This window comes from Peribacillus simplex, from assembly GCF_900156045.1.
Classification (GTDB): domain Bacteria; phylum Bacillota; class Bacilli; order Bacillales; family DSM-1321; genus Peribacillus; species Peribacillus simplex_D.
Genome location: NZ_FTMX01000009.1, coordinates 1 through 57671, shown reverse-complemented (window position 1 = coordinate 57671; position 57671 = coordinate 1). Strand labels below are relative to the sequence as shown.

Below are 57671 nucleotides of genomic sequence, written 5' to 3'. Positions count from 1 at the left end.
TTTATTTTTATATATAGATAATGTACTGATTAATGGTAGAATACCAGGGATCGTAGATATTTTTAAATCTCCTGTAAGTGTAGATGTATGAGATTGAGCCTCTTCTTTAAATTCTTGTAATTTGATTAATACTTCATAAGCTTTTCCAATAATTCTTTTTCCTTCATCCGTCACTTCAGCACCATTACGTGAGCGCTTAAATATTTGGACTCCTAATTCCTTTTCAAGTTTGGAGATAGACTGACTGATACCGGATGGACTTACATGCAGATTCTTGGAAGCAATTGAAATAGATCCTGTTTTTGCAAGTTCTACTAGATATTCTAATTTTTCTATATGCATTTTTACACCTTCTTTATTATTTGAATTTTATGAATATATTTTAATTCACGAAAACTAAATTATAGATCAGAAAAACTAAATTTACTTCACTTTAGATTAATTGTACAATTAAAACAATATTAATACATTAGCTTTTCATTAAATTAATTCTTCATGTCAATGTATACTTTTTAAAAAAAGTAACTGAAACTCCATTGTTTTTATGGGAAATAAAGGTGTTTTTTTGGTGTGGAAACCCCTTGTAATTATGTTTGATTATCTTGTCAAAATCTCTAATTACAAGTAAAAATCCCATGGATTTGGACAACAAAAAACCATAATGAATGAACTACTAAAAGTATTAGATGAAAAAACTTTTTCAAAATTAGGCAATATTGTAGAAATTTACAGGAATATTAATTCTTAGGGTAAAAATTATCGGAATATTCTGTCTTAACATTCCCTATAAAAACCAAGTTGGACAAGAATTAAAAATGCTTATGCAATGCTAATGATATTAATATAAAAGGATTGAATTGCTATTTTGAAAAATAAAGGGGGACTTATCAGGTGCTCAACAAAAAATTGCTGATCGTTGGCATCATGCTGATGGCAGTTATTGATGAGAAGTGTTTCGCTTTTGTGACACGTTAATATTATTTTTGAGGATAATACCTAATCCGGGATTGGGATCACGATTTAAAGATAATAACAACATTTTCCCTTTAATAAATAACTATCTGGAGGTTAATTAAATGTTCAGTTCTAATTTAACTCAATCGTTGCCCGCTACCTTTTTTACAAAAAAGGAAAATGAAGACGTTTACAAAACTCTTGATTTTGAAGATTCGCAAGATTTTGAAGATGCAAAAAGAGGTCTTATTGCACCATTAGATTTTAAAATTCTTAAAAATGAAAGTGGGAAAGTTGTCTGGGATACAGAGAAAATAGAATTCCTTAACGATAATGCACCTGAAACGGTCAATCCGAGTTTGTGGAGGAATTCACAATTACAAGCTATCTCTGGTTTATTTAAAGTAGTAGATGGAGTATATCAAGTTCGCGGACTATCATTATCTACCACTGTGTTTATAGAAGGTAAGGACGGACTTATCGTTTGTGATACATTAAAAAGTATAGAGTCGGCTAAAGCGGCTTTGGAATTATATTATAAGCATCGACCTAAAAAACCAGTGACAGCAATCATTATCAGTCAAAGTCATGTTGATCATTTTGGTGGTATTCCAGCAGTCCTACAATATGCGGAAAATCCGAATATCCCAATTATTGTTCCTCAACATTTTACCAAAGAAGCAATCAGTGAAAATGTGCTTTTAGGTTCAATCATGAAACGCCGTGCACAGTATCAATTTGGTCCTGATCTACCTGCTGGTCCTACGGGAGTTGTATGTGCAGGTATAGGACCTATTGTAACTAATGGTACAACTGGTTTTGAGGTACCTAATGTTGAAATAGAAAACGAAATCCAATCGATGGACATAGATGGTTTACAGTTTCAATTCTTATTAACCCCAGATACAGAAGCACCAGCTGAGATGCATTTCTATATTGAGGATTATAAAATAGTATTCGCCTCAGAAAATGTAAATAAAACGATGCATCAAATTTACACCGTAAGAGGGGCGAAAACTCGAGACACTTTACAGTGGGTCAGTGCAATTGATAAAACGATCGATTTATTCGGAAATAAACCGATTGATGCTTTGTTAATGGCACATGCCTGGCCTGTATGGGGAAAAGAAAACGCTATCGCTCATCTGAAATTACAACGTGATTTATACAAATATATGCACGATCAAACAGTTCGCCTAGCCAATCATGGATATACAATGGATGAAATAGCTGAAATGATCGAACTGCCAGATACATTGAATCAATATTGGGGGAATCGGGGGTACTATGGTACGTTAAAGCATAATGTTAAGGGGATTTACAATTTTTATTTAGGCTATTACAGCGGTCATCCATCTGATTTAGATCCACTGCCACAAGTGGAAGCTGGAAGAAAATATGTCCAATACATGGGTGGAGTAGCTAATGTGATTCAACAGGCTAAAGTTGATTATGAACATGGTGAGTATCGTTGGGTGGCTCAAGTCTTAAAAAATGTAGTAATGGTTGATCCTGAGAATATTGAAGTTAAAAATTTATTAGCAGACGCTTTTGAACAATTAGGATACCAAGCTGAATCAGCAAATTGGCGTAATATATATCTTGTTGGAGCAATGGAACTTAGAAATGGTGTTAATAAAGAGAATCCTCCTTATGATAGTTCTATGGTTTTTAATAAAATTCCAGTTGATGATTTCTTAAAGTTGTTAGCTGTTAAACTAAATGGTCCAAAAGCAGATGGTAAAAAAATAACGATTAATGTAACAGTAACGGATACAAATGAAGAATTCGCTTTATATCTTGAAAATTCAGTATTGACTTATAAGGCGGATAAATTAAGTGCAAACCCAGATGTTTCCGTAACTGTTGATAAATTAACATTTTATGGAATTGGGAATGGTGCTATTACACCAGAACAAGCAGTGGCAGCAGAAAAACTAGTAATAACGGGTGACCCCAATAAATTTAATGAATTTTTGTCCCTACTTGATCAATTTAATCCTTTAGTCAATATCGTTACTCCTTAATTGGCAGAGGATTCGATTACGGTTGTAGACGATTGACTTCATAATAAACCATACGGGGTATAGGTTTAATAGTAACAAAGAGCTAATATTAGAAAAAATGTGGAGATGGACAAGAGCGAACCGTGCAGTTTTGTGTTTGTTTCAAAATTAATCAAATTGTTATTGGTGTACCCAACCCCTTTCTGGTTTGTTTGCTGAAATGGGACAAGCCAGTCAAAAGGGCAAAAGCTTGCAATTAATATGAAAAAAGCAATTAGTATGAATAATTTATATGGAGTGTGATGGTAATGTTGCAGAATCAGAACTTTAGTTCTTGCCTACCAACAAATGTACAGTTCGGTCTTGATATTGTTAAAAACGAACTTCCTCGTGAAATCCGACTTGCAAACAAAAGTAGAGTGTTTATTGCAACCGATGCTGGTCTAGTAAAAGCTGGATTAATAGAATCGATTACTACTAATTTGACTAAAAATGAAATCGAAAGTGTTGTCTTTTCAGAAGTAGAACCAAATCCACAAGCTGAAACCGTTATGCGAGGAGCTACTCTTTATAATCAGGAATCTTGCGACATGATCATAGCGATCGGTGGTGGAAGTTCGATGGACTTAGCAAAAGCGGTCGGAGTGGTGGTTTCCCATTCTGGCCACATTCTTGATTACCGTCGAGGAGAAAAGGCCGTTACAAATCCCATTCCCTTACTGTTTGCTATCCCAACAACCGTGGGGACAGGATCGGAGGTAACAGCGGTTGCGGTTGTTACAGATCCTACTGTTGGCCGGAAGTATGTTGTTGCAGCTCCCTACCTTATTCCTGAAACCGCATTCATCGATCCTTTGATGACAGCTACATTACCAAAGCATCATGTCTCTGCAACAGCAATTGATGCATTAGTGCATGCTATAGAATCCTATACATCTGTTCGAGCCACACCGATAACGGATGGGCTTGCGTTGCAGGCGATCAGAATGATTAAAGAAAATCTTCCGGCAAGTTATGCAAACCCAAACAACCTGGAAGCTCGAGCACAGATTCATTTGGCAAGCACGATTGCAGGGATGTCATTTGGTCTGGCTGGTTTGGGCCTTGTACACTCTTGTTCTCATCCAATGTCTGCGGTCTATAATGTTGCACATGGAGTTGCTAATGCTATTCTTTTACCTCATGTAGTCGAGTATAATCTGATTTCCAACATTAAAAAATATGCAGACATCGCTAGAATTTTCCAACCCGAGTTAGTATTAAAGGATGACCAAACGACTGCAAATGAACTTTTCGGCTTATTAACATCCTTTACAGCGTCTGTAGATATTCCTAAGGATTTTAGCTATTTAGGAATTGAAGTTACAGATGATGTGATCGATCGTTTGGCCAATGATGCTATGGATGACAAAGGAACGATTCCGACAAATCCCCGCAAGGTCTATAAAGAGGATGTTGTAAAAATCTACAGCAAGGTACTACCAAGATAAAGGGAGGATACTTTTAACATGTATATTAATGGAGAATGGTTAAAAACGAACAAAAAACTTGATATTAAAAATCCAGCAACAGGAGATGTAGTTGATCATGTGTTCCTTGTAGGAAAGGCAGAAACAGAGTATGCGATCCAAGCAGCAGAAGCTGCCTTTCCGTTATGGTCGGGTTTAACTGCTGAACAGCGTTCAGGTTACCTTCAGAAAGTTGTAAACAAGCTTGAAGAAAAGAAAGAATATCTTGCTCAGGTAATCACAAAAGAAATGGGAAAATCTATTCATAATGCTCGTTATGAAGTAGACAATACGGTTTCCTTCTTCAAGTGGTATGCTGAGGAGGCCAGAAGGGTTTATGGAGATACCATTCCAGCTTCTTCACCCAATAGGCGCATTTCTGCAATTCGTCAACCAGTTGGGGTTGTTGGAGCTATTACACCTTGGAATTTCCCATTATCGATGGGGGCACGCAAACTTGGGCCCGCATTAGCTGTGGGCTGCACTATAATCTTTAAACCATCATCCGAAGCACCATTATCGTCCGTGGAATTATTTAAAATTTTTGATGAAGCCGGATTGCCAAAAGGTGTAGTTAATTTAGTGATCGGAAGTTCTGGAGAAATTGCTGGCCCACTCATGGAAAGCAAAGTTGTCCGAAAAATTTCTTTTACAGGGTCTACTGAAGTTGGAAAAATTTTAATTCGTCAATCTGCAGATACTGTAAAAAAGGTTTCTATGGAACTTGGCGGTCATGCTCCATTTATTGTATTTGAGGATGCTGACATTGATTTGGCTGTGGAAGGGACGATTATAAGCAAATTTTCATCAACTGGTCAACAGTGTGTCTGCGCAAATCGAATTTATGTTCACGACACCATCTATGATGAATTTGCAAAACGATTGCATGAAAAAGTTGCTGCTCTGAAAGTTGGAAATGGACTTGACGAATCCAATGAAATCGGTGCGATGGCAAACGAAAATGGGATTGAGAAGGTACATGATCAAGTCATAGATGCTGTAAACAAGGGGGCACGAATCCTGTATGGTGGAAGCAGATTGTCAGATGGCAATTTAGGAAAGGGATACTTTTACTCCCCTACTCTACTAGTGGATGTAAAGGAAAATATGAAAATATGTTTTGAAGAAACGTTTGGTCCAATTGCACCCTTGATTCGTTTTAATTCAGAAGAAGAAGTCCTTAAGATGGCAAACAATATTGAGTATGGTCTTGCCTCTTACTTTTATACAAACGATCTATCCCGGATGTATCGGTTATCTGAAAAATTAGAGTATGGAATGGTAGGGGTGAATGATCCCGCTCCTTTTGCCGTACAGGGACCATTCGGAGGTGTAAAAGAAAGTGGCTTGGGCCGCGAAGGTGGACGTTATGGACTAGATGACTATCTGGAAACGAAATTAATTTCTGTTGCTATTCGTCTTTAATCTGTCAACGATAAAACAATGTTGTTTAAATTCCGGACTAAAGTATGAGTATAGTAGATATTTTGCAAGGTTCACCTCGTGAATGCGTTGTATTGAAAAATGTTTAAGTCGATTATCCTACCACGTCTATCTGAAACGGTTAGCGTAGGTTATATGTGAAGGGGCAAGTTAAAATAAGCATAAATGGCCAAGAAAAAACCGCAGAAAAATGGAAGTAAATAATCTCACTCTCCGTTACACGATGTATCTTGGTAATTGACCAAACAAATCATCATACATGTAACGGGAGTGGGAAAGTTGAAAACTGTAGGGGTAATTTCATTGGTAGAACATTTAAATAGAAAGGTCTTAACATGAGTCAGATTGCTATGCAAGTGAAGTGTGACAGTCATATAAGCGATACAACATATCTGTTTGAAATAGTAATAGTTTCTGAGTAATTACACCCAATTTAAATATTCGAAGACTGGGAGCTTGTAATTCATTAGATTAAGCCAAAAAAAGGAGTGAACTTAAATGCGTTGGGGTATACTTGGTTTCTTATTTATTGCGATGATAATAAATTTTGCAGATAAATCAGTCGTAGGATTTGCTTCTGTTCCAATCATGAAGGAGTTTAATCTTTCATATACACAATGGGGGTTAGTAGGCAGCAGCTTTTTCTGGCTATTTTCTATTGCAGGTGTGTTAGGTGCAGCATGGTCCGATAAAATCGGAACGAAAAAAATGCTGTCTATTTTAGTAATAGCATGGACTTTTTTACAATTTGGTGCATTGGCAGTGTATAGTTTGCCACTATTCATATTAACCCGAGTGTTGTTGGGGGCTTTTGAAGGTCCTTTTTATGCAACCGCTATCAGCCAACTAAGTAAATGGTTTCCGCCGCAATCCCGTAGTTTGCCCATTTCTATTATGAATTTCGGTGGTTCCATCGGAGCCTTAGTATCAGCACCAATTCTGGTTTTCCTCATTCAGAGATACGACTGGCGAACAGCTTTTAGTGTATTAGGGGTAATAGGATTAGTTTGGGTCCTTTTATGGCTATGGCTGGCAAAGGAAAGTCCTTTAGAACAACCTATTGAAGCTGTCACTAAGTCCCGTACACCCAAACCTACCACTCAAAAAATTAAATGGTCTGAGCTTTTTCCAGTATTACTATCCCCTACTTTTATTGTTGCGACTATAGCAGCATTCTCTGGTTACTGGATATTATCGTGGATCACTATTTGGATGCCCATCTACATGGTTAAAGTGGTACACCTCACGCCAATACAGATGGGGCTGGTCGCATCCATGGTCGGGATAATTGGCGGGGTTCTTCAAATTTTAATTTGTTGGTTTTCCGACCGTTTGTTTAAGAAATATAAAATTTATCGAAAGTCCCATGTTATTGTTGGCGCCTCTTGCTTTGTTTTATCAGCCTTGTTTTTGTATTCTTTGACATTTATTCATTCTCCCGCTTGGGCAATAATTGCTCTTTGTTTGTTAAAAGCATTACCTTATACCATGAATGTTTTTGCACCGCAAATTGCAATTAGTTTAATGCCGGAACGGGGAGGATTAATGTCAGGGCTCCTATGGGGAATAGCAACCGTAGCAGGTATTATTGGGCCAATCGTTACCGGCTATCTTGTAGAATTGGCAGGTGAAAATGAAGCACTTGGATTTAATTACGGAGTGCAATTCGGAGCAACTCTATTGTTGGTTTCTGGCATTTTATTCTTTATTTTTGTAAAACGGGATGAGCGAATAAGAATTCCAACAAATGCTACAAATCAAGAACAAATGGGGTAAAGAAAAAAGGATTGAACGAATTAATTGATGATTGACTTTGGGGACAAGGCTATTGAGGGCCTGGTTGCCGGTCCTTTGATGAAAAAAACTTGTTTTGATATATTCCCAATGGGAAATCTTCGGAAGCAGTTTTTACTGGGTCTTCCTCATCTCCACAATTTTAACTGGAGCGCTTACAGATATAAAAGTAAAAGGACAATAGATGTATTTTTATCGTGCAGTCGATTAGGGAGGAAATACGATTGACTTTTTTTAAGTAAATCCAGAGATATTAAAGCAGCTAAGCGCCTTTTTTAGGAGGCCTAGGCTGCTTTTCTTGTTTCGAAGCTTCGAGTGATAACAGTCGATAAAAATCCGGCATATCCAGTAGCTATTTAACTCTAAAGGACGAGCAAAAGATGTCTGAAAGATTCAAATAAGACAAGTGAAATATCTCAATAATTTCGTAGAATAAGATCAACCTTTCATTAAGAAAAGAGTATGCTCCATTTTGGGATTCCAAACGTATGAAACTGTTACTTCAATAGAACGTGGCATTGAGGCCATGCATATGATGAAAAAGGGCAGATTCACCAATAACAGGGTAAGACTGCCCAAAATCGAAAAGAATGCATTGATAAACTGTTTGGCATCACATCATAATCCGTAGGTTAGCAGTAAATTCTTTGTTGAAATCATCTTTGCACTAGAACCACTTCTTCCCTTCAAGAGACACTTCCTTAAAACATTTGGACCTTGAAGAAGTCCCGCTTGATTTATTGAATAATTTCAAACTCAATGTTGTTGCTAATCTGTTCAGCCGTTTCTAAGACGATGGGAAGGTATTCATTGATTACTTTATTAATATCTACTCTACCGGAATGTGTTGGGCAATTCACCGCACCAACAATTTCTCCTCGTATATCTCTTACTGGAGCTGCAACAGAGATTAGTCCAAGTTCTAATTGGTCATGGCTCAACGCCCACCCGTTTTCACGGATCACCTTTAGCTCCTCCCGAATTTTTGCTTCATTTGTGTTTGTTTTTTCTGTAAAAGCCTGGAGTTCTGCTTGTTTAAAATAATGGTCTAACCTGTTTTCAGGAAGATAAGCGAGAAGTAATTTTCCCGGTGAAGTAGCGTGTGCCGGCAGACGGGTTCCTACCTCTAAAGAATATTTCATAATTTTATTCACAGAAACGCGAGCGACATATACCACATGTGTATTATCCAATATGGAGAGAGAGCTGGATTCGTCAACTTTTTTAGATAACTGTTCAAGGTATGGTTGTGCAATTTCCCAGATATTGTGAGAAGAAAGATAGGAATATCCTAGAGAGAGTATCTTCGTTGTAAGAGAAAATCTACCATCTTTTAAAGTTGCATAACCTAGATTTTCTAATGTTAGAAGCACTCTTCTGGTTACGGGCCGAGGTAATCCGCTACGTACAGCTGCTTCACTAATCGTTAAACTGGGGCTATCCTGAAAAGATTTAATAACCATTAATCCGCGCTCAAGTGTCTTAAGAAATTCACCAGATGTTTTGAAATCATCTTCATGCTCATTTGAATTTTCTGAATTTTCGTTTGACAAACTAAAAGACCTCCCGATATAATGAATTGGAATTGTACGAATAATAAAATCTTGTACGATTATCGTACAATTTATTTTTGTTTTTGTCAACTGAAGACTTTTGTTTTTTAGTACGAATTAGATTGGGAACAGGAAGACGAATTTAAAGAGGTGATATGTCTAGATAAAAGGATTAAAAAGCGGATACGTTAGCTCACTTGAAAAGTAAAAGAGGAAATATTTTTATAATTAATGTCGGTAGTAATCATACGAACCTCATTTTTTACTGATGAAAATAAAAAAATCCTCAGGGAAAACTCGAAAGAAAAGGTGATGAAAAATGAAAAACATCAGTGTAATTGGTGCAGGTACAATGGGTAGAGGAATAGCCTATGTATCAGCACTAGGTGGTTTTAACGTTGTTCTTAATGATGTTAGTGAAGAAAATTTACATAAGGCTCAGCAATATATCGAAAAAACAATGAGAAATAGCGCCAAAAAAAGGTTCCTGCAAACAGAAGAAGTAGAACGGGCGCTAACTCAAATTTCATATTCAGCTGACTTCAATAAATCCGTGAAAGAAGCTGATTTAGTTATCGAAGCAGTGTTCGAGTTAATGAGCATAAAAATCGACATGTTTAAAAAATTGGACGAGGCTTGCCCTCCACATACCATTTTGGCGACAAATACATCAACCATGAGTCCTACTGAAATTGCAGCTCAAACGAAACGGTCGGATCAATGCATCGCGATGCATTTTTTTAATCCGGTACATAAGATGAAGCTCATTGAAGTTGTTAGAGGTCTTGACACTTCCGATGAAACCGTTGCCAAAGTGATGAATGTCGGTGAGAGAATTGGAAAAGAGTGTGTTGAGGTAAATGAATTTCCGGGATTTGTAACAAGTAGAATGAATTGTTTAATCGGAAATGAAGCGATGAATATGTTGATGGAAGGTGTTGCTTCACCACAAGACATTGATAAAGCAATGAAGCTTGGTTTAAACCATCCCATGGGTCCGCTTGAACTGGCAGATCTAGTAGGTTTGGATTCTCGGCTAAGGAATATGGAATATCTCTATCAAACTCTAGGGGAAAAATATAGACCATCACCTATTCTAGTTAAGTATGTAAAAGCAGGAAGGCATGGCAAGAAATCAGGCAAAGGGTTTTATGATTATACAAATTAGGGGGAGAGGTCATGTGCTATCAGTATATCCTCACAAATAAAGAGGCTAATATTGGGATTCTAACCATCAATCAGCCGGAGAAAAGAAATATGCTGCATCTTGCTGCTCTTAAAGAAATTGAAAGTGCTCTAGATGAATGGAAAGATGATCTTGACGTAAACGTGGTGATTGTTACAGGTGCTGGAGATCAATCATTTGTTTCCGGTGCTGATATAAATGAATTAAATAAACGGACAATGATAGAAGCACTGCAGCCCAATATGACGGCAACTTATCAAAAGATTGAAAATTACGAGAAGCCAATCATTGCAGCTATTAACGGTGCGGCTGTTGGGGGAGGCCTAGAACTGGCACTGGCGTGTGATGTAAGAATTGCTGTAAAGGAAGCCAAACTGGGGCTGCCAGAGTTGAATCTTGGAATTATACCTGGAGCAGGCGGGACACAGCGGTTGACAAGAATTCTTGGTAAGGGAAAGGCAATGGAGCTAATCTTGACCGGGGATATCATAACAGGTGAGGATGCAGAACGCTTTGGAATCGTTGCTAAAGCTGTGGAAAGGGCAGAGTTGATGGAAACAGCCATGTCATATGCAGCAAGAATCGCTACAAAAAGTCCTTTAGCCTTAAAAATTGCCAAAATGGTTGTAAATAAGGGTGCTGATATCGGAATGGATACGGCTCTTATGTTTGAGAAGTTGGGTCAAGCTTTATTAATGGGGTCAGAAGATAAAAATGAAGGAACACGTGCATTTCTTGAGAAACGGGCAGCAAATTTCCAAGGAAGATAAAAAAAAGAGAGGGGAAAGATCATGGATTTTAAATTACCAGAAGATATTGAGCAGTTAAAGAAATTGGTTCGCAAATTTATTCAGGAAGAAGTAGAACCTGTAGCGATGGAAATTGAAGAGAAAAATGAAATTCCTGGATACATTATGGAGATGACAAAAGAAATAGGCTTGTTTGGTCTTAGTATTCCTGAGGAGTACGGCGGATTAGGACTGGATATGGTTGGGAAATGTGCGATTTTTGAAGAAATTGGAAAAACGCATAATGGCTACACAACACTTGTGGGTGCGCACAATGGTATCGGTTCAGTAGGTATTGTTGAGTTAGGAAACGAGGAGCAGAAGAAAAAATACTTACCGAAAATGGCATCAGGCGAATGGATAGGTGCTTTTGCATTAACTGAACCAAGCGCGGGATCCAATGCGGCAAATCTAAAAACAACAGCCATAAAAAAAGGAGACAAATATATTATTAATGGTTCTAAGCATTATATTACAAATGCGGTGGATGCCCATGTCTTTACTGTTATGGCTATTACTGACCCTGAAAAAGGTGCAAAAGGAATCACATCCTTTATTATTGAAAAGGATTTCCCTGGATTCAAATTAGGAAAAGTGGAAGACAAAATGGGGCTGAGGGGCTCACATTCAGCGGAGCTATTCTTTGAAGATATGGAGGTTCCAGCAGAAAATGTCCTTGGTGAAGAAGGTTTAGGATATGTCAATGCGTTAAAAATTCTCGCGAATGGTCGTACAGGGCTGGCAGCAAGGAATCTAGGATCATGTGAAAAGCTGCTTGATTATTCCGTCAAGTATGCACTTGAAAGGGAACAATTTGGCAAACCAATTTTTGAGCAGCAAGCTGTTCAGCACATGCTTGCTGATATGGTGACTGAAATTGAAGCACTTCGTTCGATCACTTATCGAGTGGCATGGATGACCGATCAGAATCAACGTGTAGTTAAGGATGCATCTATTGCCAAGTTGTTCGGATCTGAAGTTTACAATCGTGTGGCTGATTTGGCTATCCAGGTCCATGGCGGCATCGGATATATTAAAGAATACCCAATTGAAAGGTATTATCGAGATGCAAGAATTACGACAATCTATGAAGGTACTAGCCAGATTCAGAAGAATATTATCGCTGCCGAATTAAAGCGTCAGTACTCCTGATGATATAAGGTTCATAAAGATTTGTCTAAAAATTCATTATTTTCAAAAACGGGAGTTGGATGAGATGCGAGATGTAGTTATTGTTGATGGTGTTCGTACGGCTATCGGAGGAATGGGTGGTTCTTTAAAAGATGTTGAGGTAGAGTATCTATCTGAAAAAGTGATGAGAGAAGTGATTTATCGGGCAGGAATTGATAGCGCGGATATTGATGAAGTAATCTGGGGGAATGCAAAACAAAGCTCAGATACGCCCAACCTTGCTCGTCTGGCTGCTCTTCGGGCTAAGATTCCAAATGAAGTCCCAGGCTATACTGTTCACCGCCAATGTGGTTCAGGCTTGCAGTCCATTCATAATGCTGCACAACAAATTATGAGTGGGCTGTCAGACATTGTTCTTGCTGGTGGAGGGGAAAGCATGAGTACCGCTCCCTATTATTTACGAAATGCTAGATACGGTTACAGAGCAGGGAACAGCGAGTTAGTTGATCCCAACACTGAAAGTCAACCAAGGGCACAGCCTATCGAGGTTTATGGACGGCTAACAATGGGACTTACGGCAGAAAATTTAGCAGAAAAATATAACATTAGTCGCAAGACGCAGGATGAATTCGCTTTGAATAGTCAAGAAAAAGCAGCAAATGCGATCAAAAGCGGTTTATTTAACGATGAAATTATTCCATATGAAATTAAAACGAGAAAAGGAATAACAGTCTTCGCAACAGATGAGCATCCACGTGAAACCTCAATGGAAAAATTGGCTAAGTTGCCAGCGGTATTCAAGGAGGGGGGAACTGTCACTCCAGGAAATTCAAGTGGACGGAATGATGGCGCCGCGGCTCTCCTATTAATGGCGGATGAGGAAGCGAGTAAACGAGGCTTATCACCGAGAGCAAGAATTGTTTCTCAGGCTGTTGCAGGAGTTTCACCTGAGATTATGGGGATTGGTCCAGTTCCCGCAACAAAAAAGGCTTTAAAATTAGCAGGGCTCACAATGGAGGATATAGATCTAATCGAGCTTAATGAAGCATTTGCCGCACAAAGTTTAGCAGTTATTGAAGAGTTACAAATCGATCAAAGCAAAGTAAACGTGAATGGCGGTGCGATTGCGCTTGGTCATCCGATTGGGGCAACAGGTTCCATTTTAATGACAAAGCTAATGTATGAAATGGAACGGAGAAAGGCTCGCTATGGATTAGTAACTTTATGTATTGCAGGTGGAATAGGAATATCAACAATTATTGAAAATTTAAGAAGATAATAAACATTTCGTGCGATTTTACTAATGCGTATGAAAGACTTTAAGAAAGGGGTTGTAATTATGCGGGCATTGGATGGCATCAAGGTACTTGATTTATCTAGAACTCTAGCAGGTCCTTATAGTAGTATGTTGCTCGGGGACATGGGTGCAGATATCATCAAGGTTGAGCAACCTGGAACAGGGGATGAGTCAAGGCGCTTTACTCCACCTTCATGGAATGGAGAAAGTTGTTATTACCTTTCTTCAAATCGAAACAAGCGTAGTATCACAATCGATCTAAAAACAGATGAGGGAAGAGAGATTATTTATAAGCTGGCAAAGGAATCGGATGTTCTCATTGAGAATTTCCGAACTGGTGCACTGGATAAGCTCGGCCTTGGTTATGAACAGATAAAGGAAATTAATCCGCGCCTCATTTATTGTTCAATCTCAGGCTTTGGGCGTACCGGGCCGGAGAAAAATCGAGCCGGCTATGATCTGCTTTTACAGGGGTATGGAGGTTTGATGAGCATTACGGGAGAACAGGGGCGGACACCTGTCAAAGCTGGAATGTCGATTGTCGACTTAACGACAGGGATGTTTGCTGCTTACGGCATTCTAACAGCTCTCATAGCAAGGGATAAGACAGAGAGGGGGCAATTTATTGATGTTAGCTTATTGGATGGTCAGATTTCCTTGTTAAACCATATGGCAACGGGATATTTTGCCACGGATAACCCTGCAGGACGCATGGGATCGGCTCATCCTACACTCGTCCCGTATCAGGCGTTCTCTTCTAAGGATAAGGATGTTATTCTAGCTGTTGCCAATAACGGTCTATGGGAGAAATGCTGCCATGCCATGGGGTGGGGGGATCTTTTAGAGGATTCGAGATTTTTAACAAATGAAGACCGGGTTAGCAATCGCTCTATACTGGTTCCTATGATTAGTGAACGACTTTCTATGTTGGAGAGCAAAGAAATATTTGAACGTCTGGATGATGTTGGAGTACCATGTGGCCCGATCCATACCATTGATCAGGTAGTCAACCATCCACATGTGAAGGCCAGGGAGATGATTCTCGAGGTCGAGCATCCAATAGTCAACAATTTAAAGATGCCTGGATTCCCTGTAAAACTATCAGAAACACCGGCAAGTCTGAAAAAATATCCTCCTTTGCTTGGGGAACATACGGATGAGATTTTGGTTGAGCTGGAGTTCTCTGCTGAACAGATTGAAGAATTAAAAAGTAAGCGCGTAATCGGTGAGTTCGAGGGAAACACTCAGTGTTTATCCTAAAATTCTTGTTCACATTATTAATGGTTTTCATAGTCTAGATGTTTCCTATTCAAAATTTTAGATAGCTATGTGGTTTCTTAATTACTGCAGGTGAATCTCTTTAGCTATTTTTAAGTGAAGTTAAAAATAACAAGTTCAAAGCATGAGCTGGTCATACAGTTCTATGAAAACAAACCTTTAAATTCTCATAAAAACAAGGAGAGTTACTAATGAATATTTTTGTTCTATTAAAAAGAACGTTTGATACAGAGGAAAAAATAAGTATAAATAATGGAGCTATTGATGAGCAGGGTGCTGAATTCATCATAAACCCATACGATGAATATGCCATCGAAGAGGCGATTCTATTAAAGGGTAAACATGGAGGAAATGTTACAGTTGTCACGATTGGCAATGAAGAGGCCGAGAAAGTACTGCGGACGGCTCTTGCTATGGGGTGTGATCAAGCGGTCTTGATCAATACGGAAGACGATCTTGAAGAAAGTGATCCATTTACAACGTCTAAAATTCTAGCACAATATTTCCAAGAAAATGAGTTCGACTTAATATTAGGGGGGAATGTTTCGGTCGATAAAAGCTCCGGTCAAATCGGTCCCCGTCTGGCTGAACTATTGGAAATTCCTTATATCACAACTATTACGAAAATTGATGTTGATGGCAAAACGGCCGTAATCGAGCGTGATGTGGAAGGGGATAGTGAAATTATTGAATCTTCGCTTCCATTGCTTGTGACTGCACAGCAGGGATTAAATGAACCGCGTTATCCATCATTACCTGGCATTATGAAGGCAAAGAAAAAACCGCTTGAAGAATTGGAACTAGATGATCTTAATCTTAATGAAGATGATGTAGCGCCTAAATCTAAGACAATTGAAGTTTATCTTCCGCCTAAAAAGGAAGCAGGTAAAATCCTTGAAGGTGGGCTTGAGAGCCAAGTAAAAGAACTATTAAAACTACTTCATACGGAAGCTAAAGTAATATAGGGGGAGGAATTATAATGGCTAGAAAAGTGATAGTCTTAGGAGAAATTCGTGAAGGTGCGCTTCGCAATGTTTCATTCGAAGCGATTGCAGCAGCAAAAACTGTTTCTGAAGGTGGTGAAGTGGTCGGTGTACTCTTAAATGACAGTGCCTCTGACCTTGTACAGGAGATGATCGCATACGGTGCAGACCGTGTAGTTTTAGTTGAAAACGACAAATTGAAATCGTATACATCTGATGGTTTTGGACAAGCATTTCTTCAAGTGATAAATGATGAAAAACCTGAAGGAATTTTGATAGGACATACGGCCCTTGGAAAAGATCTATCACCCAAAATTGCTGCGAAAATAGAATCGGGATTAATTTCCGATGCAATAGCTGTTGAAATTACAGGTGATCAAGTTGTATTTACTCGTCCAATTTACTCAGGTAAAGCATTTGAGAAGAAAATCATTACGGACGGAATTATTTTTGCAACCATTCGTCCAAACAATATTGCTGCACTTGAAAAGAACGAGACACGCTCTGGTGAAGTAAGCTCATTTGAGGCTGAAATCAAAGACCTTCGTACTGTCATTAAAGAGATCGTACGAAAAACGACAGAAGGTGGAGATTTATCTGAAGCAAAAGTGATTGTTTCTGGTGGTCGAGGTGTTAAGAGTGAAGATGGATTCAGCCCTTTACAGGAACTTGCAAACGTATTAGGTGGTGCCGTAGGAGCATCACGTGGTGCTTGTGATGCTGATTATTGTGATTATTCACTGCAAATCGGTCAAACTGGAAAGGTTGTGACACCTGATTTATACATTGCTTGCGGAATTTCTGGAGCCATTCAACACTTGGCAGGAATGTCAAACTCAAAAGTCATTGTTGCCATTAACAAAGATCCAGAGGCTAACATTTTCCAAGTGGCAGACTATGGCATTGTAGGAGATTTATTTGAAGTAGTTCCTCTTTTTACAGAAGAATTTAAAAAAGTTCTGGTTTCTGTTTAATATAGAATACTGAATTATTCACTTTGGAGGAGGAACAAGATGCTATCACTGCTAAATTTACTAGCTTTCTTAGCACTGTCAGGATATGCAGTTTACTTGTTTGTCCAGCTTGTATACACTCGCTATTTGTTTGTGAAACTGGGCAAAAAAGCTGAATTTGAACCACGCTTTAAAGAGCGCATCAATGCTGTGCTAGTGAATGGATTCGGACAGCGAAAGTTGTTTAAAGACAAGAAAAGCGGGCTGATGCACTTAGTATTATTTTACACCTTCTTTATCATTCAAGTAGGACTTATTGAACTCATCATAAAAGGGTTTATTAAAGGGTATGAATTTCCTTTTGGTGATGGGCATAAATATTTTAGTTTTCTGCAGGAGTGGGCGACATTCCTTATGCTGTTGGCGGTCGTATATGGATTCTTCCGTCGCTATGGGGAAAAGTTAAATCGATTACAATGGAAGCGTGATGGCAAAGCTGCTTTTGTCTATATCGCTTTATGTACTCTGACCTTATCAATCTTGCTTACATTAGGATTCGAAGCGATTATGTTAGATCATGAACCGTATATGGCTTACGCCCCGTTTTCTGGTGCTATTGCGTTAGTGTTTTCCGGCGTTGGACCAACGATAGGGACTGTACTATTCTATATATTTTGGTGGCTGCATATGATAACCGTCTTTTCTTTCATGGTATTTGTGCCACAGTCTAAACAAGCACACGAGCTATTTGCTATGTTCAATATCTTTTTCAAGAAAGTTGGTCCTGTAGGGAAATTAAGGAAGATTGATTTCGGGGAAGAAGAAGTAGAGGAATACGGCGTCGGGAAAATACAAAATTTTACCCAGCAGCAGCTGATCGATCTATATGCATGTGCAGAATGTGGACGATGTACAAATATGTGTCCGGCAACAGGTACCGGTAAAATGCTTTCTCCAATGGATTTGATTGTTAAGATGAGAGACCATTTGACTAATACAGGGGCTACGGTTACGTCCAAATCGCCATGGGTGCCAGGATTTGCGTTTACTGGCACACAAGGGAATCAACTTGCAATGATGTCGAGATCTAGTGGTTATGAAGAAGCTGCGGCTACTCTTGATTATTCTCCAAGTCTTATTGGCGATGTGATCACAGAAGAGGAAATTTGGGCATGTACAACTTGCCGTAATTGTGAAGATCAGTGTCCAGTTATGAACGAACATGTGGACAAAATCATTGATCTTCGTCGTTACCTCGTATTAACAGAAGGCAAGATGGATGCAGATGCACAGCGTGCGATGCAAAATATTGAACGCCAAGGAAATCCATGGGGACTAAACCGTAAAGAGAGAGAAAATTGGCGTGAGATACGGGAAGATGTCTATATTCCTACTGTAAAGGAAATAAAAAAGCAAGGAGAGGAATTTGACTATTTATTCTGGGTGGGCTCTATGGGTTCCTATGATAATCGAAGTCAAAAAATTGCCTTATCCTTTGCAAAACTTTTAAATGAAGCATGTGTAAAGTTTGCCATTTTAGGAAGCAAAGAAAAGAACTCAGGGGATACGGCCAGGCGTCTAGGAAATGAATTTCTATTCCAAGAACTTGCAACGAAGAACATGGAAGAATTTGAAAAAAATGATGTGAAGAAAATTGTAACGATTGATCCTCATGCTTATAATACGTTCAAAAATGAGTATCCAGACTTTGGCTTGGAAGCGGAAGTGTACCATCATACAGAACTTCTTGCAGAACTGGTTAAAGAAGGTAGACTAGTGCCGAAAAACGATGTGAATGAGACCATTACTTTCCATGATTCATGCTATTTAGGAAGATACAACGAGGTATATGATCCACCGAGGGAAATATTAAAATCGATTCCAGGTGTGAAGCTTATTGAAATGGAACGCAGTCGTGACACGGCGATGTGCTGTGGTGCCGGTGGTGGACGTATGTGGATGGAAGAAGATACGGGAAGCCGTATCAACGTTACAAGGACCGAGCAGGCGATTGCAACCAAATGCTCTACAATTTCCAGTGGATGTCCTTATTGTTTAACCATGCTTAGTGACGGAACGAAAGCGAAGGAAGTTGAGGATGACGTGAAGACCATGGATATTGCAGAAATTTTAGAATTAGCGATCTGATGATTTGATCTTAGGACTGTCTTAGAGAATAGAGTTGTTTCTAGAAAAAGGGTAAAATTCTGATCTTAATTTACACTTTATTAACTGCTTTAAAACAAGCTATAGAAGGGGAAAAGATGATGAATTTGAAAGATTTACGAGTCCTAAGAGGAAGTATAAATGAAGATCGGCATAGTATGTACAAATTAGCAGAGAAAAGGGGCATTTCTGATTCTCAGGTAATAAAAGTCAGTCAAAAATTAGATAGGAAAATAATCTTGCTACAAAAAGTTATATATGATAATCAATTTTTATAAAGAGTAAAAAAAAGCTTAAAATCATTACTCTTTATAGTTTAATTCAAATTATTTACATCGAACTTTAACGAAGCCAATTTATAAAATAAGGATCTCTGTTGATCTCTATGTCAATCGTTATTTCGACCAAAAGCGAATAAGGGGTAATAACTAGGCCCCTTTTAGCTTTTATACAGCGAAAAAAAACGAACTACCTATCATAATGTTAACATGGGAAAATAAGATATTTTAACAAATATCTACTTTCATAAGTATCATCAATACAGTAATAGAAGGTTTGGGGATACGTATGGATAGTTTAGCAGTCGATTTGATGCCGGAAATTAGTAAATTGGATTAACCCTCATACTAGTAAAAAGTAGATTGCATAGCAGTTAAAGAGTTTCTGATTCAATGAGGATAGAAAGAAGCTGTTTAGAAAATAAGATTATTAGTCAATAAGAATGAAAGCGGAATCATTTTCATTAAACATCTATTTTTAATTAAAGAGAGAGTGGTGTAAGGACATGTCTAATTCTTCGAGACCGCGTTTATGGATTATTGTGTTTATCTCTTCGTTTCTGGGCCTCATGGTAGATGCTATGGATATACAAATGCTCGCTTTGAGTCTTCCTAAATTAAAGGAAGAGTTTAACATGAACAACGTTCAGGCTGGTGCTCTGGGAACATGGACACTAGTAGGAATGGCTGTTGGAGGTCTAATAGGAGGATGGTTGTCTGATCGATTTGGTAGGGTTAGAACGATTTTTTGGTCAATAATTATCTTCTCTATTGGTACCACTCTTTTGGTGTTTGCCCAGAGCTATGAACAGTTCCTCGCTATTCGTTTCATATCTTCATTTGGCTTGGGAGCAGAATATGCTGTTGTTAATATGCTTATGGCAGAATATGTACCGACAAAACGCCGAACTACGATATTAGGTACATTGCAAGCAGGGTGGTCGGTTGGATACTTAGTGGCAACGTTATTAGCCGGAGCAATATTACCACAGTATGGTTGGCGTCCATTATTTCTAATCGCTTTGGTTCCTGTTTTACTCGCTGTATATATGAGATTTAACATTCCAGAGCCGGAAGGTTGGAAGCAAAGTGCTAAAAAGAAAGCTAATTTGAAACAGAATGAATGGACAAGCATATTTCAGGAGCCGAAAGCGAGAAGAATGTTTATTTTATGGTCATTAACATCAGTCCTTCTTCAGTTTGGTTACTATGGAGTTAACAATTGGCTTCCAAGCTATATTGTCAGTGATTTAGGCTATGACTTTAAGAAAATGACAAGTTATCTTGTCGGAACCTATACTGCCATGATTGTAGGTAAAATCATAGCTGGTTGGCTTGCGGATAAATTTGGACGTAAGGTTATATTCGTCGTTGGTACAATTGGTACAGCCGTGGCACTTCCTCTTATTGTAAATTACCAAAATCCAGCTAATATTGTTATCTTATTTACGCTATTTGGATTTCTTATCGGTATACCCTATGCTGTGAATGCAACATACATGAGTGAAAGCTTTTCGACGCAAATCCGGGGTACTGCGGTAGGGGGATCGTATAACATTGGTAGATCAGGGGCTGCTCTGGCACCGGTAATGATCGGTATGATCGCTACAAATTATTCTATTGGAGTTGGTTTGTCTCTTATGGGGGTTGCTTATGTGTTATGTGGAATTATCCCTGCGTTGTTTATTCGTGAAAAAATATATGAACCGTATATGGACCAATCTTCAAATAATAAATCCGATTCTGTGAATAATAGTGTAAATTATTAGATTAATTATTGTTCTAGCAAATATATTTAGTAACGTTTGTGAATTTAAGGTAAAGTTCGATCATTTTATCGATTATTCCAGGAGCTGGAGGCACACAGCGCTTAGCTAGAATCGTTAGCAAAGGAAAAGCGCTGGAAATGATTATAATTGGAAAAATCATGGATGCAAATGAGGCATTTCGCTATAATTTTATGTTTTATTTTCCCAGAAACACTTTAATGAATACTCCATATACCATATATAGAATTTTTATTTTCTCACGTAATATAACAACGTTTCATATTATTATTGGGGGGGGCTGTTTCTGAATGTAATGTGTTGCTAGTCATAGGTTTTGATATTGTTAAGAGTTATATACATAGAATGTAAAATAAATTAAGGCAGTGATCAACTGAAATTAAAACTCATCTGTAGCTCTAGAAGGGAAGAGCACAGGAAAACATTGAAGCCACCGGGTCGCAAGGTAAGGGTTTCAGAAGCTCCGAAAAGCAAATAATCTGAGGGGGAGGCTTTCTCCTCCTATTGCACAGTTTGTGTTAACTATACAATAAGGTAGGTCACTGAAAGTTTCTTATGGAACTAAACCAGCTAATATATCAATAAAAACCAAAAATATTTCTTGCTATACTAAAAATATGCATGCCAAATTACCTTCCAATGAACTGCCTTTAGAAAGTTTTGTGATATTTAGTTATACTTTTAAACTAGGCCAGGTCCTGGAAAGTCGAGTTGTTTTGTAATAGTGCATAAATCCATTGGATAAGCTTATTAGCACATGCTATAACAGCTACTTTATAGGGCTATCCTTCTTTCCGTTTCTTATATAGAACTCACGTAATCTCTTGTTACGAATGATAACTAATATAGATTCATATCTCCAGATGTTAAAGTAAGAGATAATAAAGGATATTTGGGTCCTTCCAGACTTTTCTTAGTCTCTTCCCATTTATGGTGAGGAGAAGAGACGAGAATGAAATTCGAACACGTAAAAAAATCACTTTCAGATTTATGTTATTTTAGTAAAGTAGATATTACCCATACTTTTTCTATGAATGGAATTCGCATTTTGCAAGTAAGATGTCTAACTATTAATTCTCAGCATATTTTTGAATTAACTTATCCAGGTAGCGATAAAGTAGATTCTTTTAGTGATTTAGCTAAAGCTGCTAAAGTAATTACAAATACTATTTCTATAGATGCTCCTGTTTAGGAGTGTTTTTTTATTTACTGCATTGCCTTACAGTTTGTGTCAACTCTACAATAAGTCTTAATGAACTCCCTCAGTTAAATAGATAATGCTCACGAATACTCGCTTATTCGCAGGATTTCAAACCACAAGGTAATGCCGTTAAAAATAATATAGTAATTTTATATAAAGCACTTTGGGGTAGTCACTCTCCAGAGTGTTTTTTCTTTGAAAAGGTAGGTTTTTACTTTTGCCTTGGACTACACGAGCGTTAGAGCATTGTGAATCTACTTCGTGCGGCTAGCACTACAGTCTGTACAAAAAGGAGAGAACACCTTTCTGACATTCTGTACGTGTCGCTTCGGCATTAAATGACTCGATAACAACGAACTGTACGGCTCGTGCTTCGCCTACATTCCGTAGGTTCCTGATCCATTTACACGGCTATCGCCGCCATACCGAACGAGCCGAAGGCCGTAAGTTAAGAGATCAAAAGAAATAAAGGTCATAAGGATAGCAGCCGGCCGGCTGCTTTTTTTATTATTTTTTCCCTTTGCCTTCCGAATCGTAAAACAGCGCAGGCCTGCTAACCTCCCGGCCGGCAGGGCACCCGAACCTTTCCGGCAGGAAGCTAAGACGGCCAGTCCATCGATCAAGGGGCAAAAAACTTTTTGATTAGGGGCGCCTATCGCAACATCAAAAAGTTTTTGTGCTTAATCCCTTGACCGATTGCCTATGCGTGTTTTTCGTTCTACATGTCAAAGGGGAAAAATAATCCCCCTTTGGGGAACTAATTCGCTTCGCAAGGCAAATGAAAATAGGGAAAAAAAACCACCAGAGAAAAACCACAAGGCAACAAATAAAAAAAAAAATGAAAAGGAGTTTTGAAAATGGAATTAACCCCAATTTTTGAAGTAGTCAGAATCAAGCAGGAAATCAGGGAAACGGTCGATCCGTTTGCGGCCTTTCAAATACGTAAACCAGAAGATGCCTGGGAATTGGCGGCCGCGCAAATCGCAAACGAGGACAGGGAAGTGTTCCTTGTCATGATGCTCAACACGAAAAATCATGTTGTAGGGCTTCATCGGGCCCATGTGGGAAGCCTGAATGCGAGTGTCGTCCATCCTAGAGATGTGCTGAAATGCGCCATTTTAAATAACGCGGCTTCTCTTATTGTCAGCCATCAGCACCCAACGGGTGACCCAACCCCGAGCATGGAAGACATTGAAGTCACAAAGCGATTGGCGGAAGCAGGGAAAATTATTGGGATTGAAGTTTTAGACCATTTGATTGTTTCCCATACGGGTAAATATGTTAGCTTAAAAGAAAAGGGGTATTTTTGAAAAATAAATGGGACAAGCATAGGGGGCATGTCCCCCCTTTAGTGACTGAGTACCTTGAGAAAAAGCACTGAAGGAAACAACCAATAAAAGGAGGCACACCGGCTGGATCGTTGAGCTGGTGGTTCACGCATGGAGAAAAAACATCCGTTTTTTTCTCGATTAAGAGTAGGCATCGAGCCTGCTTGACGGTCGCTGGTGCAACATCAAACACTTACTGTAGCACCTTCGGGTAGAAGGAACAATTTGCTGAGCAAATATTCTTTCTCATAATAAAAGTCAGATGTTGTTCCTTTGCTTTTTTCTGTAAAATTTTCCTTGGATATACTCATCACACACCTTTTTTTGATGAAGAAGATACTACCGTGGATTGGCTTTCCTAAATCCTTTTGCATCATATTCTGTCGCGATAGAGTTCGATGATGTTTCTCTCTAGCATCGTGAACTCCTCTTTCCAACGCTCTCAATGGAATTCATATTTTCTTATTTGACTAAAAAAACCCCAATTTATAAAATTGCATTTAAGTCTTTTTTACTAATTTCCAGATGTATAATGCTGTCTTTAAGGCAGCTTTTTCTTTATGCAACTAACGGGGAAGGATAGTTGAAGAGTGCTGTTTGATCTTTATTCAACAATTGGGCCAGTTTGTGGAGCAGCCTCTTTTTTGTAACGGTAGTTATTTTATCTTTTCATTCTTACATAGGAAGAGTTCTATTTAAACTAGCGCTGGAGTTAGTACAAATAAAATATGATTTGTTTCATCACTCTTGTTTAAAAATCGATGTTTAATATTGGGTGGAATACGCACTACATCCCCTTCATCTAAAAAATATTCAGTGCCTTCCAATTCAACATACGATTGACCTTTCATGACTACAGCAATTTCTTCTTTGTCGTCGTGTGAATAGTGGCTTTCCGTAGTGATTGCGTGTGCATTTAAATCCATCAATAAGAGTTCGATACGTGCTTTCATGAAATCTGGCGTTAACACATCATAGACAATATGGTCGTTATTTTCACGATACACCTTCTTCCGATCTTTTTTTCTAGAAATGAGTGAATCGGTATCAATATCGTTAATGAAAAGCGTAAACAATGGTACATTTAATGCTTTTGCAATCAATTCTAGTACACTCAGCGAAGGATTTGCTTGTCCTCTTTCAATTTGGCTAATAAGCGAAGTGCTGATTCCTGCATAATCGGCAAATTCACGAATTGTCATATCGTTTTTCTTACGATAACTTAATACTGTTTGACCAAGGCGATAATTAATCATGGTAAAGACTCCTTTCCACAATAATGTATATTTCATTCCTTTTGTGCTGACATACTGAACATAAGTAATTAGTACTTTCTTAAATTACATAAAAATTTTATACTTACTTTTGTACATTATAATATATAAATTTCAATATTATAAACAAAGAATCGGAGGATATAAAATTGCAATCATCAATTATTTCTTATGTAATTTTATTTTTTGGCGTATTTGCATTATCAACTTCAGCAATCTTTGTAAAGTTAGCAGATGCACCTGCGACAATCACGGCGTTCTATCGGCTGTTTTTTGCAACAATAATGCTCTTGCCATTTTTATTAATAAATAAAAGGAATCGACATGAATTATATTCATTGTCAAAAAAACAATGGGGACTCGGACTATTATCAGGCTTATTTTTAGCAGTTCATTATGTATTATGGTTTGAATCATTAAATTACACTTCTGTAGCAAGTTCGACGGTTATCGTTACATTGCAGCCACTTTTTTCGATGGTCGGTGGCTATCTTCTATTTAAAGAGAGATTCAGTAAAGGTGCTGTAATAGGTTGTCTTGTAGCGATTGCCGGAAGTATCGTTATTGGATGGCAAGATTTTCAAATTAGTGGACAAGCTTTATTTGGTGATATACTAGCCTTTATTGCAGCGGGGATTATTACAGCCTATTTCTTTGTAGGCCAGCATGTTCGTAAAAAGCTATCTCTTATTCCATATTCAGTTATCGGTTATGCCAGCAGTGCACTATTTTTGTGTATTTTTTCGTTCAGTCAGCAAACTTCTTTCGTTGATTATTCCACACAAACATGGTTGTCCTTTATTGGATTAGCGTTTATTGCAACGATATTAGGGCAAACGATTTTTAATTGGCTGTTGAAATGGCTAAGTACCTCAGTTATTTCAATGAGCATATTAGGAGAGACGATTGGAACCTGTATACTCGCTTATTTTATTTTGGATGAGGTTATTTCTTTACAACAAGGTATGGGTATCGCACTCATCTTAATCGGTTTAGCATTATTTTTACTACAGCAAAGAAATAACGAATAAATAATAGAGATTAATTGGCGGTACGAGAATAGATTTAATTGAAGAAGTTTCGCTCTTAAAGAACTAACGGGTGCATTAGCGCCATAAAGGCCGCCAAATGGAGGCCTTTTGAATGTTCGATCATTAGTATTATTATACATTCAAATTCAAATAAAAATGATAGTTCCATAAACGTAAGAAATTGTTATAAATGAATGGATTTGATACCTGGAATTTTACCATCATACAAAAAACGCTCTACTTTCCAGCGTTTTTCTCAGAATACATGCTGCTATTCTATTTTCCAAACCAATTGCCCAATTCATTATTTCATTACAGAGCTTCCTAGAAACACTAATTTATTTCAAGCACAAACAGAAAATCATATAATTTTTGAAGAGTTTCTCTATTATTTTAATCAATCGTTTGATTAAAATAATTTACCAGATAACCAGTTCGGCATCTATGAAAAAGCGAATCAAACGAAAAAAAATCGATAAAAGTGATACTGTACTTCTTTGACTGGAAACTTACTAAAGTATTAAGGAATCTAGGATTAAAGGAAGCCGTTAACATTATACTTATTTATGCCAGAGGAGACAAAAGCCACCTGCATCTACTCCTTAAGCTGATTGTCATTTTGATACCTAACCCTTCTTGAACGGATGTGAAAGATTAACAATACATCAAGAGCAGACCTACTAGGTTGGCTCTTTCTTTAATTTCCGATAAATAGTATAAGTTGAAACTCTAGTAGCTTCTTTAAATTCCTTAACTGTCATCATTCACTAGCTATACTCTTGAACCCTGAAAAATTCTACTCATTTTTCGCGAAGTTCTATGCAATTTCGATTAATCTTATAGTAGACTAGCTAAACTTCCCCCCTCACGTAGCATACGTTATACCTGTATTAACTCTTATCATTCATCTTTTGCACCGGACACTATAAGTATCTTACTTTGTCAGGAAAATCTATATTGATGAAGTGAAAATTGGAGTTTAAACAACACACATTATAAGAGGTCTGTTCAAAGTAAGATTGAATTCATATAAATTATTTGGAGTAGCAATAGATAGTTCATAGATGAATTTGCAAACGAACCGCATCTTATATGAAAATTTGTGAAAAACATTTCGGGAAAGAGAAGGGCGGTTATGTATCCTATCGTTCTTTTTATATACGGAGGATTGGTTTATAAAGATGGAATTAAAAAGTTCGCTTCAGCAAATGGAATTTGCTGAAATAGGGGAAGAGGTAAAGTTAAACCGAAAAAAAGATTTCTGCCTCAGTGAGATTGTAGGGTTGAAGCCAACACACGGAAGAATTAATAAGTATGGAGGCTGCAAAGTACTTCTTCAAGAAAGCTTTGTGGTCTTTTCATGTTTCTAAGCCTCATGTCATAACTGTCGCTAAAAATCCAGCGTATCCTGTAGCCATTCCATATCTAAAGACGAGCAAAAGATACCTGAAGGCATCCAAATGAGACAAGTGAAATATCTCAATAATATCGTAGAACAAGATCATCTTTTCATTAAGAAAAAAGTACGCTTCATGCCGGGATTCAAAACGTATGAAACTGCTACTTCAATAGTACGTGGCATTGAAGCCATGCATATGATGAAAAAAGGGCAAGTTCACCAAGAGGTGAAGTCTGCCCAAAATCGAAAAAAAATCATTGATAAGCTGTTTGGCATCGCATCATAATCCGTAAGTTAGCAGGAAATTCATGTCCTATGTTTTTTTGAAATCATCTTTGTACCAGAACCCTATTTTTTCGTACTAGCCAAATACATTAGCATGTGGAATTTTTCGTCTATTACATGATAATCAAAAAAAGGTCCTGGATTTGTACAGTAACCGATATTTTCACTTTGCGTAATTTGAAATCCGTTGACTGATATATTTTCTTCTATGTATTTTGGATATAAAATATACTCGTGGGAATTTGGATATAAGGCTGAAATATTTTTCAAGGATTTGGCCGAGCTATCATAATAGGAGTACCCGCCGACAATTGTTGAACTGCTATGGAAATAGTTTTTTAGAACATGAATTGGGAACTGCGGATTGAGCAGTGAAAAATCATTTGCTGTAAAACTATCCACAAAAACATCGATGCTAAGCGGTTTCAATGGCAGATTTAAATCAGAATTCAAAATATAAAGGACATTTGGCTTCGGATTCATACGCTCAATTCTTTTTCTAACCTTCTTGAGCATCGCAAGCGAAAAGCCACTGAATACATAGGAGGCGCTCGTTTCAAGAACATCGATATATTTGGGTAGTGACACAACAGCGTCAACGTTTGTTTCCACGATTAACTTGTTTTTCAAATCTACATTTTGTAGAACTTTTTGAAACCAAAAATTACTATTCTCAAATAAGTTAATCATTTTGGGATTGATCTCTTTAATCGTTTCTTTATCGTAAAAATAAGATGGATAAGGAGACGTCTCGTACAAGTTCGCGGTAATGATAATACCTTCCTCGATAGCTGCCTCGTATCCACAGGTACAAGTTAAGCTCCCCGTTTGAATGTAGACTTTTTTAATCGTTATATCTTTCATTTCAAGTGGAATGTGGCACATCGGACAATAGAGCAAATTTACAAAGGAAAGTGGGACCCCTGTAAAATTCTCTTCTTTGGATGAAGGCGAGTTGGTTTGAACCGCTTTTTCAATCAATTGGATAGCTTTTAATATGTCTTCTTTTGTCTTGGTCAGCTGGTTCTTTTTATCAATGAGAAAGTTGTTGTAGTAGTCGATATCCTCATGGTCCGAGAAGTTTGTGACACGCTGATACGATAAAATTTGTTGAATTTCTAGCAGTGAAAAATGAAATTTTTTCAGCTCAGTAATAAAAGCCATGTCGTCGAGACACGATTGGTTCATTTGATACTGGGTGTTTTTTTTGTCTGGTATTAATAATCCAAGTTCAATGTAATAACGTACGGTATCGGTGGTAACTTGAAAAAGCTTTGCAAATGTACCAATTTTCATAGATGCCCCCCAATGAAGAAAGTGGAGTTACTCCACTTTTTTACGAAAATGAATTCAAAAAACTCTCAAATGGCTATTGACTTGGAGGAAACTCCAAGTCATATGATGGACTCAATAAGTGTGAATATTGTGAATAAAATTTGACTGTATTATAGCATACATGTCACATAAGGAGTAGAACTAGCTATGGATAAGATGGATCGAATGGATACTCTATCACTGTGGGCAGTGACTGCAAACAGCTATGAAAAAGGAAAGTTTCTTGAAGGAAATGAAGAGGCGGATGTTGTCATTATTGGCGCAGGTTTCACAGGTCTTTCTTCTGCGTATCATTTGCAAAAATTAGGGAAGAGTGTCATTGTCCTTGAGCAAGAAACGATCGGATATGGTGCCAGCGGTCGTAACGGCGGGATGGTATTGCCAGGCTATAAGCCGACGATGAAGGAGCTTGCCAAAAAGTATGGTGCCGACGAGGCAAGACAGCTTAACGAGCTCTCCTTGTTTAGCGTTGAACTGGTTAAAAAAATCATTGACGAGCATCAAATCAGCTGTGACTTTAGAAAGACAGGTCACATTGTGGCGGCTTACAAAGCCAAGCATTTTGAAGATTTGAAACATGAAAGCGAATTCTTAAACAAAAATTTTGGGTACGATTCAAGCGTGCTGGATCGAAGTCAGGTGAATCAAGAGATCGATTCCCCACTTTATTATGGCTGCTTAGTCGACAACTCGAGTTACTCGTTCCAGCCACTGAATTATGCAATTGGTTTGGGAGAAGCAGCTAAATCGATCGGTGCAAAAATCTTTGAGCATTCGAAAGCACTATCTATTGAGTACGGTCAAAACAGAGTGAAAGTTGTAACAGAAAAAGGAACTGTTACAGCGAAAGACATTATTGTCGCTACAGATGGTTACTCCGGAAAAATCATGAATGAACTGAACAAAGGCGTACTGCCAATTTCGGCACGTATTATTGCTACTGAACAGCTTCCAGAATCACTGGTAAATACCGTCATTCCTAAAGATCGTATGGTTTTTGATACAAGCAATTTCCTTTACTATTTCCGACGTACACCAGATAATCGGATCGTATTCGGCGGTGGCGATATTCGTCCAAACTTAGGCGATGCCGTTTATCAAAGTGTTTACGATGCCATGGTTAAAATAATGCCAAAACTAGCAGGAAGCAAGATTGATTTCCGTTGGGGTGGATTTATCGGGGTTACAATTGATACGTTCCCTGTTATTGGCAAATCCAAAGAAGGCGCATATTTCGCAACGGGTTATACGGGCCACGGCGCTTCTCTCTCGACATTGTTTGGCAAGTTATTGGCACAATGGATCGTTACGGGGAGTGCAGGTGGATATCGATTTGAAAAGGAACGCCTCAAATCATTCCCATTCTATAATCAGAAAACGATGCTGGTGAATCTAGCACATATTGGTTTTAAACTGGTAGATATTATTGCTTAAGGAGAGTTGTTTATGAAAATTAACATGTTCATTGACGGGAAATGGGTAGAAGCGTTATCCAGTGCTAGACGAAACATTATCAATCCTGCTACCGGAGAGGTGATCGCAACGTCTGCTGATGGATCAGCAGACGATGCGAAGATAGCAATCAAGGCGGCTCGTAAAGCGTTTGACAGCGGGATCTGGTCGGATTTATCAGCCGATGAAAGAGCTGACTATCTCTATATGATTGCAGACCGTCTTGAAGAGAAGGCAGTTGAAATTGCACGTTTGGAAACTGCAAATAACGGTAAGGTTATTCGTGCAACCACCTATGTGGATATTCCGGTATCGATTCAATGCTTCCGCTATTATGCTGACTTGATCAAAGGCATGAAAAAGGAGTCTTATACTCGTCCTGATTCTTCAGAAACAATTATTATTCATGAACCGATTGGTGTTTGTGGACTTATTGTACCTTGGAACTTCCCGCTTATGTTAGCTGTTTGGCAAATTGCTCCTGCACTAGCCGCAGGGAATACAATTGTACTTAAGCCTGCAGAGGTCACTCCTGTAAGCGTTTTCAAATTATTTGAAATTATCGAAGAGATTGGACTTCCGGACGGAGTGGCAAACTTGGTATTGGGACCTGGATCAACAGTTGGGAATGAGCTTGCCGAGAGCCATGATGTTGACAAGATTGCCTTTACCGGCGGAACAAAAACAGGTCAAAGCATTATGCGCGCAGCTGCGGGTAATATGAAAAAAATCACACTTGAACTGGGTGGTAAATCTCCCCTTATTGTGTTCGACGATGTGGATTTTGAAACAGTAGTCGAGAATGCGATGTTCGGTATTTTCCACAATGCTGGGCAAGTTTGTTCAGCTGCATCTCGTTTGCTTGTACAAGAGACCATTTACGATAAGTTTGTTGAAAGATTGGCCGAGCGTGCAAGCAAACTTGTAGTTGGCAACGGGGAAAGTGAAAACATTGAAATGGGAGCCCTCACAAACGAGCCTCATATGAATGAAGTAATACATTACATCAAGAGCGGAATTGAAGAAGGTGCAAAATTAGTTTGTGGTGGTAAGCGCTTAACGGAAAATGGGCTTGATCGAGGGTTTTTTATTGCGCCAACGATCTTTGCTGATGTAAATGCGAATATGGGTATAGTTAAGGAAGAGATTTTTGGTCCAGTCCTTGTAGTACAGAAATTTAAAGATGAGGAAGATGCCATCCAAAAAGCGAATGATTCCATTTATGGACTAGCTGGTGCTGTATTTACTGAAGACATGGATCGAGCAAAACGTGTCATTAGTAAATTGCGTGCGGGAATTACTTGGATTAATAGTTATCATCTCGCTTATGTTGAAGGTCCTTGGGGAGGATATAAGCAAAGTGGAATCGGCAGAGCGTTAGGTGCTGTTGGGCTGGAGCACTTTATGGAAACGAAGCAAATCAATATCCACCAGCATGCCAAGCCTGTAGGTTGGTATGCGAATTAATTGAGCTTAACTTACCACATCTATTATTTAATTTATAGGGGGACATGCTCATGAAAATAGCAGACAACCGTCCGTCATCGAAGATAGAGCAAGTAGAAGTAATGAATAAGCCAGCGTATTATTCATTGCTGGGAACTAAAAGTATTCCGTTACTATATTTACGATTTGCTTTGGCAGGAATTATGGCTAACGCGATTCTAGGGGTTGCAGCGGTTGTCGATGGCTATTTCGTCAGTGGCTTTCAGGAGGTGGAAGTAGAAGGGATTGGAATTGGATTTACGGTTATGGTTATTACCCGTATGCTTGGAGTTCTTTTGGGTGTCGGAGCCGGAGCGGTCATTTCACTTCGACTTGGAAAAGGGAAAATCGAAGAAGCTAGAGGTATTATGGGACAAACCCTATGGTTTACTCTTTTCTTCTCCATTTTGCTAGCTGTAATTGGAGTGGTCTTTGAAAATCAAATTATGACCTTATTCGGAGCAAGTGATGAAGCGCTTCCATATGCGGTGCAATATAGCCGACTGCTATGGGTTTCATTGCCATTAACGATATTGGCCGTTGTATTAAGTGTTTTAACAAATATCGATGAAAAACCTGTATTATCAATGAACAGTTGGTTAGTCGCAGCAGTTGTTGGTGGGATTACAGAATGGATTATGGTAACGAAGTATGACATGGGGATGATGGGTTCCTCATGGGCCAATACGATTTCGCAATCAATCCCTGTTTTCCTGATCTTTTATTTCTGGTTTGGTAAAACAAAACTTAAGCCAAAAATGAAAGATATGATGATTAATCTCAAGACGATCGGTGAAGTGGCTTGGACGGGCTTTGCATCTTTCTCGAGTCTTTTCATGATGTTTTTTGCCATTATTTTCTTCAACAACATGCTGCAAAGCTACGGTGGTGGGCTGCACGTGGCCGCTTTTACGATTCAAAACGGTTACATTACAAATATGCTCGCCTTAGCAGCGCTCGGTGGGATGACAGGACTTCAACCGATCATTAGCTATAATTACGGTGCGGGCAACCTTGATCGTGTTAAACAAGCAATTAAGATGGGACTCATTTTTACGGTTGCCTTCTTTGTGATTGTGACAGCCATACTAATCATTTTTGCAGATCCAATTGTGTCATTTTTTTCCGTTGGTAATCCTGAATTGCATAAACTGGGCATTTGGACGACAGTTGTATTCAATTCTTTGTTTACGCTTAATGCAGTCAGCTTGCTTATCTCCGGTTATTTCGAAGCACAAGAGAGAAACTGGTCCGCAACTTTTATTAGTGTTAGCAAAATGCTGTTGTTCATGTTCCCGTTTTTATTTATTTTCCCGAAATTCTGGGGTGTAGAAGGTATATGGTACGCAGGTCCTGCTGCAGAAATTCCAGGCCTTCTCATTGCCATATACTTTATGAAAAAAGAGTTCAAACGTTTAAAAGATACAAATGTTAAGACAGTACGTTTATAAAACCTATTCCTTCAAAATTACCTATAAGAAAGAGAGAGGATCATCATGTTTTTTGCGAAAAAAATTACATCAGAAGAAGCACAACAACTAGGTGTTGACACGTGGGAACCATGGGTGGGCGAACCGAATAAAGGAACGTGGCATCTAGAAGAACAGGAAGTTTTCTATGTGACAGACGGTGAAGTGTTTATTACTGTTGATGGAGAAAAGTATCATATTACAAAGGACTGGGTCGTTTCCTTGGCTAAGGACCTTGTCTGTGAATGGGATTGTCCAGTATTTTTGAAAAAGAATTATAAAATGAACCATGAGATCAATCTGAAATAATGTGAAATGGGGAGTTGGCAAGTTTAAAGCAGATGAATGCTAAATACTAAATTGATCACTCTAAAAGAGTAATTTGGAAAGGGATGAGTTTATGAAAGCTGATGTTGTATTGATAAATGGAGAGGTTATTACAGTAGACCAAAAGAATACAGTAGTCGAAGGTGTAGCAATAAAAGATAATCGTATTGCAGTTGTTGGTTCAAATCAGGAGGTTAAGAGTTTTATAGGAGAAAAAACGGATGTTATTGACCTGCAAGGAAAAACGCTTCTTCCTGGATTCATTGATTCTCATATTCACCTCATTTTTTATGGGGTGAATCAGTTGGCGGTAAGTTGTAAAGCTGAACATATCGATTCTATCGAGGCTTTGTTAGATGACCTGAAAAAGAAAGCCTTAGAAACTCCTAATGGTGAATGGATACGTGCTTGGGGCTTTAATGAAACCGCTGTGAAGGAAAAGCGCTATCCAACAATCGCTGAGCTGGATGAAATTTCAGTTGAACACCCCATTATTGTATCCCGTACTTGCAACCATATAAGCGTGGTGAACAGCAAAGCATTAGAAATTGCGCAAATTAACGAGAACACACCGGATCCTAATGGGGGAGTTATTGAAAAGAATCAGGCAGGAAGGCTTACAGGAAAGTTAATTGAAGCAGCAAATATGGGTATGAACGATGTTGCAAGTTATACAGAAAGTGAACTGATGAAGGCTGTGAAAATTGCATCAGATCATTTCATTGCAGCGGGCATAACAAGTATACATGAGGCAGGTGGAAATGGTCCTGAGAGTTACCGTTTACTACAACAAGCTGTGAAGAGTAAGGATATTCGTGTCCGAATATATGCAATGATATGTCAGGTAAATAACTCCCATGAATTTGTTAATAAAATGGTCGAGGCTGGTGTGGTAACTGGTACCGGAGATGAGAGATTCAAAGTTGGACCAGTTAAATTGTTTACAGATGGAAGTAGCACCGGGCCTACAATTGCAACCCGTGAGTCGTACACCAGTGACTCTAACAATTATGGCATTCTTTATTATAGTGAGGAAGAAATCTACCAGGTTTTAGGTGAAGCACATAAAAAAGGCTATCAAATCACTGTACATGCACAAGGTGATAAAGCCATTGAAATGTATTTAAATTGTGTAGAAAAGGCGTTGGAGGAATCACCAAGAAAAAACCATCGTCATCGGATTGAGCACGCGGGAATTTCTTCACCAGATTTACAAGAGAGAATGAAAAAACTCGAGATGGTTCCTATTCCAAATCCTCCATTTCCATATGAATTCGGAGAGATATATGTCCAACACTATGGTGATCGTGTTAATCACATGTACGCTGTTCGTGATTTTATTGATCGTGGCATCATGGCAGCAGGTGGATCGGACGCGCCAGTTACTGATTATAATCCTTTATTAGGAATTCATGTTGCTGTCAATAGAAAAAGCCAGTCTGGAATGGAGTTTGGTGCTAATCAATCTATAAGCGTAATGGAAGCTATTAAACTATACACCTGGAATGGCGCTTATGCGAGTTTTGAAGAAGAGATAAAAGGAAGCATAGAGGTCGGAAAGTTGGCGGATTTAGTTATATTAAATGACAGCATTTTAAGTATCAAACCAAACCAAATTAAAGATTTAAAAGTAGAAACAACTATTATTGATGGTCAAATTATCTATCAAGAAGAACAATCAGTGAAAATTTAATATATCATAGTTTGCATACCACGTAACCTTGTAATGTTACGTGGTGTTTTATCCAATTAGGTACCAAAATTATTTGAGACGTTTGCCCCTCTGCATACCTGCTTGCACCTTAAGAAATAAGATGCTATTCAAAATAATTTCTTAAAATGCCCTTTTTGTTTAAATACTTAGGTGACATAATACTCATTAGAAACAATCATTAAGTACCTGAAAGTCTTTGGATTCAGGGATTTTTCATGGAACTGTTGCATAAAAATAAAGATGTTTCATGTACAGCTGTTTAAATATCAGTAATGTTACCCCATGAAAGGGTCATATTCTTGAATAAGAAAAGGATATTCTGGACAACTAATAGAAAGAGTTTTTACATAGCAAAAGGGTTTGAAGTAGTCTCTGAATTTGATGATAATTTTGATTTATTGTCATATCAAATTGTTGTTCCCCATTTCCATTCCATACTGGCTCACATGGAAAGTTGTTGGTAGAATAAGATGAATGCTAATGAAGCTGATGGAGAGAACTTGTGTAAAAAATTGAAATGAGGACTATTACAGAGGTTCGGAGTTGTTTTTGAATTAAGGGAAGGTAAAGAGCAGGGGGATTCGATGATGAGAGAACAAAATAACCTAGAAGATGGAAGACGTTTAAGGTCGATGAAAACTCGATACAAAATAATTAACGCTGCCCATCATGTCTTTTTAAGGGAGGGATACCAACAGACAACGATTAAACAAATTATAGAACAAGCAAGAACAGGGTATGGAACAGCTTATGGTCATTTTAAAGGAAAAGATGATCTGTTAATCATAGTAATGGAAGATGTAATGAATAAGTTTTTTGATGTAGCACATATCCCCTTTTTCCCTTCAACAAAAGAAGAAGCAAAAGGAATTATCTTGGATCAGGTATTAGAATTTTTAAAAATAGCAGACACTGAAAGAGAAATAATGAAAGTTTTTTCAGAAGGCATCGGAGTTTCTGCTACTGTGAACGACAAGTGGGAAGAAATTAGACAAGGATTTATTCAAAGTATTACAAAAGATATTACTTACTCGCAAGTAAAAGGGCTGGCTCGTACAGACTTAAAAGCTGAATTAGTAGCTCGTAGCTGGTTTTTTTCTAATGAAATGTACCAATGGGAAATCGTTTTTAATAAAAATAAAAGTCCCCTTGAAGAAATTGCCTTAACATTAACAACGATGTATGTTGACGCAATTTATTGTTAAATCTTTTTCTTCATTACTATTCTAGTAAAAGGAGAGATTCGAATCATAAAAACGAACATGAGTTAATCTCTCCTAACTATGGAATTTGGTGAGGCTTAAAGTACGAACAAACACAATAAGGCGATGTGAGTATCAGCTTCGCCCTTTTTCCAAAAAAAAAGCCAAGGCTCTTTTAAGAAGCACTTTGGCCATTTTTTTATTATATTACACCATTGTAAAAGTCGTTAAATTTTACGCTACTACATTTCGTTGAGAATCGAATTTTTCATATTGTTTCTCTACCATTATTTTTTTCAATGTGTTTATAGTACGCCAAACATCTTCATATGAAGTGTAAAGCGCTATTGGCGCAAGGCGAATGATATTTGGGGCGCGGAAGTCTGGAGTAATATTATTTTCTTTAAGTGCCTTACAAATACGAACAGCCTCTTTATGCTCCAGACTAACATGTCCCCCTCGACGCGAGTCATCATTAGGGTTAGCGATGATAAATCCCATATTATCTAATTCAGTAATGATTAAGTCCATCATATATCTAGTTATTTGACGAGACTTTCTATAAATTCTATCGATAGAAGCTTCTGAAAAGATTTCTAAAGATCCGATTAATGGCGCCAAACTAAAGATATGTGGTGTACCGATTTGATAGGCACCTGCTGAATGTTCAAGAGTTAGGACATGTTCCATATCAAATTGCTTTTCTTTGTTGGAACTATACCAACCGGTTAAACCAGGCAATTTTCCAAAGTGCTTCTTATTAACATATATGGACCCAACACTCCCAGGACCAGCGTTTAAATATTTATAGTTGCACCAAATGCCAAAGTCCACATCCCACTCACTAAAAGAATGTGGGATAACACCAGCGGAATGGCATGCGTCAAACCCAATTAAAATACCACGTTTATGTGCTTCGTCAGTTAACATTTTTATGTCTAATAATTGCCCACTGCGATAAAGCACTGTAGGTAATAGTATGAGGGCCACTTCATCAGTCATAGCAGCAACCACATCTTCCTCTTCTATAAATCTCCCATCCCTGCTTTCCAAACGAATGAGATGTTCATCTGGATTATAACCATGTAACCGTATCTGACTTTGTAGTGCATAAATATCTGTTGGAAAATCAAGTGCTGTCGCTATAATTTTGGTTCTATTTCCTTCAGGCTGATAAAAGGTGGATACAACTTGATGTAAATTTGATGATGTAGAACCTGTAACAATGACCTCAGATGGAGTAGCACCAACGATTGGTGCCATCTTTTCACCTAATTTTTCCGATAAATAAAACCATGGATACTTGCCTTCAGTCCAACCTTCTATCTGAGAACGCCTCCAAGATTCCATAAGCTCTAATAAGCTTTTTTCGGATCGTTTGGACATTAAACCGAGTGAATTTCCATCAAGATAGGTCTTATCCTCCGGTATATAAAATTCATTTCGAAATTTGGATAGATCATCTCGCTTATCTAGTTCAAGTGCATGGTCCAAAGAAGGATTAAAACAATTACTATTCATAATATTCACACCTTTCAATTATTTTCAAATGTAAATACAACTATAAAATAAATCCGACTCAATGTCTATAACTTTTGCTTTTACCCTTTTTAAAAATTGAATAAGTCCTTAATTAATTTGGTTATATACCATCTGATTTAATGAAAAAATTAGATGGTAAGTCGGAAAAATATTATGGACATGATGTCGGTTTAATATTATAATCCGAATTATAAGAATTTACAGAAAAGTTGGCGGGTGATAAATGGGCTAATAATTTTTTAGATTAGTAATTTATGAAAGCGTGCTAAAAAATTCATATAACTACAATTATTGAGGAGGAAAAAGTAATGAATACAAAAAGCTTGGTTTCTTTCAATTTAAACAAATGGATCGAAGAAAATAAGGACTTACTAAAACCACCTGTAAATAATAAGGTCATCTGGGAAGATTCTGAATTTATTGCCATGATTCTTGGTGGACCGAATAGAAGACGTGACTTCCATGTGGACCCGTCCGATGAGTTCTTTTATCAGATTAAAGGTGATTGTTATGTGGAGTGCATTACGGAAGAGGGGGAGCGTAAAGTTATAACGGTGAAAGAGGGAGAAGTGTTTATGCTTCCTGCAATGGTACCGCATTCACCACACAGGGTCGCTGATACATACGGACTTGTGATCGAACGGAAACGGGATCAAGGTGAGATGGAAGATTTCGTCTGGTTTTGTGACGAATGTAATGTTGAAATGCATCGAGTAACCGTTCAACTATGTGACATTGAAACACAAGTGAAAAATGCGATTCATAGTTTCAATTCAAATAAGGAAATTAGAGTATGTAAAAATTGTAGCCATGTGATGCCGGAAGAAGTGGAGGAATGGAAATGCGAATAGATTTTCATACACATATTATTCCTGAAAGCTTTCCGGACTTTGCCGAAAAGTATGGTGGTGAACGCTGGCCTGTGCTGGAGCGAACGTGCACATGTGGCGCATCCATTATGGTAGGAGGAAAGAATTTCCGAGACGTAACCGAGCAAGTATGGTCTCCTGAAAAACGCATAGCAGACATGGACCGTGAAGGAGTGGACATCCAAGTTCTATCTCCGATTCCTGTTACCTTTTCGTATTGGGCCAAACCGCAGCATGCCGAGGAAATGGCAAAAATCCAAAATGATTTCATTGCAGAGACAGTGGCTAAGTATCCAGACCGTTTCGTAGGACTGGGAACGGTTCCGATGCAGGATGGTGCAACCGCCGTAAAGGAGATGGATCGCTGTATAAATGAATTGCAGCTGCACGGAATTGAAATCGGAACGAATGTGAATGGCAAAAATTTAGATGAACCTTCCTTCATCGAATTTTTCCAAATGGCCGAGAAATGGGAGGTACCGCTTTTCATTCATCCATGGGAAACATTAGGTCGTGATCGAATGGCAAACCATAATTTTATGTATACGGTGGGAATGCCTAGTGAAACAGCACTCGCTGCCGCAACGTTAATATGGAGCGGTATTATGGAGAAGTTTCCGAGATTGAAAGTTTGCTTTGCACATGGAGGCGGTTCCTTCCCGTATATCCTTCCCCGGCTAGATAAGGGGTGGGAAGTATGGCCTCATTTGCGGTTGACGACACATCCGCCAAGCTACTATGCAAAGCAATTTTATTTCGATTCATTAAATTATGATCCATTAAACATTAAGTATATGATTGATCGATTTGGACACGAGAAAATTTTTATGGGTTCAGATTATCCGTTCTTACTCCGTGAAATCGATCCGGGAAAAGTGATTGATGAAACGGTTGAATTAACGGAACAACAAAGGGCGGACATGCTGGGTGGAAATGCTGCAAATTTCCTGAACATTGAAAAGAAGAAAAGAGGGAATATTCATGCCAACAGTGCAAACGCCTGAAAATAGATTGAAGGAAATGGGGTTAACCTTGTCACCCGTTCGCCCATCTGTAGGGAACTATGTCAGTTGTGTACGGACAGGGAATTTATTGTTTACAGCCGGACAAGGCGTCGATCAATATCACGGGAAATTAGGTAGAGATTTAACGGTCGAGGATGGCTATCTAGCTGCCCGTCAATCGATGCTGAATGTATTGAGTGCTGTTTGCCATGAGTTGGGTGGGTTAAGCAAGGTGAAGCGCGTTGTCAAAATTCTTGGCTTTGTTAACAGTACCGAAGATTTTACGGCCCAGCCTAAAGTGATGGATGGGGCTTCCGACTTGTTAGTGGAAGTATTCGGAGAAAAAGGAAAGCATGGTCGTTCTGCAGTGGGGATGGCCCAGTTGCCGAACAATACAGCTGTTGAAATTGAAATGATTTTAGAAATTGAGGATGAGGAGGTACATGATGAGTAAAAAAGCATTAGTCGAAAAAATAAAAGTAAAAGATGCCATGCTTTTTATTGGTGGTGAATATGTAGAGGCTCTTTCCGGCAAAACCTTTGATACCCTTAACCCTGCTACAAATGCGAAGCTTGCAACCGTCGCCGATGGAAGCGAGGAAGACGCAAAGCGCGCCATCGAGGCAGCGCAGCGTACATTTGAAAGTGGCGTCTGGAGTAAGATGCCGATTGAGGAAAGATCCGATATTCTTTGCAAAATGTCCGATTTAATCATGGAAAGAGTGGATGAGCTCGCTTATGTGGAAACGCTTGACGTTGGGAAGCCGATTAAAGAAAGCCGTGGGTTTGACATTCCTCGTGCAGCTCAAAACTTCCGCTTTTTTGCAGAGATGGCTAAGTACATGGTGCATGAACATTATGATAAGCACAATGTTATGTCCTATGCCAAATACGCACCGGCTGGTGTCACGAGCTTAATTATCCCTTGGAATTTGCCGTTCATGCAAATGACATGGAAAGCTTCTGCTGCTATGGCTTCAGGTAATACCGTTGTGGTAAAACCGGCATCTTATACCCCGTTAAGTGCCGTCATGCTCGGGGAAATCGCTAATGAGGCTGGATTGCCACCTGGTGTGTTAAATATCATCACAGGTCCGGGAAGTACGGTTGGTACGACTATGTCGACACATCCGGCTGTCCGCCGCATTTCATTTGTCGGGGAAAGCAATACTGGTAAAACGGTGATGAGAAATGCTGCGAATAACTTAATTCCAGTTTCCCTAGAATTAGGGGGGAAATCTGCCAACATCGTATTTGAAGATGCGGATTTAGATGAGGCCGTAAATGGATCAATTGAAGCCATTTATCGTAACCAGGGGGAAATTTGCTTGGCGGGTTCGCGATTGCTCGTCCAAGAAAGTGTTTATGATTCATTTTTAGAAAAGTTCACAAAAGCTGTACAGAAAATTAAAGTGGGCGATCCGACCGATGAGAATACGGACATGGGAGCACTTGTATCGAAGGGACATCTAAAGACAGTAGATCAATATGTGCAAATCGGTCTTTCTGAAGGGGCAAAACTTGCTTATGGAGGAAAACGAGTAGCAGGACTTGAAAAAGGGAATTTCTATGAGCCAACCGTTCTTTATGATGTGTGCAATAAGATGCGTGTAGCCCAAGAGGAAATTTTCGGCCCTGTTATTGTGATCATCCCATTTAAAACAGAGGAAGATGCCATTCGTATTGCAAATGATTCGATCTACGGTCTAGCAGGCGTCGTTTGGACAAATGATTTAAGACGAGCACAGCGGGTGGTTTCTGAAGTGAATGCGGGATTACTATGGATTAATTGTTGGTATATCCGTGACTTAAGAACTCCGTTTGGCGGGGCGAAGGCAAGCGGTATCGGCCGTGAAGGCGGACGTCATAGTTTTGAGTTCTACACAGAAGCAAAAACGGTCACGATGAAACTTTAATTTAAAGGCTTTGTTAAAAACAATCCTTGATTTCTGGTAGAGAGGAAATAAGATCAATGATTTTGAGGAATGCACTAGCTTTAAGGGAGAGTATAGAAGTATATCGTCAGAGTATGTCCGAATTGGCAAAGAGGAAGGGGATTTCTGATCCGCATGTAATAAAGATCAGTCAACAACTAGATGTGAAAATCACCATTTTGCAAAAAATTATAAATGATACTCAATCTTTATCAAAAGCAAAGTCTTTTTATCACGATGAAAACAAGGTTGAGTCTGCAGACACCACTCATACTAGTGTGACTGAAATTATCAACATCGAACTTGAACAAAGCCAATAAAAAAATAGAACGTTACGTTTTGGATAGATACCAACAATTACTTTCCACTGAAGGGGACCATTATGGGAAACGACTTTACCAGGTTTCGATGATGGCTCCTTTCAGGATGATAATAAAAATGTACAGAGCTTTTTTTCTTTGTGTTATGTTCCATTTTTAAAGAAGGGGTGATTCAGTCGATGCAAACATTAATTGAAAAGCTGGCGGAAGAGCTATTGGAAGCGGAACGGGCCATTAAGCCGATTTCTCCCATTACAGATCGTCATGATACATTATCAGTTGTCGATTCTTATCACGTTCAGCTGGAGGTTGTGAAAAGAAAGCTGGCGGAAGGACGATCAATCATTGGAAAAAAAGTAGGGCTGACGAGTAAAGCGATGCAACACATGTTAGGGGTCAACGAACCGGATTATGGACACTTGTTTGACGATATGAAGGTGGAAACTGATGAAATGGTCAATATCGATTTGATGGTTGCCCCTAAAATTGAAGCGGAGATTGGCTTTATTCTGGGAGAAGATTTAAAAGGTCCCAATCTGACATATTTAGATGTAATGATGGCAACGAAATATGTTGTTCCTACGATTGAAATCATAGACAGCCGCATTGTCGATTGGAGGATTAAGTTAATCGATACGATTGCAGACAATGGTTCATCCGCAAAAGTGGTTGTAGGGAAGAGGTTATCAACAATTGATCAAATCGATTTACGTATCGCCAGTATGGTTCTTTACAAAAATGAGGAATTGATTGCGACAGGTGCCGGAGCAGCGGCTCTTGGACACCCTGCTCATGCTGTGGCATGGCTGGCGAATAAGCTTTCCGAATTCAATATTTCGCTGAAAGCCGGAGAATTGATTTTACCTGGGGCTTTATCTGCAGCGATTCTAGTATCGAGTGGGGATACGATCACAGCCGAATTCGGCACTCTCGGTTCGGTATCTGTTCATTTTGAATGATTATATAGAAAGATGGTGGATAGACGTGAAAAAAATAAAAGCGGCCATTGTCGGTTCGGGAAATATCGGTACAGATTTAATGTACAAACTGGAGCGAAGTGAAGTCATTGAATTAACGGCGTTGATTGGAATCGATCCGGAATCGGAAGGATTAAAAAGAGCGGAAAAAGCAGGTTATCAAACCTTTAGCAATGGGATACAATCGCTCATTGACAACCCGGATTTAGCGGATATTGTGTTCGATGCCACATCAGCAAAAGCCCATGTAAGACATGCTAAGATTTTAAAAGATTTAGGAAAAAAAGCGATTGATTTAACACCTGCAGCGAGAGGACCATTTATCTCCCCGGCGGTTAACCTTGGTGAAAACCTTGATGCCGAAAACGTAAATATGATCACATGCGGAGGGCAGGCGACGATTCCAATCGTCCATGCCATCAATAAGGTAGCGGATGTGACATATGGAGAGATCGTGGCCACTATTGCGAGCCTTAGTGCCGGTCCGGGTACACGAGCAAATATTGATGAATTTACGATTACGACAAGAAATGGGATTGAGGAAGTGGGAGGAGCTGACCGTGGTAAGGCCATCATTATTTTAAACCCTGCCGATCCACCCATTTTGATGCGTGACACGGTGTATTGCGAAGTGAAAAAGATGGATGAATCGGTTATTCGTCAGTCCATTTACAATATGGTCCAAAAAGTTCAGGAATATGTTCCGGGTTATCGTTTAAAGCAAGAGCCTTTGTTTGATGGCAATCAAGTCACGGTTTTCCTGGAAGTAACGGGAGCGGGCGATTATTTCCCTCCTTATGCCGGGAATTTGGATATCATGACGGCTGCTGCAGCAAAAGTCGCAGAAGACTATGCCCGTCACATGCTAGTAATGTCTTCGACTGCACTAAAAGAGAAGGAGAGGACTGAAGCGTATGAGACGAAATAGTGATAAGTCTATTAAAATCACGGAAGTCAGTTTAAGGGATGGAAGCCATGTAGTCAGGCATCAGTTTACAAAAGAACAAGTCCGGAATGTCGCTAGAGCACTGGATGATGCAGGCATGCATTATATTGAAGTGAGTCATGGCGACGGATTGGGAGGATCAACCTTACAGTATGGTAAATCCCTTGTCGATGAGATGGAGCTTATTGAAGCGGCAGCGGAGGTATGTAAACAAGCGACAGTCGCCGTCCTTTTGATTCCGGGCATTGGAACCGTTCATGAATTGAAGCAAGCGCGGGGGCTTGGTGCAGGATTGGTGCGTGTGTCGACGCATGTAACGGAAGCGGATGTATCCGCCCAGCATATACAACAAGCCCGTGAACTTGGAATGGAAACGTTCGGTTTCTTGATGATGGCCCATTCTGCGTCGGTTGAGAAGCTAGTGGAACAGGCAAAGTTGATGGAAAGCTATGGGGCTCAGGGGGTTTATATAACGGATTCCGCCGGTGCACTTTTGCCACATGGTGTTCGCGAACGTGTCAAAGCGCTTCGTGAGTCGCTTGATATTGAAGTCGGCTTCCACGCTCATAACAATTTATCATTAGCGGTTGCCAATACTCTTACTGCGATCGAAGAAGGGGCGACAAGAATTGACGGAAGTGTACGTTGCTTAGGAGCAGGTGCGGGCAATACTCAAACGGAAGCCTTGCTTGCCGTGCTAGATAAAATGGGGATAAATGTAGGGATCGATTTATATAAAATGATGGATTTAGCTGAAGATGTGGTTGGACCGATTTTACCAAGTTCTCAAGAAATCCGTAAAGGAAGTCTTGTTATGGGATATGCAGGTGTGTATTCTAGTTTCTTACTACATGCGGAGCGTGCTGGAAAACGATTCAATCTTGATCCTCGTGATATTTTGATGGAACTTGGAAAAAGAAAAGCCGTTGGCGGTCAAGAAGATATGATTTTAGATGTAGCTACGGAGTTGGCTAAAGCGAAGGCGAGGGTATAAAAGAATGACGTTGACACAAGGTATGGAAATTGAGATTGTTGACTACTTGCTTTCTGCTGAGAAGGAAGCCAAAGAAGTAATAAAAGTGACAGATCGTTACCCGGACTTAATGATAGAAAAGGCGTATGACTTACAACAGCAGCTGATTGAAAGGAAAATAAAAGAAGGTGCAAGGCATGTAGGCGTGAAGCTTGGCCTGACAAGCAAAGCGAAGCAAGAAATGATGGGAATCAATGAAGCCATTTATGGTTACCTATTAAATGATATGCTCTCAACCGAATGGGAACCAATAGGCAGTAAAGAATTGATTCATCCAAAAGCAGAACCGGAAATCGCGTTTTTAATGGGAGAGGATCTTCAAGGAACAAGTGTAACGGCTGAGGATGTACTTAAAAAGGTTAAGTATGTAGCGCCAGCTCTTGAAATTATTGATAGCCGGTATCTGAATTTCAAGTTTACGCTTCCTGATGTGGTGGCTGATAACTGTTCTTCTGCACGTTTTGTAGTCGGAAGCAAGTGGATGAAGCCAGAGCTTCTCGATTTAGCTAATGTAGGAATGGTCATGTCTAAGAATGGTGAGGTTGCGACAGTTGGAGCGGGCGCTGCTGTGTTGGGTCATCCTGCAACAGCTGTTGCTTGGGCAGTCAATAAACTTGGACAAAGAAGTAAAGGATTAAAAAAGGGGGATATTGTTCTAACTGGCGCTTTATCAGAAGCTATCGCGTTTGAAGCGGGAGACTCTATTATTGCCCAATTTGATGGGTTAGGTAGTGTATCTTTCTTCTGCAAATAATACTAGATTTGAGGTTTTCTATGCCAATCATTCATATTCAAGTTTTAAAAGACAGAGATAACGAACAAATTAAAGGTTTGATTGCAGATGTAACTGATGCTGCGGTGAAGAACCTTAGTGTAAAGCCTGGGCAAGTAAGAGTATTGGTAACTGAAATCTCTGATACACATTGGGGGATTGGTGGAATTACTAAGAATAAGTTAAAAAATTAAGGGAAGAGTTAGTGGAAAGATGAAACAGGATCGAGATGAAAGATTTATATTGCTGTTTTGCTATTGACGATGGTTTTATCCACTTGGTTTTCGCCGATGTTTAAGGATACATTGGTATGTTGAAGAAAACATAAAGAGTGTGATCAAAGCATGTTAATTTGCGATTGGTTTGATAATAATGGAAATTAATCATACTTTAACGATAGCACCTTTATATGAGAAAACTGTTTTAAAACCTTTCGGAGTATAAATAGTGGCTCGTATATATGCAATTCCATCTTATTAAAAAGAGGTGCATAGAATGTCAAATGTGAAACAACCCAATTTATATCAAGCTATTATACCCCTGCTAATAATTGTTATCTCAGCTGCTTTTTCAATTCTCCGTTGGAACGCAGGGATGTTTGTACCCTTATTAACCGGTATTGTTACAACAGCTTTACTGGGTCTTTATCTTGGGTATAAATGGGGCGATTTGGAAAAGTTTTTAAGTGACGGCGTTTCAAGGGCTTTGACTGCTATTTTTATGTTGTTTATCATAGGCTCCATTATTGGCACATGGATTCTAAGTGGGGTCATTCCTACTCTAATCTACTACGGTTTGGATATTTTAAGCCCAGATATTTTTCTGCCTACCGTTGCCATAACCACTGCCATTTTGGGTCTTGCAACAGGAAGTTCCTTTACAGCCATTGCTACAATTGGACTAGCATTTATGGCGGTTGGGCAGGGTATTGGTTTTCCACCTGCTCTCGTTGCAGGGACGATAATTTCTGGTGCGCTTTTTGGTGATAAGTTATCAGCTTTATCGGATACGACAAACCTGACACCCGCAATGGTTGATACCGACCTCTTTAGCCATATAAAACATATGTTATGGGACTCCATTCCAGCATTTGCGATTTGTCTTGTTCTTTACTACTTCTTCGGTATGAAATATTCGGGGAATTCAGTCAATCTCGAGAAAGTAAGCGCTATCATGGATGCTTTAAATCAAACGTTTAATATTACTCCTGTTTTACTTTTATTACCTGTACTAACGATTTATATAGTGACCAGAAAATTTCCAGCCATTCCTTCTCTTTTACTTGTCAGTGTTCTTGGAGGAATAACGGCCATGGCTTTCCAAGGTAGTTCATTGAGCCAAGTGATTCAGTCAATGACAAATGGTTACACGAGTCAATCTGGTCTTAAATTGCTTGATTCCTTACTTAATCAAGGTGGAATGAAATCAATGTTTGAATTAATTGCACTCGTTATACTAGCTACAGCATTTGGGGGAATACTTGAAGGTACGGGGGTACTTAAAACAGTCCTAAATTCCTTTATTAACAAAGCACGTACAACTGGTTCTTTGATATTTTCAACCATTCTCTCCACTTTAGTCATCGGATTTGCTAGTGGGGCTCAATATCTTGCGATCATCCTTCCTGCCCGAGCTTTTGTTGGAGCATATAAGCAACGTGGTTTAGATACAAAAAATCTATCACGTTGTGTAGAGGCTGCCGGTACAGTAGGGATTAATCTAGTACCGTGGAGTGTAAATGCTTTATTTGCTGCAAAAATCCTTGGAGTTAGTCCAACAGAGTTTATTCCATTTATTTTCTTTTCTTTCTTAATCCCATTGATTAATTTAATTTATGGATACACTGGAATCAGCATCGTGAAGAAAACCTATCCAGAAATGGGGACTGATTCAACCTCTAAAACTGACCCAAATGAAAGGGAAGTGGTAATTTAAAAGGGTCTGTTTTTCTTCGTTAGAATTGCTTGCGAAGGAAAAGAGTTTAGCTATTACTTTAATAGGCCTTTCCGACATTGGATATGAAAAAAGGGACAAGGTAGGTCCCTTTTTTTCGTAATCATACAAGTCTTTTGAGCTTGAAAACGGCGGTAATATTGATATTAACTTAATCATTGCCATGGTTTAATTAAAAGTATAGGCTAACAGAATAAGAGAGGATATATTCAGCATAAGAGTTACGTTTATGGAAGCGGACAGAAGATTAAGAGATATTGTGAACCATTGAAAACAAGAGTTATATAATAGGAGGCAAAAGCGATGAAGGATAATCAACCTAATATTGTGATGATTTCATGTGATCATTTAAGAGCGGACTTATTGGGATGTGCTGGTCATGACCTAATTCAAACCCCTCATATTGACATGTTAGCAAAAAAGGGAGTGCGTTTCACCCAAGCATACTCGACTACACCTATCTGTATCCCAGCCCGGGCCACTATCATGACAGGGCTTGAGGGGAACAGCTTGGGACTAACTGAATATCGGGAAGGTGTTGAACTGCCTGTACAAGAAACTCTTCCAAAACAATTAGGTGATGCTGGTTATCAAACCCTGGTGGTTGGTAAGATGCATACATATCCAGAACGGCGCCATTATGGGTTTAACAATATGATCCTTTGGGAAGAAGGACGTCCATTCGGAGCCCCAAATGGAGAAAAAAGAGGTTATGGAGACTATGAGCAATGGTTGGCTGAACAAGGATATCCTGGCATGGCATTCGGGCACGGGATGTCAATAAATGGATATTTTATAACACCATGGCATTTGCCGGATCATTTACATCCGACTGAGTGGATTGGTCATGAAACGTGTAAACAAATTAAACGGCGAGATTGGACCAGTCCATTATTTATTTGGGCGTCATTTACTGCTCCGCATCCACCTTTAGCTCCTTTATTAAAGGATCTCTACATGTACGATCGAGATGAAATGCCTCGTCCCGTTATTGGTGATTGGGCTGAAAAGCATTCGGTATTTCATGAATTAGGGTTATCCTTTGGGGAGACGATGACTGACAAGCAAATTGACCTGGCATATCGGGCATACTTTGCATTAGTTACTCAAGTAGATAGGCAAATCAACAGAATCATTGGTACGCTTCGTGAAGAGGGCATCCTCGATAATACATGGTTCATTTTCACATCCGATCATGGAGATAATCTTGGTGATCACCATCTCTGGCAAAAAACGAACTTCCTGAAGGGATCTTGTAATATTCCGTTAATTATCACTCCTCCGTTAGTAGGAAGGGGGGATAGCTCTAATGAACTTGATTCAGAATGGCTTCCCGGTACGGTCAATAATTCGGTTGTAGGTTTACAGGATATTCTTCCAACATGCTGTGAACTAGGTGGAGCAGCAATTCCGAACGATATTGATGGAAAGAGTTTGATGGCACTTATAAATGATTCCTCTAAATCTGTAAGGGAAGTCATACTTGGAGAATTTGGGGCTATTGGAAAACGCTCTTTAATGATAACGGATGGTAAGTGGAAATATATCTGGTATGAAGAAGATGGAACGGAGCTGCTTTTTAACATTCATGAGGATTCGGATGAAATGATCAACTTAACTTTGAAGAATCCTCAATTAACAGATGAATGGAGAAGTAAATTAGTAGAAATTTTATCTAGCCGTGAAAATGATCCAGCTGTTGTTGGAAACATCCTAACAGCTGTTTCTCCGGGGCTTGAACTTTCTGCCTTGGAAAAAGAAAAAAGAAAGAATGCATACCCATTCTTTCATCCAATGGGACTACACTAATCAAAACTAAAATAAATCAACCGATTGGGGAGAGACAGATTGTCCGGGAAAAACTGTTGTACGTCGAAGAGAGAGAATGGATTAAGAAGCAGTATCTCACAATGCGAAGGGTTTTCTAATGAGATAACTCAATCAAAGTTAATACGACATGATGAAAATCTCATTAAATTACCTGGTGGAGAATTTTTAATGGGGACGGATGACCAAGACAGCTTTCCCGATGATGGGGAAGGACCGATTCGGAAAGTATACGTACAACCTTTTGCCATCGACCGTTATGCTGTCACTAATGCACAGTTTCAGGACTTCGTGGAAGATACTGGGTATATTACAGATGCAGAACGTTATAGGTGGTCATTTGTGTTTCACTTATTGCTTTCTGAGGAGATGAAGAGACGAGTATTTCATTCACCAAAGGAAACGCCATGGTGGTTTGCGTTGGAGGGAGCTTACTGGAAGCATCCTGAAGGTCCTGATTCATCCATTGCGGGGAGGATGGATCACCCGGTTGTCCACATTTCATGGAACGACGCGATGGCATATTGTAAGTGGACGGGAAAAAGGCTGCCTACAGAAGCAGAATGGGAATATGCTGCTCGCGGTGGACTAGAGAAGAAGAAATATCCTTGGGGAAATAAACTTACCTATAAGGGAGAACACCATTGTAATATTTGGCAAGGTACGTTTCCAGTAGAAAATACAAGGGAAGATGGCTATCTTACAACCGCTCCTGTAGATGCTTTTTCACCGAATGGGTTTGGTTTATACAATGTATCCGGAAATGTATGGGAATGGTGTTCCGATTGGTTTTCCAAAGTACATACGCAGGCAAAAATCAGCAAAAACCCTGCCGGTCCTGAAGTAGGGACAGCACATGTGATGAAAGGGGGATCTTATCTATGCCATAAATCATATTGTAACAGATATCGTGTGGCCGCCAGAAGTTCCAATACCCCTGATAGTTCATCAGGTAATTTGGGTTTCCGGTGTGCTGCAGATATTGAATAACATAGGAAATCTATCATATTATTAAGAACTCTGAAGATATGAAGTGGTGATTAAATGAAGATAGAAAATCTAGAGGTTTTTTGTCTTGTGCTACACAATTGTGTGAGTGGTGTACTCGCGACCTGTTGACTAAGTCATACACATAAAGCAATTAATTCTTGTGCTTGATATTTACTTGTACGTAGTACAAAACCAACTTCTTTAGCTAGACGGAGATAAGTAGTTTTGAAGTTTTTGAGAAAAAAGATTCAATTCGTCTGAAACAGAAAAACTCAGAAAACGCCATCCTTCTTGTATATTTCTACAAAAAGAATAGCGTTTTTTTCGTTATGATGATACAAATTCACCTTAGCTTGATGCCGATGTGGTAGGACCCCTTCTTTATCTATCATTCGATTATCGACTGAATTGAATCTCTTTAACAACAACAGTAGGATTATTAACAAGAGACCAAATTGTTTTGGTTGGTGTAAATATCAATTATGCAACAATTCCCGAAGTTTTATTGTCATTTCTTCTAGTGCTTGTTTTGCTTCATCTACAGTCCCGATCATATTGATGAAACTATGGACCAAATCATCATAATGCAATAGTTCTACATTCACGCCAGCTTCTTTCAGTCTCTTGCCGAAAGTTAAACCCTCATCTCTAAGAGGATCCAATTCGGCTGTAAGAAGTAAATAATGGGTTAAGTGTTAATGATATAACCAAAATGACGGGTGTCCCACGTTCCACTATTTACGCTAAAGTTAAAGAGATGACTAGCAATAGCTAATTAAAAGTAAAAAAGCCTGACTTGATTCCTATAAGGTGCTTATGTTATCTAATAATGAATATAATATACAGAGCAAAAAAATAACAAACAAAGATAAAAAAACAATTTTAAACATTCGCCTTTTTATTCACTTAAATCGCAGAGTATATATCCACCATAAATTGTAAACCGGCTGGATTGTTCAAACTAGATGGAGTAGAAGCATATTGAGGTTGAATCAGATAATTGGTGCCCTTAAATGACACAACAATTTTAAAAACCCCAATTTCTGGAGCAGTAAAGTGAGTAGAATACATGCGAATGTCCTGGAAGGTAAAAGGAGGACTATCGATTGTTAATCCGACAGCAGGATTATTTGGCTTGCCTGCGATTAATAAAAACTCATCCAATCCTTCCGGCTGAGGGAAAGCCTTAGCAAAAGGGCTTCCTACACCACCGGTTCGTTCAAAAAGTTCAATTTTTGCTTCCATCGCATTATCGGCGAAGGCAACCAAACTAACAGTAAATATTGAGGTGGTTGCTGGAAGAGTTAAAAAGGAACCAGTAGAAACAGCAAAAGCTGTCGTTTGACCATCGGATGTCGGCAGATCCCAAATATAATCAGGGTTGGGAACGCCCCCAAATGGGGAAAAAGATTGTGTACTATCATCATTATCAAATTTTTGTAATGAAGGCCACGTAGGAGGATCGACACGGCGGGAAACAGGGTCTGGATTATCTCCTGTAAAATTTGCGGCATTCAGCGCAGCTTGAGCCCTGTCAGCGCCAAGAAATACCGTAGCTGTATTACTGACAAGCCTGCTGAAAGGAAAACTAGTTGCCATACTATACATCGCCTTTCTTTTAATAGAATTAGTAGGAGTAGAAACTGCAAAACGCAAGGATGTATGCTTGCGTTAACGTGTGAAACCTACGTTTTGTCAGACTCCTGTTGTCCTTATTAAAGAACATTTTATGACCCTATATTCTATGAACATACTGGACTAGCTGCCTGTGCTTATAAGGGGATTTATGTTAACTAGAAATGTATATAATATGCATAGCTTAAAAGCACTTCCTAAAACTGTCTTTATGATAACTAACATAAAAAACGATTGTTGTTACGATCTTTTTTTATGAGCTGAAACCGTAGATATCGACTATAAATTGTAAACCCGCTGGATTATTCAAACTAGATGGATTAGAAGCATATTGAGGTTGTATCAGATAATTGGCGACCTCAAATGACACAACAATTTTAGTCCCAGCAGGAGCATTAATTATAGTAGAATAGACACGATTGTCCTGGAAGGTAAAAGGTGGATCATTGATTGTTAATCCGACAGCCGGATTATTAGGATCACCTGCAATCAATAAAAACTCATCTAACCCTGCCGGTTGAGGAGCTGCCTTTACAAAACTACCGTCAATTAATTCAAAAAGTTCAATTTTTGCTTTCATGGCATTATCTGCAAAAGCATTCAAAAAAACACTATATACGCGAGGAATAGTTAATGGATTAGAAGCAATAGCAAAAGCAGCTGATTGTCCATCAGCTGTTGGAAGATCCCAAATATATTGAGGATCAGGACTGCCCCCCAAAGGGGAAAATGCTACACCCAAATTATCATTATCAAATTTTTTTAATGAAGGCCAGGTAGGAGGATTAACGTGACGGGCAACAGCATCTGGAATCACGCCTATACCATTTGCCGCATTAAATGCCGCTTGTGCTCTGTCAGCACCAAGTCTTACAAAATTCGTATTACTGGTAAGCCTTTGTGAAAAACTAACAACCGCCATACTATACATCACCTTTCTAGACAGCAAATGTATGGGATACATGCTATCGATTGTTGTAGTAACTTGCTTTTCCAAAGCTACATTTTATCAGACGATCTCCTGTATTCTATGAACATACTCGACTAGCTGCCTGTACTTATGAAGGAGGTTAATAGTTTAGAAAAAAATTCTTTTCAGAAACCCTAATATATTGGGTTTCTGAAAAGGCTATGTTAACTAGATTTGTATAAGATATACATTTTTTCAAACAAATTAGGTTGGACGCTTTAATGGGCTGGGCTTTTTTACTTTTTACGGTATAGGAGGTTTTAGGATGAAAAAGAAAAAAGCATTATCCGGCCTGATGGCTGTGAGTTTACTAACAGTAATTCCGTGGAGTTCTGGACATGCTGAGAAACCTCAATGGACAGATGTGAATACATATGAGGAACAGGACGGAAGCAAGTTTAATAGCGAAAACTATGACTTTGTGAAATTCTCACAAATTGGTTCCAAATTAAAAGAGATTGAAAAACTTTCAAACCGTGTGAAAGTTGAAGTCCGTGGAACATCAGCTGATGGAAACCCACTCTACGTTGTCACGATTGCTGACCCAACAACGCAAGGGAAGTTCGGAAAAGTGAAGGCACTTAGAAAGCAAATGTTTAAGAATCCAGGCAAAGCTCAAGAATGGGTTGCCAATAATCCTGACTTTAAAGTTCCAATCATGATTAATGGTTCTATTCATGGGACTCAATTTGTCGTAAGTGATGCAACCCTTCAATTAATTGGGTTTTGATGTTTTTGTCTATAGTGAAACGGAAAGTCTCATTTCTACCACCCTATCCGAAGCTAATAAAGAATTTGGATTACAGAACCCCGGTCAACTTAATATGTTTAAAGACAATGTGACAAGCTTCTTAAATGAAGGTGGCAAGTATATAGCTGTAGGTGCTGGTGCTTCTAGAGCAACTAAGACACTTGGTCTTACAGACGACATCATTAATGTAGGAGATTCCAACAGTAATGGTATCGTAAAAGTTGATTATAAGGGAACGGGTTTAACAGCAGGATATGGAGAGGATGATATCGGCTTTGTCTATCGTCCAACATGATTCACTGGTACGAATAATGATGAAGTCGTCGCGACCCTTGCAGATTCAGATAATTTCTTTGTAGCTGGTCACTGGAAAAATAAAATAACCGCCAAGGGCCAAGCCATAATCGTAAAAGAACAGAATAAAGATGTAACTCTTATTGGTTTAGAAGCAGGATCACGCGACCACCCGGATTACTTGTTCCGTCTTCTATCAAATGCAATTTTCGAAAAATAGTAGAAATAGCCAAAGCCGGATTCAGCACTGAATCCGGCTTTGGCTATTTGAGAAATTCTAAACACTTGCTCTGAACTCATTACTTTTAAATCATCTGTTGCAAAAATCGCTGAAGGAAGATTCTTATCAATAAGTAGTTTTTAAGCCGATTAATAATGGTGATTACTCTTATAATTCAACAGCTGGATATGGATTCACTAACCAGGAATCATTGCAAATGAATTTAAATGATTGGATTAGCTGAACAAAATCAAAATAATTAACTTGCAAAGGGGACTGTCGGTCTCCTTTTTTGTAATATTTTTAAGGAGTGGGAGATGGTAAATAATTTATCTTTGCGTAAAATACTCATTTTACGCATAAATAAAAGTTAAAAAGGAGTAAAACAATGGCCAATACCAGACAACATCAAGTCCATGAGCAGAAATTGGATATTCGGTCTCCTTCCACCCTCTTGAATTACGTTCTTGATAATAAATTATTTTTGGAGTGGCTGATAGCCGAAGGCATTGCTGAGCAGGAGCATATTAAAGATATCCCCTTGTCAGTGCTGGAAAAGCTGAAGTTGATCGAAGCCCAATCCTTTATTAAATTTTTGGAACGGAGAAATATCCCCATCAATAAGAAGGAAACAAAAAAAGCGGAAAAGGTATCCGTCAATCGGAAAATTTCAGCACTACGTTCCCTTTTCAAATATTTAACGACTCAGACAGAAAATGAGGATGGCGAACCTTACTTCTATCGAAATGTAATGTTGAAAATTGAAGTAAATAAAGTGAAAGAGACTTTAGGGGCGCGTGTTTCTAGAATATCAACAAAGATTTTCCACAATGATGAGGATGCTCGGTTTCTTGAATTCGTGAAGCATAATTATGAAAAGGAGCTACCTGAAAAGTCCAGGAATCTCATTTATTTTATAAGAGACAAGGAACGTGATTTTGCGATTTTATCTCTCTTCTTAGGAAGCGGCATCCGGGTGAATGAGTTATCCAACTTACGGCTACGAGACTTGGATTTCGAAGAAAAGCAAATACACGTTTTACGTAAGGGTGGAAAAAAGGATGTAGTGGCAGTCTCTCCTCCGTCTATGCAGGACATAAAAGAATACCTAGCTGTGCGCACGGAACGATACAGGGGATCAAACGATGATACGGCCTATGTATTCTTGACTAGGGTGAATGATGGTGCCACTCCTCTTTCCAACCGCGCCATCGAGGCTCTAGTAAAGAAATACACGAAGGCATTTAAGTCCAATAAATCGATGTCCCCACACAAACTGAGGCATACGTACGGGACAAACTTAATGGAGCAGTCAGGAGATATTCATTTGCTGATGAATCAACTTGGTCATACTTCAATCACAACGGCTGCCCTCTATACAAATCCTGAACAAGAGAAGGCTAAAAAGGCTGCGAAACTGCTGGGAGAGAGAAGAACAAATAATCTAGAAAAGGACTAAATGAAAAAAGAGAAGATTTTTCTAGTCTTCTCCTTTTTGTTTTAAATGTAATTTTCGAGAAACGTGCTAAAAGGGACAGAACGGTTAATTTTTAGAGGGAAATATATTCTTGAATTTGGTTAGAATTGTCTTAGCAATAGTGGTTATTGTTCTATCAGGTTATAGTCTAATAACTCAAACCTTTGGAGTTAATGCCGTATTATGTGTTTTTCCTTAGGGCTCTTATGTTGGTGGTCTATTAAACATCCCTCTATTGCATTTAAGATATGTATAAAACTTGATTTTTTAAAGGAATAGTTAATGAGATATCCTCCCGTCGAAATAATTGAAAATTTAAAAAACCTATTAAATCATCTATAAGCCTTGATTTAATAGGTTTTTTTCTGGTTAAAAGTCGTTTAAATCTAAGTGTTTATTTAACAATCGCGCCCTTTAATGGAATAACGAAAATATGGGCTTATTCTTAGAATCGCTTATAGCTTGTTGAACTAAACCAGCTAATAGGATGTCAATATCTTTCTCTAAAAATTTCATTTCCATTATGATATACTATTTTTGGCCATGCCAAATAACCCTCCAAAACCCTTTTGGAAGGATTTTTCTCTGTTTCACAAAACCGGGAATCAGGCTAAATCTAGGAACGTTTCTTTTCTCTTTAATAAAGCGTAAATCCAATGAAGCAACTTATTCATACAGGCAACGATTGACACTTTGGCCGGTTTTCCTTCTGATTTTTTCTTATCATAGAAGGCTTTAAGCTTTTTGTTCCTTGAACTTCTTATGCCGCATAGTACGGCAAGATACAGAGAATGACGTAATCTGCTCGAACCTCTTTTAGTAATACGATTAATGGTTGCCGTAAACTTACCGGAAGAGTGAACACTTGGATCTACTCCAGCGAAGGCAACCAGTTTTTTCGGATGATTAAACCGATCGATTTCACCAATTTCAGAGATAATCGTGGCTGCGATTTTTTCTCCTATACCGGGAATCGATTGGATGATCTTATATTCTTCCAGTTCATTTGCCAGGGCCACTATACGATCTTCCAAATCAGAGAGGTGTCCCTGGTAATGAAAAAGCAACTCAATATACATACGAAGATTGATTACGTGACTTTCATACACGTTTTTTTGGAATGGATTTCGAGATGCGGAGTCCATTATTTTTTTTGCTTTTTCCCATGCCCATTGACCCGATCGGCTAGGACAGAACTCTATAACACTCTCTGCTAGCTTACTTTCCCCGGCTGTTAATACCGCCACTGAAGTGGGATATTCCTTTAACATCAATAAAGAAACCCTTGAATATAGATCCCCAAAAACCTTCCGGTATTCAGGAAACACTTGATCTAAAATGGTGTGAAACTGAAGTTTGGCTTCCACATACATATTCGTTACGATTTCCTGTTGTCTTGACAAATTCCGAAGGTCTAATAGCTGAATTCCTCTAATTTTATGAGGTTCAAAATCCTCTTTGTAATACAGCACACACAACTGGTACGCATCGATAGCGTCTGTTTTTACCTTCCGTAAACTGGTCTTCTTTGCCTGATAAGAAATAATCGG

48 protein-coding genes and 6 pseudogenes (1 of these 54 running past the window's edge) are annotated in these 57671 nt (G+C 38.8%); 42 read left to right on the top strand and 12 right to left on the bottom strand.

The genetic code is table 11. The features are described from left to right. Positions 1-342 carry the 5' portion of a LysR family transcriptional regulator gene (locus BW986_RS24435; RefSeq protein WP_076371703.1) on the bottom strand. Its footprint begins 555 nt before the window's first position, so only the first 342 of its 897 coding nucleotides appear in the window; the start codon lies at positions 340-342; its stop codon lies beyond the left edge, outside the window. A 734-nt stretch (positions 343-1076) separates the two neighbouring features. On the opposite strand from BW986_RS24435, the gene BW986_RS24430 reads away from it, so the two are divergent. The 5 genes and pseudogenes from BW986_RS24430 to BW986_RS30960 form a co-directional block, all read left to right on the top strand. Beyond that, positions 1077-2981, top strand: a complete 1905-nt coding sequence (locus tag BW986_RS24430; RefSeq protein WP_076371701.1) for an alkyl/aryl-sulfatase — start codon at positions 1077-1079, stop codon at positions 2979-2981. A 281-nt stretch (positions 2982-3262) separates the two neighbouring features. Next, a complete protein-coding gene (locus tag BW986_RS24425; protein ID WP_081395773.1) occupies positions 3263-4450 on the top strand; it encodes an iron-containing alcohol dehydrogenase family protein in 1188 nt (395 codons plus the stop codon). Between the two features lie 18 nt (positions 4451-4468). After that, positions 4469-5893: an NAD-dependent succinate-semialdehyde dehydrogenase gene (locus tag BW986_RS24420; protein WP_076371697.1), complete on the top strand. Its 1425-nt coding sequence runs from the start codon at positions 4469-4471 to the stop codon at positions 5891-5893. Between the two features lie 516 nt (positions 5894-6409). Beyond that, the gene (locus tag BW986_RS24415; protein ID WP_076371695.1) at positions 6410-7687 is read left to right on the top strand and encodes an MFS transporter; all 1278 of its coding nucleotides are present in this window, start codon (positions 6410-6412) and stop codon (positions 7685-7687) included. A gap of 175 nt (positions 7688-7862) precedes the next feature. Beyond that, a pseudogene (locus BW986_RS30960) lies at positions 7863-8329 on the top strand (DDE-type integrase/transposase/recombinase); the annotation flags it as partial. A gap of 113 nt (positions 8330-8442) precedes the next feature. Here BW986_RS30960 and BW986_RS24405 read toward each other — a convergent pair. Further along, positions 8443-9258 carry an IclR family transcriptional regulator domain-containing protein gene (locus BW986_RS24405; protein ID WP_076371690.1) on the bottom strand — a complete coding sequence of 272 codons (816 nt, stop codon included), beginning with the start codon at positions 9256-9258 and terminating at the stop codon, positions 8443-8445. Between the two features lie 319 nt (positions 9259-9577). Between BW986_RS24405 and BW986_RS24400 the strand changes: the two genes are divergently transcribed. The 10 genes from BW986_RS24400 (at position 9578) to BW986_RS24355 (ending at position 21087) form a co-directional block, all read left to right on the top strand. Next, on the top strand, positions 9578-10426 hold the full coding sequence (locus BW986_RS24400) for a 3-hydroxyacyl-CoA dehydrogenase family protein (RefSeq protein WP_076371688.1): 849 nt from the start codon (positions 9578-9580) through the stop codon (positions 10424-10426). Positions 10427-10437: 11 nt separating this feature from the next. Continuing rightward, the gene (locus BW986_RS24395; RefSeq protein ID WP_076371686.1) at positions 10438-11214 is read left to right on the top strand and encodes an enoyl-CoA hydratase/isomerase family protein; all 777 of its coding nucleotides are present in this window, start codon (positions 10438-10440) and stop codon (positions 11212-11214) included. A gap of 21 nt (positions 11215-11235) precedes the next feature. Then, entirely contained in the window at positions 11236-12384 is a 1149-nt protein-coding gene (locus tag BW986_RS24390) for an acyl-CoA dehydrogenase family protein (protein ID WP_076371684.1), read from the top strand. A gap of 64 nt (positions 12385-12448) precedes the next feature. Next, a complete protein-coding gene (locus BW986_RS24385; protein WP_076371682.1) occupies positions 12449-13642 on the top strand; it encodes a thiolase family protein in 1194 nt (397 codons plus the stop codon). A gap of 60 nt (positions 13643-13702) precedes the next feature. Then, on the top strand, positions 13703-14920 hold the full coding sequence (locus tag BW986_RS24380; RefSeq protein WP_076371680.1) for a CaiB/BaiF CoA transferase family protein: 1218 nt from the start codon (positions 13703-13705) through the stop codon (positions 14918-14920). Between the two features lie 209 nt (positions 14921-15129). Further along, positions 15130-15903 (top strand): electron transfer flavoprotein subunit beta/FixA family protein, encoded by a 774-nt coding sequence (locus BW986_RS24375; RefSeq protein WP_076371678.1) that lies wholly within the window; start codon positions 15130-15132, stop codon positions 15901-15903. A 14-nt stretch (positions 15904-15917) separates the two neighbouring features. Continuing rightward, the gene (locus BW986_RS24370; protein WP_076371676.1) at positions 15918-16895 is read left to right on the top strand and encodes an electron transfer flavoprotein subunit alpha/FixB family protein; all 978 of its coding nucleotides are present in this window, start codon (positions 15918-15920) and stop codon (positions 16893-16895) included. Positions 16896-16934: 39 nt separating this feature from the next. Next, positions 16935-19022, top strand: coding sequence for a (Fe-S)-binding protein (locus tag BW986_RS24365; RefSeq protein WP_076371674.1), 2088 nt, complete (start codon positions 16935-16937; stop codon positions 19020-19022). Between the two features lie 116 nt (positions 19023-19138). Further along, positions 19139-19318, top strand: coding sequence for an aspartyl-phosphate phosphatase Spo0E family protein (locus BW986_RS29385; protein ID WP_081395772.1), 180 nt, complete (start codon positions 19139-19141; stop codon positions 19316-19318). A 506-nt stretch (positions 19319-19824) separates the two neighbouring features. Continuing rightward, on the top strand, positions 19825-21087 hold the full coding sequence (locus tag BW986_RS24355; protein WP_076371672.1) for an MFS transporter: 1263 nt from the start codon (positions 19825-19827) through the stop codon (positions 21085-21087). A 704-nt stretch (positions 21088-21791) separates the two neighbouring features. On the opposite strand, the pseudogene BW986_RS31430 reads toward BW986_RS24355, so the two are convergent. Next, a pseudogene (locus BW986_RS31430) lies at positions 21792-21943 on the bottom strand (IS110 family transposase); the annotation flags it as partial. Positions 21944-22057: 114 nt separating this feature from the next. Here BW986_RS31430 and BW986_RS24350 point away from each other — a divergent pair. Then, positions 22058-22297, top strand: coding sequence for a hypothetical protein (locus tag BW986_RS24350; protein ID WP_076371670.1), 240 nt, complete (start codon positions 22058-22060; stop codon positions 22295-22297). Between the two features lie 866 nt (positions 22298-23163). Continuing rightward, positions 23164-23616 carry a JAB domain-containing protein gene (locus BW986_RS24340; protein ID WP_076371666.1) on the top strand — a complete coding sequence of 151 codons (453 nt, stop codon included), beginning with the start codon at positions 23164-23166 and terminating at the stop codon, positions 23614-23616. A 713-nt stretch (positions 23617-24329) separates the two neighbouring features. Here the strand turns inward: BW986_RS24340 and BW986_RS24330 are convergent. Next, positions 24330-24890, bottom strand: a complete 561-nt coding sequence (locus BW986_RS24330; RefSeq protein ID WP_063575035.1) for a helix-turn-helix domain-containing protein — start codon at positions 24888-24890, stop codon at positions 24330-24332. Positions 24891-25057: 167 nt separating this feature from the next. Here BW986_RS24330 and BW986_RS24325 point away from each other — a divergent pair, with 167 nt between their 5' ends. Both BW986_RS24325 and BW986_RS24320 read left to right on the top strand, forming a co-directional pair. Next, positions 25058-25939, top strand: a complete 882-nt coding sequence (locus tag BW986_RS24325) for a DMT family transporter (RefSeq protein ID WP_076371662.1) — start codon at positions 25058-25060, stop codon at positions 25937-25939. A gap of 1317 nt (positions 25940-27256) precedes the next feature. Continuing rightward, positions 27257-27624 (top strand): annotated as a pseudogene (locus BW986_RS24320) (DDE-type integrase/transposase/recombinase); the annotation flags it as partial. Positions 27625-27686: 62 nt separating this feature from the next. On the opposite strand, the gene BW986_RS24315 reads toward BW986_RS24320, so the two are convergent. Next, positions 27687-28919, bottom strand: a complete 1233-nt coding sequence (locus BW986_RS24315) for a MerR family transcriptional regulator (protein ID WP_076371660.1) — start codon at positions 28917-28919, stop codon at positions 27687-27689. Positions 28920-29105: 186 nt separating this feature from the next. Here BW986_RS24315 and BW986_RS24310 point away from each other — a divergent pair, with 186 nt between their 5' ends. From BW986_RS24310 to BW986_RS24285, 6 genes are all read left to right on the top strand, one after another. After that, a complete protein-coding gene (locus tag BW986_RS24310; RefSeq protein WP_076371658.1) occupies positions 29106-30392 on the top strand; it encodes an NAD(P)/FAD-dependent oxidoreductase in 1287 nt (428 codons plus the stop codon). A gap of 12 nt (positions 30393-30404) precedes the next feature. After that, positions 30405-31877: an aldehyde dehydrogenase family protein gene (locus BW986_RS24305; RefSeq protein WP_076371656.1), complete on the top strand. Its 1473-nt coding sequence runs from the start codon at positions 30405-30407 to the stop codon at positions 31875-31877. Between the two features lie 50 nt (positions 31878-31927). Further along, complete coding sequence (locus BW986_RS24300) at positions 31928-33346, top strand: MATE family efflux transporter (RefSeq protein WP_076371654.1); 1419 nt, start codon at positions 31928-31930, stop codon at positions 33344-33346. Between the two features lie 45 nt (positions 33347-33391). Further along, positions 33392-33673, top strand: coding sequence for a cupin domain-containing protein (locus BW986_RS24295; RefSeq protein WP_076371652.1), 282 nt, complete (start codon positions 33392-33394; stop codon positions 33671-33673). 91 nt (positions 33674-33764) lie between these two features. Beyond that, positions 33765-35384, top strand: a complete 1620-nt coding sequence (locus BW986_RS24290; protein ID WP_076371650.1) for an amidohydrolase — start codon at positions 33765-33767, stop codon at positions 35382-35384. Positions 35385-35989: 605 nt separating this feature from the next. Further along, positions 35990-36610 carry a TetR/AcrR family transcriptional regulator gene (locus BW986_RS24285; RefSeq protein ID WP_311316574.1) on the top strand — a complete coding sequence of 207 codons (621 nt, stop codon included), beginning with the start codon at positions 35990-35992 and terminating at the stop codon, positions 36608-36610. 231 nt (positions 36611-36841) lie between these two features. On the opposite strand, the gene kynU is transcribed toward BW986_RS24285, so the two are convergent. Continuing rightward, a complete protein-coding gene (gene kynU / locus BW986_RS24280; RefSeq protein WP_076371646.1) occupies positions 36842-38128 on the bottom strand; it encodes a kynureninase in 1287 nt (428 codons plus the stop codon). Between the two features lie 329 nt (positions 38129-38457). Here kynU and nbaC point away from each other — a divergent pair, with 329 nt between their 5' ends. The 13 genes from nbaC to BW986_RS24215 all read left to right on the top strand — a co-directional run bounded on the left by nbaC (position 38458) and on the right by BW986_RS24215 (position 50774). Next, positions 38458-39000, top strand: coding sequence for a 3-hydroxyanthranilate 3,4-dioxygenase (gene nbaC / locus BW986_RS24275; protein ID WP_076371644.1), 543 nt, complete (start codon positions 38458-38460; stop codon positions 38998-39000). Continuing rightward, positions 38991-40022 (top strand): amidohydrolase family protein, encoded by a 1032-nt coding sequence (locus BW986_RS24270; RefSeq protein ID WP_179086158.1) that lies wholly within the window; start codon positions 38991-38993, stop codon positions 40020-40022. Before nbaC ends, BW986_RS24270 begins: the two co-directional genes overlap by 10 nt. Beyond that, the gene (locus BW986_RS24265; protein ID WP_076371640.1) at positions 40000-40476 is read left to right on the top strand and encodes a RidA family protein; all 477 of its coding nucleotides are present in this window, start codon (positions 40000-40002) and stop codon (positions 40474-40476) included. Before BW986_RS24270 ends, BW986_RS24265 begins: the two co-directional genes overlap by 23 nt. Next, positions 40469-41938: an aldehyde dehydrogenase gene (locus BW986_RS24260; RefSeq protein ID WP_076371638.1), complete on the top strand. Its 1470-nt coding sequence runs from the start codon at positions 40469-40471 to the stop codon at positions 41936-41938. Before BW986_RS24265 ends, BW986_RS24260 begins: the two co-directional genes overlap by 8 nt. Positions 41939-41994: 56 nt before the next feature. Beyond that, the gene (locus BW986_RS24255) at positions 41995-42276 is read left to right on the top strand and encodes an aspartyl-phosphate phosphatase Spo0E family protein (protein ID WP_076371636.1); all 282 of its coding nucleotides are present in this window, start codon (positions 41995-41997) and stop codon (positions 42274-42276) included. A gap of 179 nt (positions 42277-42455) precedes the next feature. Further along, positions 42456-43235: a 2-keto-4-pentenoate hydratase gene (locus BW986_RS24250; protein WP_076371634.1), complete on the top strand. Its 780-nt coding sequence runs from the start codon at positions 42456-42458 to the stop codon at positions 43233-43235. A 25-nt stretch (positions 43236-43260) separates the two neighbouring features. After that, positions 43261-44181 carry an acetaldehyde dehydrogenase (acetylating) gene (locus BW986_RS24245; protein ID WP_076371632.1) on the top strand — a complete coding sequence of 307 codons (921 nt, stop codon included), beginning with the start codon at positions 43261-43263 and terminating at the stop codon, positions 44179-44181. After that, positions 44168-45193: a 4-hydroxy-2-oxovalerate aldolase gene (gene dmpG, locus BW986_RS24240; RefSeq protein WP_076371630.1), complete on the top strand. Its 1026-nt coding sequence runs from the start codon at positions 44168-44170 to the stop codon at positions 45191-45193. Before BW986_RS24245 ends, dmpG begins: the two co-directional genes overlap by 14 nt. Positions 45194-45197: 4 nt before the next feature. Then, positions 45198-45986, top strand: a complete 789-nt coding sequence (locus BW986_RS24235) for a 2-keto-4-pentenoate hydratase (RefSeq protein ID WP_076371628.1) — start codon at positions 45198-45200, stop codon at positions 45984-45986. 20 nt (positions 45987-46006) lie between these two features. Continuing rightward, positions 46007-46198: a tautomerase family protein gene (locus BW986_RS24230; RefSeq protein ID WP_076371626.1), complete on the top strand. Its 192-nt coding sequence runs from the start codon at positions 46007-46009 to the stop codon at positions 46196-46198. A 301-nt stretch (positions 46199-46499) separates the two neighbouring features. Then, positions 46500-47939 carry a Na+/H+ antiporter NhaC gene (gene nhaC, locus BW986_RS24225; RefSeq protein WP_076371624.1) on the top strand — a complete coding sequence of 480 codons (1440 nt, stop codon included), beginning with the start codon at positions 46500-46502 and terminating at the stop codon, positions 47937-47939. A 321-nt stretch (positions 47940-48260) separates the two neighbouring features. After that, the gene (locus BW986_RS24220; protein WP_076371622.1) at positions 48261-49766 is read left to right on the top strand and encodes a sulfatase-like hydrolase/transferase; all 1506 of its coding nucleotides are present in this window, start codon (positions 48261-48263) and stop codon (positions 49764-49766) included. Between the two features lie 39 nt (positions 49767-49805). Beyond that, a complete protein-coding gene (locus BW986_RS24215) occupies positions 49806-50774 on the top strand; it encodes a formylglycine-generating enzyme family protein (RefSeq protein WP_397223016.1) in 969 nt (322 codons plus the stop codon). A 137-nt stretch (positions 50775-50911) separates the two neighbouring features. Here BW986_RS24215 and BW986_RS30950 read toward each other — a convergent pair. The 3 genes and pseudogenes from BW986_RS30950 to BW986_RS30945 all read right to left on the bottom strand — a co-directional run. Next, positions 50912-51050: pseudogene (locus BW986_RS30950) on the bottom strand (IS4 family transposase); the annotation flags it as partial. A gap of 200 nt (positions 51051-51250) precedes the next feature. Then, positions 51251-51379: a hypothetical protein gene (locus BW986_RS24205; protein ID WP_260320973.1), complete on the bottom strand. Its 129-nt coding sequence runs from the start codon at positions 51377-51379 to the stop codon at positions 51251-51253. Positions 51380-51391: 12 nt separating this feature from the next. Continuing rightward, a pseudogene (locus BW986_RS30945) lies at positions 51392-51436 on the bottom strand (hypothetical protein); the annotation flags it as partial. A 20-nt stretch (positions 51437-51456) separates the two neighbouring features. Here BW986_RS30945 and BW986_RS31145 point away from each other — a divergent pair. Continuing rightward, a pseudogene (locus BW986_RS31145) lies at positions 51457-51549 on the top strand (recombinase family protein); the annotation flags it as partial. Positions 51550-51680: 131 nt separating this feature from the next. Here BW986_RS31145 and BW986_RS24200 read toward each other — a convergent pair. Both BW986_RS24200 and BW986_RS24195 read right to left on the bottom strand, forming a co-directional pair. After that, on the bottom strand, positions 51681-52373 hold the full coding sequence (locus tag BW986_RS24200) for a hypothetical protein (protein WP_076371616.1): 693 nt from the start codon (positions 52371-52373) through the stop codon (positions 51681-51683). A 289-nt stretch (positions 52374-52662) separates the two neighbouring features. Continuing rightward, positions 52663-53331: a hypothetical protein gene (locus tag BW986_RS24195; RefSeq protein WP_076371614.1), complete on the bottom strand. Its 669-nt coding sequence runs from the start codon at positions 53329-53331 to the stop codon at positions 52663-52665. 313 nt (positions 53332-53644) lie between these two features. On the opposite strand from BW986_RS24195, the gene BW986_RS30940 reads away from it, so the two are divergent. The 3 genes from BW986_RS30940 (at position 53645) to xerS (ending at position 56103) form a co-directional block, all read left to right on the top strand. After that, complete coding sequence (locus BW986_RS30940; RefSeq protein WP_076371612.1) at positions 53645-54109, top strand: M14 family zinc carboxypeptidase; 465 nt, start codon at positions 53645-53647, stop codon at positions 54107-54109. Then, entirely contained in the window at positions 54099-54425 is a 327-nt protein-coding gene (locus BW986_RS30935) for a hypothetical protein (RefSeq protein ID WP_076371610.1), read from the top strand. Before BW986_RS30940 ends, BW986_RS30935 begins: the two co-directional genes overlap by 11 nt. Positions 54426-55032: 607 nt before the next feature. Next, positions 55033-56103, top strand: coding sequence for a tyrosine recombinase XerS (gene xerS, locus BW986_RS24180; RefSeq protein ID WP_076371608.1), 1071 nt, complete (start codon positions 55033-55035; stop codon positions 56101-56103). A 623-nt stretch (positions 56104-56726) separates the two neighbouring features. Here the strand turns inward: xerS and BW986_RS24175 are convergent. After that, positions 56727-57671, bottom strand: a 945-nt coding sequence (locus tag BW986_RS24175; protein WP_081395771.1) for an IS110 family RNA-guided transposase, incomplete at its 5' end; no start/stop codon positions are given.

Excerpts from the sequence above, each read along its gene's own strand:
- BW986_RS24430 (WP_076371701.1), top strand. The coding sequence starts at position 1,077 with ATGTTCAGTTCTAATTTAACTCAATCGTTGCCCGCTACCTTTTTTACA.
- BW986_RS24425 (WP_081395773.1), top strand. The coding sequence starts at position 3,263 with ATGGTAATGTTGCAGAATCAGAACTTTAGTTCTTGCCTACCAACAAAT.
- BW986_RS24420 (WP_076371697.1), top strand. The coding sequence starts at position 4,469 with ATGTATATTAATGGAGAATGGTTAAAAACGAACAAAAAACTTGATATT.
- BW986_RS24415 (WP_076371695.1), top strand. The coding sequence starts at position 6,410 with ATGCGTTGGGGTATACTTGGTTTCTTATTTATTGCGATGATAATAAAT.
- BW986_RS24400 (WP_076371688.1), top strand. The coding sequence starts at position 9,578 with ATGAAAAACATCAGTGTAATTGGTGCAGGTACAATGGGTAGAGGAATA.
- BW986_RS24395 (WP_076371686.1), top strand. The coding sequence starts at position 10,438 with ATGTGCTATCAGTATATCCTCACAAATAAAGAGGCTAATATTGGGATT.
- BW986_RS24390 (WP_076371684.1), top strand. The coding sequence starts at position 11,236 with ATGGATTTTAAATTACCAGAAGATATTGAGCAGTTAAAGAAATTGGTT.
- BW986_RS24385 (WP_076371682.1), top strand. The coding sequence starts at position 12,449 with ATGCGAGATGTAGTTATTGTTGATGGTGTTCGTACGGCTATCGGAGGA.
- BW986_RS24380 (WP_076371680.1), top strand. The coding sequence starts at position 13,703 with ATGCGGGCATTGGATGGCATCAAGGTACTTGATTTATCTAGAACTCTA.
- BW986_RS24375 (WP_076371678.1), top strand. The coding sequence starts at position 15,130 with ATGAATATTTTTGTTCTATTAAAAAGAACGTTTGATACAGAGGAAAAA.
- BW986_RS24370 (WP_076371676.1), top strand. The coding sequence starts at position 15,918 with ATGGCTAGAAAAGTGATAGTCTTAGGAGAAATTCGTGAAGGTGCGCTT.
- BW986_RS24365 (WP_076371674.1), top strand. The coding sequence starts at position 16,935 with ATGCTATCACTGCTAAATTTACTAGCTTTCTTAGCACTGTCAGGATAT.
- BW986_RS29385 (WP_081395772.1), top strand. The coding sequence starts at position 19,139 with ATGATGAATTTGAAAGATTTACGAGTCCTAAGAGGAAGTATAAATGAA.
- BW986_RS24355 (WP_076371672.1), top strand. The coding sequence starts at position 19,825 with ATGTCTAATTCTTCGAGACCGCGTTTATGGATTATTGTGTTTATCTCT.
- BW986_RS24350 (WP_076371670.1), top strand. The coding sequence starts at position 22,058 with ATGAAATTCGAACACGTAAAAAAATCACTTTCAGATTTATGTTATTTT.
- BW986_RS24340 (WP_076371666.1), top strand. The coding sequence starts at position 23,164 with ATGGAATTAACCCCAATTTTTGAAGTAGTCAGAATCAAGCAGGAAATC.
- BW986_RS24330 (WP_063575035.1), bottom strand. The coding sequence starts at position 24,890 with ATGATTAATTATCGCCTTGGTCAAACAGTATTAAGTTATCGTAAGAAA.
- BW986_RS24315 (WP_076371660.1), bottom strand. The coding sequence starts at position 28,919 with ATGAAAATTGGTACATTTGCAAAGCTTTTTCAAGTTACCACCGATACC.
- BW986_RS24310 (WP_076371658.1), top strand. The coding sequence starts at position 29,106 with ATGGATAAGATGGATCGAATGGATACTCTATCACTGTGGGCAGTGACT.
- BW986_RS24305 (WP_076371656.1), top strand. The coding sequence starts at position 30,405 with ATGAAAATTAACATGTTCATTGACGGGAAATGGGTAGAAGCGTTATCC.
- BW986_RS24300 (WP_076371654.1), top strand. The coding sequence starts at position 31,928 with ATGAAAATAGCAGACAACCGTCCGTCATCGAAGATAGAGCAAGTAGAA.
- BW986_RS24295 (WP_076371652.1), top strand. The coding sequence starts at position 33,392 with ATGTTTTTTGCGAAAAAAATTACATCAGAAGAAGCACAACAACTAGGT.
- BW986_RS24290 (WP_076371650.1), top strand. The coding sequence starts at position 33,765 with ATGAAAGCTGATGTTGTATTGATAAATGGAGAGGTTATTACAGTAGAC.
- BW986_RS24285 (WP_311316574.1), top strand. The coding sequence starts at position 35,990 with ATGATGAGAGAACAAAATAACCTAGAAGATGGAAGACGTTTAAGGTCG.
- kynU (WP_076371646.1), bottom strand. The coding sequence starts at position 38,128 with ATGAATAGTAATTGTTTTAATCCTTCTTTGGACCATGCACTTGAACTA.
- nbaC (WP_076371644.1), top strand. The coding sequence starts at position 38,458 with ATGAATACAAAAAGCTTGGTTTCTTTCAATTTAAACAAATGGATCGAA.
- BW986_RS24270 (WP_179086158.1), top strand. The coding sequence starts at position 38,991 with ATGCGAATAGATTTTCATACACATATTATTCCTGAAAGCTTTCCGGAC.
- BW986_RS24265 (WP_076371640.1), top strand. The coding sequence starts at position 40,000 with ATGCCAACAGTGCAAACGCCTGAAAATAGATTGAAGGAAATGGGGTTA.
- BW986_RS24260 (WP_076371638.1), top strand. The coding sequence starts at position 40,469 with ATGAGTAAAAAAGCATTAGTCGAAAAAATAAAAGTAAAAGATGCCATG.
- BW986_RS24255 (WP_076371636.1), top strand. The coding sequence starts at position 41,995 with ATGATTTTGAGGAATGCACTAGCTTTAAGGGAGAGTATAGAAGTATAT.
- BW986_RS24250 (WP_076371634.1), top strand. The coding sequence starts at position 42,456 with ATGCAAACATTAATTGAAAAGCTGGCGGAAGAGCTATTGGAAGCGGAA.
- dmpG (WP_076371630.1), top strand. The coding sequence starts at position 44,168 with ATGAGACGAAATAGTGATAAGTCTATTAAAATCACGGAAGTCAGTTTA.
- BW986_RS24235 (WP_076371628.1), top strand. The coding sequence starts at position 45,198 with ATGACGTTGACACAAGGTATGGAAATTGAGATTGTTGACTACTTGCTT.
- BW986_RS24230 (WP_076371626.1), top strand. The coding sequence starts at position 46,007 with ATGCCAATCATTCATATTCAAGTTTTAAAAGACAGAGATAACGAACAA.
- nhaC (WP_076371624.1), top strand. The coding sequence starts at position 46,500 with ATGTCAAATGTGAAACAACCCAATTTATATCAAGCTATTATACCCCTG.
- BW986_RS24220 (WP_076371622.1), top strand. The coding sequence starts at position 48,261 with ATGAAGGATAATCAACCTAATATTGTGATGATTTCATGTGATCATTTA.
- BW986_RS24200 (WP_076371616.1), bottom strand. The coding sequence starts at position 52,373 with ATGGCAACTAGTTTTCCTTTCAGCAGGCTTGTCAGTAATACAGCTACG.
- BW986_RS24195 (WP_076371614.1), bottom strand. The coding sequence starts at position 53,331 with ATGGCGGTTGTTAGTTTTTCACAAAGGCTTACCAGTAATACGAATTTT.
- BW986_RS30940 (WP_076371612.1), top strand. The coding sequence starts at position 53,645 with ATGAAAAAGAAAAAAGCATTATCCGGCCTGATGGCTGTGAGTTTACTA.
- xerS (WP_076371608.1), top strand. The coding sequence starts at position 55,033 with ATGGCCAATACCAGACAACATCAAGTCCATGAGCAGAAATTGGATATT.